The organism is Streptomyces sp. NEAU-sy36 (assembly GCF_013423905.1).
In the GTDB taxonomy this organism is placed as follows: Bacteria; Actinomycetota; Actinomycetes; order Streptomycetales; family Streptomycetaceae; genus Streptomyces; species Streptomyces misionensis.
Window position 1 is genome coordinate 1,848,616 of sequence record NZ_CP058977.1, and the last position, 55,162, is coordinate 1,903,777.

General features: G+C 71.7%; 58 protein-coding genes (2 of these 58 running past the window's edge). 33 read left to right on the top strand and 25 right to left on the bottom strand.

Translation table 11 applies throughout. The annotated features are described in order from the left end of the window. Positions 1-921, bottom strand: the 5' portion of a protein-coding gene (gene tal, locus HZZ00_RS08370) for a transaldolase (RefSeq protein ID WP_180331605.1). Its footprint begins 198 nt before the window's first position; 921 of the gene's 1,119 nt are visible here — the first part of the coding sequence; it begins with the start codon at positions 919-921; the stop codon falls past the left edge of the window. A 33-nt stretch (positions 922-954) separates the two neighbouring features. Continuing rightward, the gene (tkt, locus tag HZZ00_RS08375; protein WP_180331606.1) at positions 955-3,042 is read right to left on the bottom strand and encodes a transketolase; all 2,088 of its coding nucleotides are present in this window, start codon (positions 3,040-3,042) and stop codon (positions 955-957) included. A 426-nt stretch (positions 3,043-3,468) separates the two neighbouring features. Here tkt and HZZ00_RS08380 point away from each other — a divergent pair, with 426 nt between their 5' ends. The 3 genes from HZZ00_RS08380 to HZZ00_RS08390 all read left to right on the top strand — a co-directional run bounded on the left by HZZ00_RS08380 (position 3,469) and on the right by HZZ00_RS08390 (position 5,664). Continuing rightward, complete coding sequence (locus HZZ00_RS08380) at positions 3,469-4,425, top strand: heme o synthase (protein ID WP_180333429.1); 957 nt, start codon at positions 3,469-3,471, stop codon at positions 4,423-4,425. A gap of 91 nt (positions 4,426-4,516) precedes the next feature. Further along, positions 4,517-4,837, top strand: a complete 321-nt coding sequence (locus HZZ00_RS08385) for a hypothetical protein (RefSeq protein WP_070025410.1) — start codon at positions 4,517-4,519, stop codon at positions 4,835-4,837. A gap of 89 nt (positions 4,838-4,926) precedes the next feature. Next, the gene (locus HZZ00_RS08390; RefSeq protein ID WP_180331607.1) at positions 4,927-5,664 is read left to right on the top strand and encodes a nucleotidyltransferase; all 738 of its coding nucleotides are present in this window, start codon (positions 4,927-4,929) and stop codon (positions 5,662-5,664) included. Position 5,665: 1 nt separating this feature from the next. Here HZZ00_RS08390 and HZZ00_RS08395 read toward each other — a convergent pair whose 3' ends face one another. The 4 genes from HZZ00_RS08395 to HZZ00_RS08410 form a co-directional block, all read right to left on the bottom strand. Further along, entirely contained in the window at positions 5,666-6,676 is a 1,011-nt protein-coding gene (locus HZZ00_RS08395; protein ID WP_180331608.1) for a heme A synthase, read from the bottom strand. A 79-nt stretch (positions 6,677-6,755) separates the two neighbouring features. Then, on the bottom strand, positions 6,756-7,529 hold the full coding sequence (locus tag HZZ00_RS08400) for an ABC transporter permease (protein ID WP_180331609.1): 774 nt from the start codon (positions 7,527-7,529) through the stop codon (positions 6,756-6,758). After that, entirely contained in the window at positions 7,526-8,449 is a 924-nt protein-coding gene (locus tag HZZ00_RS08405) for an ABC transporter ATP-binding protein (protein ID WP_180331610.1), read from the bottom strand. The genes HZZ00_RS08400 and HZZ00_RS08405 overlap by 4 nt, the downstream gene beginning before the upstream one ends. A 31-nt stretch (positions 8,450-8,480) precedes the next feature. Further along, complete coding sequence (locus HZZ00_RS08410; protein WP_180331611.1) at positions 8,481-9,281, bottom strand: aminoglycoside N(3)-acetyltransferase; 801 nt, start codon at positions 9,279-9,281, stop codon at positions 8,481-8,483. Between the two features lie 182 nt (positions 9,282-9,463). Here HZZ00_RS08410 and HZZ00_RS08415 point away from each other — a divergent pair, with 182 nt between their 5' ends. The 11 genes from HZZ00_RS08415 to dapD all read left to right on the top strand — a co-directional run bounded on the left by HZZ00_RS08415 (position 9,464) and on the right by dapD (position 18,048). Further along, positions 9,464-10,198, top strand: a complete 735-nt coding sequence (locus HZZ00_RS08415; protein ID WP_180331612.1) for a metalloregulator ArsR/SmtB family transcription factor — start codon at positions 9,464-9,466, stop codon at positions 10,196-10,198. Beyond that, entirely contained in the window at positions 10,195-11,616 is a 1,422-nt protein-coding gene (sufB, locus tag HZZ00_RS08420; RefSeq protein ID WP_070025403.1) for a Fe-S cluster assembly protein SufB, read from the top strand. The genes HZZ00_RS08415 and sufB overlap by 4 nt, the downstream gene beginning before the upstream one ends. 57 nt (positions 11,617-11,673) lie before the next feature. After that, the gene (gene sufD, locus HZZ00_RS08425; RefSeq protein WP_180331613.1) at positions 11,674-12,858 is read left to right on the top strand and encodes a Fe-S cluster assembly protein SufD; all 1,185 of its coding nucleotides are present in this window, start codon (positions 11,674-11,676) and stop codon (positions 12,856-12,858) included. Then, complete coding sequence (locus tag HZZ00_RS08430) at positions 12,855-13,172, top strand: bifunctional 3-phenylpropionate/cinnamic acid dioxygenase ferredoxin subunit (protein WP_070025401.1); 318 nt, start codon at positions 12,855-12,857, stop codon at positions 13,170-13,172. Before sufD ends, HZZ00_RS08430 begins: the two co-directional genes overlap by 4 nt. A gap of 7 nt (positions 13,173-13,179) precedes the next feature. Then, a complete protein-coding gene (sufC, locus tag HZZ00_RS08435; RefSeq protein ID WP_070025400.1) occupies positions 13,180-13,944 on the top strand; it encodes a Fe-S cluster assembly ATPase SufC in 765 nt (254 codons plus the stop codon). Continuing rightward, complete coding sequence (locus tag HZZ00_RS08440) at positions 13,941-15,197, top strand: cysteine desulfurase (RefSeq protein WP_180331614.1); 1,257 nt, start codon at positions 13,941-13,943, stop codon at positions 15,195-15,197. Before sufC ends, HZZ00_RS08440 begins: the two co-directional genes overlap by 4 nt. Positions 15,198-15,215: 18 nt before the next feature. Beyond that, positions 15,216-15,683 (top strand): Fe-S cluster assembly sulfur transfer protein SufU, encoded by a 468-nt coding sequence (sufU, locus tag HZZ00_RS08445; protein WP_180331615.1) that lies wholly within the window; start codon positions 15,216-15,218, stop codon positions 15,681-15,683. Then, complete coding sequence (locus HZZ00_RS08450; RefSeq protein WP_037656710.1) at positions 15,680-16,012, top strand: metal-sulfur cluster assembly factor; 333 nt, start codon at positions 15,680-15,682, stop codon at positions 16,010-16,012. Before sufU ends, HZZ00_RS08450 begins: the two co-directional genes overlap by 4 nt. Before the next feature lie 94 nt (positions 16,013-16,106). Next, positions 16,107-16,430, top strand: coding sequence for a multidrug efflux SMR transporter (locus HZZ00_RS08455; RefSeq protein WP_180331616.1), 324 nt, complete (start codon positions 16,107-16,109; stop codon positions 16,428-16,430). Continuing rightward, positions 16,430-17,017 carry a TetR/AcrR family transcriptional regulator gene (locus HZZ00_RS08460; protein WP_180331617.1) on the top strand — a complete coding sequence of 196 codons (588 nt, stop codon included), beginning with the start codon at positions 16,430-16,432 and terminating at the stop codon, positions 17,015-17,017. Before HZZ00_RS08455 ends, HZZ00_RS08460 begins: the two co-directional genes overlap by 1 nt. Before the next feature lie 44 nt (positions 17,018-17,061). Continuing rightward, the gene (gene dapD, locus HZZ00_RS08465) at positions 17,062-18,048 is read left to right on the top strand and encodes a 2,3,4,5-tetrahydropyridine-2,6-dicarboxylate N-succinyltransferase (protein ID WP_180331618.1); all 987 of its coding nucleotides are present in this window, start codon (positions 17,062-17,064) and stop codon (positions 18,046-18,048) included. Between the two features lie 51 nt (positions 18,049-18,099). Here the strand turns inward: dapD and HZZ00_RS08470 are convergent, their stop codons facing one another. Continuing rightward, positions 18,100-18,606, bottom strand: a complete 507-nt coding sequence (locus HZZ00_RS08470; protein ID WP_180331619.1) for a hypothetical protein — start codon at positions 18,604-18,606, stop codon at positions 18,100-18,102. Positions 18,607-18,639: 33 nt separating this feature from the next. Continuing rightward, the gene (gene dapA / locus HZZ00_RS08475; protein ID WP_180331620.1) at positions 18,640-19,539 is read right to left on the bottom strand and encodes a 4-hydroxy-tetrahydrodipicolinate synthase; all 900 of its coding nucleotides are present in this window, start codon (positions 19,537-19,539) and stop codon (positions 18,640-18,642) included. Between the two features lie 169 nt (positions 19,540-19,708). Here dapA and HZZ00_RS08480 point away from each other — a divergent pair, with 169 nt between their 5' ends. The 6 genes from HZZ00_RS08480 (at position 19,709) to HZZ00_RS08505 (ending at position 23,106) form a co-directional block, all read left to right on the top strand. Continuing rightward, positions 19,709-19,849, top strand: coding sequence for a hypothetical protein (locus HZZ00_RS08480; protein ID WP_180331621.1), 141 nt, complete (start codon positions 19,709-19,711; stop codon positions 19,847-19,849). Beyond that, entirely contained in the window at positions 19,846-20,541 is a 696-nt protein-coding gene (locus tag HZZ00_RS08485; RefSeq protein WP_180331622.1) for a hypothetical protein, read from the top strand. Before HZZ00_RS08480 ends, HZZ00_RS08485 begins: the two co-directional genes overlap by 4 nt. 53 nt (positions 20,542-20,594) lie before the next feature. Then, complete coding sequence (locus HZZ00_RS08490) at positions 20,595-21,038, top strand: phage holin family protein (RefSeq protein WP_257585716.1); 444 nt, start codon at positions 20,595-20,597, stop codon at positions 21,036-21,038. Continuing rightward, positions 21,035-21,658 (top strand): DUF3618 domain-containing protein, encoded by a 624-nt coding sequence (locus tag HZZ00_RS08495; protein ID WP_180331624.1) that lies wholly within the window; start codon positions 21,035-21,037, stop codon positions 21,656-21,658. The genes HZZ00_RS08490 and HZZ00_RS08495 overlap by 4 nt, the downstream gene beginning before the upstream one ends. A gap of 93 nt (positions 21,659-21,751) precedes the next feature. Then, positions 21,752-22,372: a helix-turn-helix domain-containing protein gene (locus tag HZZ00_RS08500; protein ID WP_180331625.1), complete on the top strand. Its 621-nt coding sequence runs from the start codon at positions 21,752-21,754 to the stop codon at positions 22,370-22,372. Then, the gene (locus HZZ00_RS08505; RefSeq protein ID WP_180331626.1) at positions 22,369-23,106 is read left to right on the top strand and encodes an SRPBCC domain-containing protein; all 738 of its coding nucleotides are present in this window, start codon (positions 22,369-22,371) and stop codon (positions 23,104-23,106) included. The genes HZZ00_RS08500 and HZZ00_RS08505 overlap by 4 nt, the downstream gene beginning before the upstream one ends. Positions 23,107-23,156: 50 nt before the next feature. Here HZZ00_RS08505 and HZZ00_RS08510 read toward each other — a convergent pair whose 3' ends face one another. Then, positions 23,157-24,980 (bottom strand): endonuclease/exonuclease/phosphatase family protein, encoded by a 1,824-nt coding sequence (locus tag HZZ00_RS08510; protein ID WP_180331627.1) that lies wholly within the window; start codon positions 24,978-24,980, stop codon positions 23,157-23,159. A gap of 264 nt (positions 24,981-25,244) precedes the next feature. On the opposite strand from HZZ00_RS08510, the gene HZZ00_RS08515 reads away from it, so the two are divergent. Then, complete coding sequence (locus HZZ00_RS08515) at positions 25,245-26,669, top strand: hypothetical protein (protein ID WP_180331628.1); 1,425 nt, start codon at positions 25,245-25,247, stop codon at positions 26,667-26,669. A 173-nt stretch (positions 26,670-26,842) separates the two neighbouring features. Next, a complete protein-coding gene (locus HZZ00_RS08520; protein WP_180331629.1) occupies positions 26,843-28,297 on the top strand; it encodes an alkaline phosphatase PhoX in 1,455 nt (484 codons plus the stop codon). A gap of 226 nt (positions 28,298-28,523) precedes the next feature. Here HZZ00_RS08520 and HZZ00_RS08525 read toward each other — a convergent pair whose 3' ends face one another. From HZZ00_RS08525 to HZZ00_RS08555, 7 genes are all read right to left on the bottom strand, one after another. Next, the gene (locus tag HZZ00_RS08525) at positions 28,524-29,705 is read right to left on the bottom strand and encodes a TerD family protein (RefSeq protein WP_180333430.1); all 1,182 of its coding nucleotides are present in this window, start codon (positions 29,703-29,705) and stop codon (positions 28,524-28,526) included. A gap of 84 nt (positions 29,706-29,789) precedes the next feature. Then, on the bottom strand, positions 29,790-30,785 hold the full coding sequence (locus HZZ00_RS08530) for a zinc-dependent alcohol dehydrogenase family protein (protein ID WP_180331630.1): 996 nt from the start codon (positions 30,783-30,785) through the stop codon (positions 29,790-29,792). After that, positions 30,782-31,606 (bottom strand): carbohydrate ABC transporter permease, encoded by an 825-nt coding sequence (locus tag HZZ00_RS08535; RefSeq protein WP_180331631.1) that lies wholly within the window; start codon positions 31,604-31,606, stop codon positions 30,782-30,784. The genes HZZ00_RS08530 and HZZ00_RS08535 overlap by 4 nt, the downstream gene beginning before the upstream one ends. Continuing rightward, the gene (locus HZZ00_RS08540; protein ID WP_180331632.1) at positions 31,603-32,541 is read right to left on the bottom strand and encodes a carbohydrate ABC transporter permease; all 939 of its coding nucleotides are present in this window, start codon (positions 32,539-32,541) and stop codon (positions 31,603-31,605) included. Before HZZ00_RS08540 ends, HZZ00_RS08535 begins: the two co-directional genes overlap by 4 nt. After that, on the bottom strand, positions 32,538-33,908 hold the full coding sequence (locus HZZ00_RS08545) for a sugar ABC transporter substrate-binding protein (protein ID WP_180331633.1): 1,371 nt from the start codon (positions 33,906-33,908) through the stop codon (positions 32,538-32,540). The genes HZZ00_RS08540 and HZZ00_RS08545 overlap by 4 nt, the downstream gene beginning before the upstream one ends. A 79-nt stretch (positions 33,909-33,987) precedes the next feature. Next, positions 33,988-34,755: a DeoR/GlpR family DNA-binding transcription regulator gene (locus tag HZZ00_RS08550; protein ID WP_180331634.1), complete on the bottom strand. Its 768-nt coding sequence runs from the start codon at positions 34,753-34,755 to the stop codon at positions 33,988-33,990. Between the two features lie 249 nt (positions 34,756-35,004). Further along, positions 35,005-35,814 (bottom strand): NAD(P)-dependent oxidoreductase, encoded by an 810-nt coding sequence (locus HZZ00_RS08555; protein WP_180331635.1) that lies wholly within the window; start codon positions 35,812-35,814, stop codon positions 35,005-35,007. A 164-nt stretch (positions 35,815-35,978) separates the two neighbouring features. Here HZZ00_RS08555 and HZZ00_RS08560 point away from each other — a divergent pair, with 164 nt between their 5' ends. Further along, positions 35,979-37,142, top strand: a complete 1,164-nt coding sequence (locus HZZ00_RS08560) for a hypothetical protein (RefSeq protein WP_180331636.1) — start codon at positions 35,979-35,981, stop codon at positions 37,140-37,142. Here the strand turns inward: HZZ00_RS08560 and HZZ00_RS08565 are convergent. Beyond that, complete coding sequence (locus HZZ00_RS08565) at positions 37,079-38,314, bottom strand: MFS transporter (RefSeq protein ID WP_180331637.1); 1,236 nt, start codon at positions 38,312-38,314, stop codon at positions 37,079-37,081. The two genes, HZZ00_RS08560 and HZZ00_RS08565, sit on opposite strands and share 64 nt — an antisense overlap. Positions 38,315-38,601: 287 nt before the next feature. Here HZZ00_RS08565 and HZZ00_RS08570 point away from each other — a divergent pair, with 287 nt between their 5' ends. After that, the gene (locus tag HZZ00_RS08570; RefSeq protein ID WP_180331638.1) at positions 38,602-39,399 is read left to right on the top strand and encodes an HAD family acid phosphatase; all 798 of its coding nucleotides are present in this window, start codon (positions 38,602-38,604) and stop codon (positions 39,397-39,399) included. Positions 39,400-39,503: 104 nt separating this feature from the next. Here HZZ00_RS08570 and HZZ00_RS08575 read toward each other — a convergent pair whose 3' ends face one another. The 3 genes from HZZ00_RS08575 to HZZ00_RS08585 all read right to left on the bottom strand — a co-directional run bounded on the left by HZZ00_RS08575 (position 39,504) and on the right by HZZ00_RS08585 (position 42,351). Further along, positions 39,504-40,961 (bottom strand): penicillin-binding protein 2, encoded by a 1,458-nt coding sequence (locus tag HZZ00_RS08575; protein ID WP_180331639.1) that lies wholly within the window; start codon positions 40,959-40,961, stop codon positions 39,504-39,506. A 74-nt stretch (positions 40,962-41,035) separates the two neighbouring features. Next, a complete protein-coding gene (locus HZZ00_RS08580; RefSeq protein WP_180331640.1) occupies positions 41,036-41,530 on the bottom strand; it encodes a GNAT family N-acetyltransferase in 495 nt (164 codons plus the stop codon). A 47-nt stretch (positions 41,531-41,577) separates the two neighbouring features. Then, the gene (locus HZZ00_RS08585) at positions 41,578-42,351 is read right to left on the bottom strand and encodes an IclR family transcriptional regulator (RefSeq protein ID WP_180331641.1); all 774 of its coding nucleotides are present in this window, start codon (positions 42,349-42,351) and stop codon (positions 41,578-41,580) included. A gap of 143 nt (positions 42,352-42,494) precedes the next feature. Between HZZ00_RS08585 and HZZ00_RS08590 the strand changes: the two genes are divergently transcribed. The 4 genes from HZZ00_RS08590 to HZZ00_RS08605 all read left to right on the top strand — a co-directional run bounded on the left by HZZ00_RS08590 (position 42,495) and on the right by HZZ00_RS08605 (position 46,512). After that, positions 42,495-44,024, top strand: coding sequence for an aldehyde dehydrogenase (NADP(+)) (locus tag HZZ00_RS08590; protein WP_180331642.1), 1,530 nt, complete (start codon positions 42,495-42,497; stop codon positions 44,022-44,024). Positions 44,025-44,059: 35 nt separating this feature from the next. Next, the gene (locus HZZ00_RS08595; RefSeq protein WP_180331643.1) at positions 44,060-44,569 is read left to right on the top strand and encodes a GNAT family N-acetyltransferase; all 510 of its coding nucleotides are present in this window, start codon (positions 44,060-44,062) and stop codon (positions 44,567-44,569) included. A 74-nt stretch (positions 44,570-44,643) separates the two neighbouring features. Beyond that, positions 44,644-45,363, top strand: a complete 720-nt coding sequence (locus HZZ00_RS08600) for a DsbA family oxidoreductase (protein ID WP_180331644.1) — start codon at positions 44,644-44,646, stop codon at positions 45,361-45,363. A gap of 96 nt (positions 45,364-45,459) precedes the next feature. Beyond that, entirely contained in the window at positions 45,460-46,512 is a 1,053-nt protein-coding gene (locus tag HZZ00_RS08605) for an aminotransferase class V-fold PLP-dependent enzyme (protein ID WP_180331645.1), read from the top strand. A gap of 64 nt (positions 46,513-46,576) precedes the next feature. Here the strand turns inward: HZZ00_RS08605 and thpD are convergent, their stop codons facing one another. The 5 genes from thpD to HZZ00_RS08630 all read right to left on the bottom strand — a co-directional run bounded on the left by thpD (position 46,577) and on the right by HZZ00_RS08630 (position 51,184). After that, positions 46,577-47,470 (bottom strand): ectoine hydroxylase, encoded by an 894-nt coding sequence (thpD, locus tag HZZ00_RS08610; RefSeq protein ID WP_180331646.1) that lies wholly within the window; start codon positions 47,468-47,470, stop codon positions 46,577-46,579. 6 nt (positions 47,471-47,476) lie between these two features. Continuing rightward, complete coding sequence (locus HZZ00_RS08615) at positions 47,477-47,881, bottom strand: ectoine synthase (protein ID WP_070025367.1); 405 nt, start codon at positions 47,879-47,881, stop codon at positions 47,477-47,479. A gap of 32 nt (positions 47,882-47,913) precedes the next feature. After that, the gene (ectB, locus tag HZZ00_RS08620; protein ID WP_074991978.1) at positions 47,914-49,185 is read right to left on the bottom strand and encodes a diaminobutyrate--2-oxoglutarate transaminase; all 1,272 of its coding nucleotides are present in this window, start codon (positions 49,183-49,185) and stop codon (positions 47,914-47,916) included. 13 nt (positions 49,186-49,198) lie between these two features. Next, on the bottom strand, positions 49,199-49,717 hold the full coding sequence (ectA, locus tag HZZ00_RS08625; RefSeq protein WP_180331647.1) for a diaminobutyrate acetyltransferase: 519 nt from the start codon (positions 49,715-49,717) through the stop codon (positions 49,199-49,201). A 366-nt stretch (positions 49,718-50,083) separates the two neighbouring features. After that, positions 50,084-51,184, bottom strand: a complete 1,101-nt coding sequence (locus HZZ00_RS08630) for an aminotransferase class V-fold PLP-dependent enzyme (protein ID WP_180333431.1) — start codon at positions 51,182-51,184, stop codon at positions 50,084-50,086. 197 nt (positions 51,185-51,381) lie between these two features. Between HZZ00_RS08630 and HZZ00_RS08635 the strand changes: the two genes are divergently transcribed. The 5 genes from HZZ00_RS08635 to HZZ00_RS08655 all read left to right on the top strand — a co-directional run. Further along, entirely contained in the window at positions 51,382-52,224 is an 843-nt protein-coding gene (locus tag HZZ00_RS08635) for a basic amino acid ABC transporter substrate-binding protein (protein ID WP_180331648.1), read from the top strand. 4 nt (positions 52,225-52,228) lie between these two features. Beyond that, positions 52,229-53,062 (top strand): amino acid ABC transporter permease, encoded by an 834-nt coding sequence (locus HZZ00_RS08640; protein WP_180331649.1) that lies wholly within the window; start codon positions 52,229-52,231, stop codon positions 53,060-53,062. Then, entirely contained in the window at positions 53,059-53,853 is a 795-nt protein-coding gene (locus HZZ00_RS08645) for an amino acid ABC transporter ATP-binding protein (RefSeq protein WP_180331650.1), read from the top strand. The genes HZZ00_RS08640 and HZZ00_RS08645 overlap by 4 nt, the downstream gene beginning before the upstream one ends. A 17-nt stretch (positions 53,854-53,870) precedes the next feature. Further along, on the top strand, positions 53,871-54,962 hold the full coding sequence (locus HZZ00_RS08650) for an amidohydrolase family protein (RefSeq protein ID WP_180331651.1): 1,092 nt from the start codon (positions 53,871-53,873) through the stop codon (positions 54,960-54,962). A 125-nt stretch (positions 54,963-55,087) separates the two neighbouring features. Further along, on the top strand, positions 55,088-55,162 hold the 5' end (the start) of the coding sequence (locus HZZ00_RS08655) for an SCO1860 family LAETG-anchored protein (protein WP_180331652.1). It continues 864 nt past the right edge of the window; only the first 75 of its 939 coding nucleotides appear in the window; its start codon is at positions 55,088-55,090; the stop codon falls past the right edge of the window.

Here is a 55,162-nt window from a genome sequence, read left to right on the forward strand (position 1 = left end):
CTCGCCGTGGTCGTCGGTGGCCTCCAGGGTGGCCTCCGGCATGGTGTTGACCGTGTTCGGCGCCACCAGCTCCTCGACGTACATGGTGTCCTTGTACGCCGGGTCCTTCACACCGGTGGAGGCCCACAGCGGACGCTGCTTGTGGGCGCCCGCCTTCTCCAGGGCGTTCCAGCGGTCCGAGGAGAAGACCTCCTCGTACGCCTGGTAGGCGAGGCGCGCGTTGGCGACGCCGGCCTTGCCGCGCAGCGCCTTGGCCTCGTCGGTGCCCAGCTTCTCGATGCGGCGGTCGATCTCGGTGTCCACCCGGGACACGAAGAAGGACGCCACCGAGCGGATCTTGGACAGGTCCAGGCCGCGCTCCTTGGCCTTCTCCAGGCCGGAGAGGTACGCGTCCATGACCAGGCGGTAGCGCTCCAGCGAGAAGATCAGCGTGACGTTGACGCTGATGCCCAGGCCGATGACCTCGGCGATCGCCGGCAGACCCGCCTGGGTGGCCGGGATCTTGATCAGGGTGTTGGGGCGGTCCACCAGCCAGGCCAGCTGCTTGGCCTCGGCGACGGTCGCCTTGGTGTCGTGCGCGAGGCGCGGGTCGACCTCGATGGAGACCCGGCCGTCCTGGCCGTCGGTGGCGTCGAAGACCGGGCGCAGGATGTCGGCGGCGTCCCGGACGTCCGCCGTGGTGATCATGCGGATGGCCTCTTCGACGGTGACCTTGCGGGCGGCGAGGTCCGAGACCTGGAGGTCGTAGCCGTCGCCCTGCGAGATCGCCTTCTGGAAGATCGTCGGGTTGGTGGTGACGCCCACGACGTGCTGCTGGTCGATCAGCTCGGCGAGGTTGCCGGACGTGATCCGCTTGCGCGACAGGTCGTCCAGCCAGATCGCGACGCCTTCGTCGGAGAGGCGCTTGAGTGCGTCTGTCATGGAATTACATCTCCTACGTGTCGTATATGAGCGTCAGCGCTGGGCGGCGGCGATGGATTCCCGGGCCTTGGCGGCCACGTTCTCCGCGGTGAAACCGAACTCCTTGAAGAGCACCTTGGCGTCCGCGGACGCGCCGAAGTGCTCCAGGGAGACGATGCGGCCGGCGTCCCCGACGTACTTGTGCCACGTCAGGCCCACGCCCGCCTCCACGGCGACCCGGGCCTTCACGGACGGCGGCAGCACGGAGTCCCGGTACCCCTGGTCCTGCTGCTCGAACCACTCGACCGACGGCATCGACACGACGCGGGTCGCGACCCCCTCGGCCTGGAGCTGCTCACGTGCCTCCACGGCCACGTGCACCTCGGAGCCGGTGGCGATCAGGATCACCTGCGGCTCGCCGCCCTCGGCCTCGAACAGGACGTAACCGCCCTTGGCCGCGTCCTCGTTGGGCTCGTACGTCGGCACGCCCTGGCGGGTCAGCGCGAAGCCGTGCGGCTGGCCCTTGCCGAACTCCTTGGTGTAGCGCTTCAGGACCTCGCGCCAGGCGATGGCGGTCTCGTTGGCGTCGGCCGGGCGGACGATGTTCAGGCCCGGGATCGCGCGCAGCGAGGCCAGGTGCTCGACCGGCTGGTGGGTCGGGCCGTCCTCGCCGAGGCCGATGGAGTCGTGCGTCCACACGTACGTCACGGGCAGGTGCATCAGGGCCGACAGGCGCACGGCGTTGCGCATGTAGTCGGAGAAGACGAGGAACGTGCCGCCGTAGACACGGGTGTTGCCGTGCAGCGTGATGCCGTTCAGCTCCGCGCCCATGGAGTGCTCGCGGATGCCGAAGTGGATCGTGCGGCCGTACGGGTCGGCCTCCGGCAGCGGGTTGCCCGCGGGCAGGAACGAGCTGCTCTTGTCGATCGTGGTGTTGTTGGAGCCGGCGAGGTCGGCGGAGCCGCCCCACAGCTCGGGGATCACCGGGCCGAGCGCCTGGAGGACCTTGCCGGAGGCGGCCCGGGTGGCGACGGCCTTGCCGGGCTCGAAGACCGGGATCTTCTCCTCCCAGCCGGTGGGCAGCTCGCCCCGCGCGATGCGGTCGAACTCGGCGGCGCGCTCGGGGTTCTCGTCCCGCCACACCTGGAGCGACTTCTCCCACTCGGCCTTCGCGCGGGCGCCGCGCTCCAGGGCCTTGCGGGTGTGGCCGATCACTTCATCGTCGACGGCGAAGGAACGCTCCGGGTCGAAGCCGAGGACGCGCTTGGTGGCCGCGACCTCGTCCTCGCCCAGCGCCGAGCCGTGCGCGGCCTCGGTGTTCTGCGCGTTCGGGGCCGGCCAGGCGATGATCGAGCGCATCGCGATGAAGGAGGGCCGGTCGGTGACCGCCTTGGCCTCCTGGATCGCGGCGTAGATCGCCGCCGGGTCCAGGTCGCCGTCCGCCTTGGGCTCCACGCGCTGCACGTGCCAGCCGTAGGCCTCGTACCGCTTGACGGTGTCCTCGGAGACCGCGGTCTCGGTGTCGCCCTCGATCGAGATGTGGTTGTCGTCCCACAGCAGGATCAGGTTGCCCAGCTTCTGGTGCCCGGCCAGCGAGGACGCCTCGGCGGAGATGCCCTCCTGGAGGCAGCCGTCACCGGCGATGCAGTAGATGAAGTGGTCGAACGGCGACTCGCCCTGCGGCGCCTCGGGGTCGAACAGGCCGCGCTCGTAGCGGGCGGCCATCGCCATGCCCACCGCGTTGGCCACGCCCTGGCCCAGCGGGCCGGTGGTGGTCTCCACACCCTTGGTGTGTCCGTACTCCGGGTGGCCCGGGGTCTTCGAACCCCAGGTGCGGAAGGACTCCAGGTCCTCCAGCTCCAGGCCGAAACCGGCCAGGTAGAGCTGCGTGTAGAGGGTCAGGGACGAGTGGCCGGCGGACAGCACGAAACGGTCGCGCCCCACCCACTCCGGGTCGGCCGGGTCGTGCCGCATCACCTTCTGGAAGAGGGTGTAGGCGGCCGGGGCCAGGCTCATGGCCGTACCGGGATGGCCGTTGCCGACCTTCTGTACGGCGTCGGCGGCCAGGACTCGGGCGGTGTCCACGGCCCGCTGGTCCAGGTCGGTCCACTCAAGGTCTGTGGTGGTCGGCTTGGTGCTCACCCTGGGTCAGGGCTCCTCTCCACATGTCGGTCGCCGGTCTTCGGGGCATGCGCCCACCCGGCCGCCGGCGTGCTTCTGCCCGCCGGCCGCTGACGAGCCTACCCTCGTAAGGACGTGCGTTTTCGCGGGTGATTCCAGACTGCCGGGCATCCGCGGGATCCGCCTCCCGACTGGCCGATACGGCATTCGGCACATGAATAAGGAGGCGCTCATCTGACCGCTCAAAAGAGTGGTGGGGCCCCTCTTATGGGGCCTTTGACACGGGGGTGCCGGAAGAGGACCGCAAAGCGTCGTCCGGGCCGTCCGCCAACACGACCCCACCCCCGCGAATGCCGGGGTATGGGCAACGTCTAAAGTGGCGTGGTACGCGCGAGCCCCAATCAAGACCTCATCCGGGGGAGGCTCGCTGGGATGTCTCTGTCAGGGGTGTGCGTGACGGCCGTCGAATCCCGTCCAGCGGGGGTGCTCGGTGGTACGAGCCCGAGCCCGGTTCACCGGCCGTTCGGGGCCCGTGCCAAGGCGTTCGTGGCACTGACCAAGCCGCGGATCATCGAGCTGCTGCTCATCACCACGGTGCCGGTGATGTTCCTGGCCCAGCAGGGTGTGCCCTCCCTCAAGCTGGTGCTGCTCACCTGCCTGGGCGGGTATCTGTCCGCGGGCGGCGCGAACGCGCTGAACATGTACATCGACCGGGACATCGACGCCCTGATGGACCGCACCTCGCAGCGGCCGCTGGTGACCGGCATGGTCAGCCCGCGCGAGTGCCTGGCCTTCGGCATCGGCCTCGGGGTCGTCTCCACCCTGCTGTTCGGGCTGACGGTCAACTGGCTCAGCGCCTGGCTGTCGCTCGGCGCGCTGCTCTTCTACGTCGTCGTCTACACGATGATCCTGAAGCGGCGCACCGCGCAGAACATCGTGTGGGGCGGCATCGCCGGCTGTCTGCCGGTGCTGATCGGCTGGTCCTCGGTGACGAACTCGATGTCCTGGGCGCCGGTCATCCTCTTCCTGGTGATGTTCTTCTGGACGCCGCCGCACTACTGGCCGCTGTCCATGAAGGTCAAGGACGACTACGCGCGCGCGGGCGTGCCGATGCTGCCGGTGATCGCCTCCAACAAGGTCGTCGCCCGGCAGATCGTCATCTACAGCTGGGTGATGGTCGTCGTCTCGCTGCTGCTCACCCCGCTGGGCTACACCGGCTGGTTCTACACGGTGGTCGCCCTCGCCGCCGGCGGCTTCTGGCTGTGGGAGGCGCACGGGCTGCAGAACCGGGCGAAGGCGGAGGTCACCGGCGCCAAGCTCAAGGAGATGCGCCTGTTCCACTGGTCGATCACCTATGTGTCGATCCTGTTCGTCGCCGTCGCGGTGGACCCGTTCCTGCGCTGACGCACTCTCTTCCCCGGCGGGAGGGGCGCGTGGTCAAGGCCACGCGCCCCTCCCGTCGCCGTTTCATCTACTCGTCGGTAGCATCCTGGCCATGGCAGATACGCAGCAGGTTGACGCGAAGGCCGAGCGCACGGCGGCCCGGCTCGCCCACAGGATCAGCGCCTTCTCCAAGGCCCACGGCGGCGCCGAGGGGCAGGTGGCCTACATCGGCCGGCGCGGCGCCCGGATCGTGCTCGTCGGCGCGGACGGCGGCTGGGGCGACGTGGTGGCCCCCACGTACGCCATCGCGGAGCAGGCGGTGGCGAAGGCCGGGATCACCGTGCACGAGTCCTTCGACGGGGAGTTCGCGGCGAAGGTGCGGACCGGGCCGTACGAGTGGAAGCGGATGGCGGGCATCCAGCTCGGGGGCTGACCCGCCCCCGGCGGCTCGTCCGCGCCGGGGCGGGAGCGACGGGCGTCCGCACGGTTCCCCGCGCACCGTCGGTGCGCCAGGCTGACGGCATGCAGACGGATGCCCTGCTCGAACGTTTCCTGGACGCGCTCACCCCGTTGCGCCCCCGCGCCGTCTGGGCGCACGGCTCGCTGGCCGGGGGCGACTACCAGGAGGGCCGCAGCGACCTCGACCTGATCGCGGTGCTGCCCGCGCGCCCCGGCCCCACGGCGGTACGGCGTATCGTGACGCTGCACCGGCGGCTGCGCGAGGCGCCGCTCGCCGCGAAACTGCACTGCGGCTATCTCGCCCCGGCCACCCTCGCGGACCCCGGCCGGGCACATCTCACCTGGGCGCACGGTCATGTGCTGCGGCGCCCGGTCACCCCCGTCACCCGGCGCGAGCTGCACGCCTTCGGCCGGGTGCTGCACGGGGAGCCGCCCGCCGGCCTGGTGCCGCCGGTACCGGAGCGGGAGCTGCGCGCGTTCGTCGTGCGCGACCAGCGGGACTTCTGGCGCCCGGCCGTCGGCAAGGCCCGCCTGTGGCGGCAGGACGTCTGGGTGGACCTCGGGCTGCTGACCTTCGCCAGGGCCACCGTGACGCTGCGCGAGGGGCGGCTGATCAGCAAGCGGGACGCCCTGGCGGAACTCCCTGGGCTGGGCGCGCCGGCCGAGGTGGTCGAGGACGTCACCCGCCGACGGTACGCGGGCCCCGCCCCGGCGGACGGCACCTGGCTCGCCCGCCGCGCGGAGCTGACCCGGGCCTACCTGGGCCCGGCGATCGACGCACTGGTCACCGCGTACGGGTGAGTCAGGCGTTCGTGGGCACCGTGACCTCGGCCGCGGGACCGGGCACGCCCAGTTCCGCTTCCGGGCGTTCGCGCAGCGACAGCAGGACCCGCAGCACGCCGATCCACACCAGGCAGGAGCCGAGCATGTGCAGGCCGACCAGCAGCTCGGGCAGGTGGGTGAAGTACTGGACGTAGCCGATGACGCCCTGGGCCAGCAGGATCAGGAACAGCTCGCGGGTGCGGGCCAGCGGCCCGCGCGGGGCGTCGACGGCCTTGAGGATGAACCACAGCGCGAACGTCAGGGTCACCACGATCCAGGCGAGCACCGCGTGCAGCTTGGCCACGGCCTCCCAGTCGATCGGGATGCGCTGCACGTCGCTGGAGTCGCCCGCGTGCGGCCCGGCGCCGGTGACCACCGTGCCCACCGCGAGGAGGAGTACGGACGCGAGCACCAGGAACCACACCAGCTGGACCACGGCCTTGCCGACCAGCGGCCGGGGCGCGGCGTCGCCCTCGCGGGTGCGCTGCCACATCACCACCGCCACCGCGGTCAGCGCCGTCGCCAGCAGGAAGTGCGCCGCGACGGTGTACGGGTTCAGGCCGACCAGCACCACGATGCCGCCGAGCACCGCGTTGCCCATCACCAGCCAGAACTGGGCCCAGCCGAGCCGCGTCAGGCTGCGCCGGCGGGGCTTCTCGGAACGGGCGGCGACGATCGCCCAGCCGACCGCGGCGCACAGCACGTAGGTCAGCAGACGATTGCCGAACTCGATGGCGCTGTGGTAGGTCAGCGCCTGCGTCGGCGTCAGCGAGCCGTCGGTGCACTCGGGCCAGGTCGGGCAGCCGAGGCCCGAAGCGGTCAGTCGGACGGCGCCGCCGGTGACGACGATCACCACCGACATCACGAGCGCGGCGAGCGCCGCCCGCCGCACGGTCCGGGGCTCCGGCGTCCAGCGGTCGGCGATGAAGGCGAGCGGATTGCGCAGGGCCGCAACGGCATCGGCGCGGGTCAGCTTTGGCACGCCCACCATGGTAGGCGCCCGCTTGTGCACGCTTTCACGAGGGTCCCGTCCCGGCGCCGTGTCGCCGCTCACTGCGACGGGGGACGGCTCACTCCCAGCGGAAGAACTTCCCGGCCGCGGCGAGCCCCACGACCGCCCACACCGCGAGGACGCCCAGGTCGCCCCAGGGCATGCCGGCGCCGTGCTGGAGGACGTCCCGCAGGCCGTCGGAGAGGGCGGAGATGGGCAGCAGCCCGAGGACGTGCTGCCCGGCCGAGCCGAACTTGTCCAGCGGCACGATGACGCCGCCGCCGACGAGCAGCAGCAGGAACACGAGGTTGGCGGCGGCCAGCGTCGCCTCGGCCTTCAGGGTGCCGGCCATCAGCAGGCCGAGCCCGGAGAAGGCGGCGGTGCCGAGCACCAGCAGCAGGAGCACGGCGGCCGGGTCGCCGTGCGGGGACCAGCCGAGGGCGAGGGCGATCACCGTCAGCAGGATCACCTGGAGCACCTCGGTGACCAGCACCGACGCCGTCTTCGCGGTCATCAGGGCCCAGCGGGGCAGCGGCGAGGCGGCGAGCCGCTTGAGCACGCCGTAGCGGCGCTCGAAGCCGGTGGCGATGGCCTGCCCGGTGAAGGCGGTCGACATCACGGCGAGGGCGAGGATGCCCGGCGCGAGGAAGTCGACGGCCTTGCCCTTGCCGGTGTCCACGATGTCCACGGAGCTGAACAGCACCAGCAGCAGGGTCGGGATGACCACCGTCAGCAGCAGCTGCTCGCCGTTGCGCAGCAGCATCTTCGTCTCCAGGGCCGCCTGCGCCGCGATCATGCGGGGCAGGGGCGCGGCCCCCGGCTTTGGCGCGTACGTACCCGACGCGGTGGTCATGAGCGCAGCTCCTTGCCGGTCAGCTCCAGAAAGACGTCTTCGAGGGTGTGCCGTTCGACCGAGATGCGGTCCGGCATCACGCCGTGCTGGGCGCACCAGGAGGTCACGGTGGCCAGCAGTTGCGGGTCGACCTTGCCGACGACGCGGTAGGCGCCCGGGGTCAGCTCGGCTGCCGTGCAGCCGTCCGGGAGCGCCTTGAGCAGGGAGCCGACGTCGAGGCCGGGGCGGCCGGTGAAGCGCAGGGTGTTCTCCGCGCCGCCCTTGCACAGCTCCTCGGGGGAGCCCTGGGCGATGACCTTGCCGCCGTCGATGATCGCGACGTCGTCGGCGAGCTGCTCGGCCTCGTCCATGTGGTGGGTGGTGAGGATCACCGAGACGCCGTCGGCGCGCAGGTCCTTCACCAGGTCCCAGGTGGCCCGGCGGGCCTGCGGGTCGAGGCCCGCGGTCGGCTCGTCCAGGAACACCAGCTCCGGGCGGCCGACGACGGCCATGGCGAGCGCCAGGCGCTGCTGCTGGCCGCCGGAGAGCCGGCGGTAGGAGGTGCGGCCGCACGCGCCGAGCCCGAGCCGCTCGATCAGGGCGTCCACGTCCAGGGGGTGGGCGTGCAGCTTGGCGACATGGCGCAGCATCTCGTCCGCGCGGGCGCCGGAGTAGACGCCGCCGGACTGGAGCATCACACCGATCCTGGGCCGCAGCTCGGCCGACTGGCGCACCGGGTCGAGGCCCAGGACGCGAACCGTGCCGGAATCCGGCTTCCGGTACCCCTCGCAGGTCTCGACCGTCGTCGTCTTGCCGGCGCCGTTGGGTCCGAGGACGGCGGTCACGCCCGCCTGGGCCACCAGGTCGAGGCCGTTGACCGCGGTCTTCGTGCCGTACCGCTTCACCAGGGCCGCGACCTGGACGACGGGCTCACTATGCATGGGTCCAGAGTCTAGGGAGACCGCTCGCCGATCAGGCGGCCGGGTCGGGGAAGTCCCGGTACGCGGCCAGCCGGCGCTCGGCGTGGGCCACCGCGTCCGCGACCGGGAACAGCCGGGCGTCGGCGGCGCCCACCTTGCCGCGCACGACGGGCCGCTCCCGCTCGAAGTCGCGCCCCAGCTCTTCGAACCCCTCGGAGCTGATCGCCACCTCCGGCACGGTCAGCCAGCCGCCGGGCGCGGGCCGGCCGACCGGGACGAGCGGCGCGGGCAGGCGGTACTCGGCCAGGTGGAAGCTGGTGCAGGAGCCGTATCCGGCGCCCAGCAGCAGCACCCGGGCGCCCAGCCGCTCCAGCCGGGCCAGCGGGCTGTGCTCGCCCAGCCGGCAATCCGCGGCGTGTCCCTCGGTGATCTCCGGGGCGCGGGGGCCGACGGCCGCGAAGGAGGTCTGCGGGTGCGCGCTGCGCAGGGCGCCGGGCCAGGTGCGCACGGTCTCGGGGACGACGCCGACCCCGCGCGTGGGCGTGACCAGCGGGTCGTACACGGGCATGGTGGCCCGGACGCGCTCCCACCACTCCTTCGGCACCGGCGGGTTCTCCCAGCAGGCGGGGTCGGAGAGGTCGGAGGTGTGGGCCGGGACGACCAGCGTGCCGCAGGGCCCGAGGGCGTCGAGGAGTCCCTGGACGACGGCCACCGCCCCGCCGTTGACCCAGCCGAGGGAACTCAGCGAGGTATGCGCGAGCAGGATCTCGCCGGGTGTCACACCGAGCCGGCGCAGCCCGTCGGCGATGTCGTCCCGGGTGACAAGAGGGCCGGTGGGAGGGGGTATGGCCATGGCCGGGGAGTCTCGCGTACGGGTGCGCGCGGCGCCACGGAATTTCCCGCGCGGCCCACCCGGATGATCGATCGGTGATCGTTTCCGCAGGTCAGATTAGGTATGCCTAAGTGATGCAGGGCACCGGGCGGTGATCCGGACGGCGCTTGTCAGGCCCCGAGGAATTACGCAACAATGGCGTTGTGAAAAACGTCGGCGAGGCTCGGGAGGCCCTCACGGGGACCCCCCAGGAGGAGTTCGCGACCGGGGAGCGCTCCACGCGCAACCGGGTCGCGCGGTCCATCCTGGACCACGGCCCGTCGACCGTCGCCGAACTCGCCGGCCGGCTGGGACTCACCCAGGCGGCCGTCCGTCGTCACCTTGACGCGCTTGTCGCGGACGACGTGGTGGAGGCGCGCGAACAGCGCGTGTACGGCACGCGCACGCGCGGGCGCCCCGCCAAGGTCTTCGCGCTCACCGACTGCGGACGCGACGCCTTCGACCAGTCGTACGACAAGCTGGCCGCGGACGCGCTGCGCTGGATCGCCGAGCACGAGGGCGGCCCCGGCGCGGTCTCCGCCTTCGCCCGCGCGCGGATCGCCGCCCAGGCGCGCGCGTACCGCGAGGCGATCGAGCGGGTGACCCCGGACAAACGCGCGGAAGCGCTGGCCAAGGCCCTGAGCGCGGACGGGTACGCTGCTACGGCGCGCAGCGCACCGGTCGGCGAGCAGCTGTGCCAGCACCACTGCCCGGTCGCCCATGTGGCGGAGCAGTACCCGCAGCTGTGCGAGGCGGAGACCGAGATCTTCGCCGAGCTGCTGGGTACCCACGTCCAGCGGCTGGCGACCATCGCGCACGGCGACGGCGTCTGCACGACGTTCATTCCCAAGATTTCCACTGACGCACCTGCAAGCACGGCCGGGAGGAACCCCGCATGACTCTCCCCACGGAGACTGCCCACCCTGAGCTGGAGGGCCTGGGCAAGTACGAATACGGCTGGGCCGACTCCGACGTGGCCGGTGCCTCCGCCCGGCGCGGCCTGAACGAGGACGTCGTCCGCGACATCTCCGGCAAGAAGTCGGAGCCGGAGTGGATGACCAAGCTGCGCCTGAAGGGCCTCAAGCTCTTCGAGAAGAAGCCCATGCCGAACTGGGGCTCGGATCTGTCGGGCATCGACTTCGACAACATCAAGTACTTCGTGCGCTCCACGGAGAAGCAGGCGGAGTCCTGGGAGGACCTGCCCGAGGACATCAAGAACACCTACGACAAGCTGGGCATCCCCGAGGCCGAGAAGCAGCGCCTGGTCGCCGGCGTCGCCGCCCAGTACGAGTCGGAGGTCGTCTACCACCAGATCCGCGAGGACCTGGAGCAGCAGGGCGTCATCTTCCTGGACACCGACACCGCCCTGAAGGAGCACCCGGAGCTCTTCAAGGAGTACTTCGGCACCGTCATCCCGGCCGGTGACAACAAGTTCGCCGCGCTGAACACGGCCGTGTGGTCCGGCGGCTCCTTCATCTACGTGCCGAAGGGCGTGCACGTGGAGATCCCGCTCCAGGCCTACTTCCGTATCAACACGGAGAACATGGGCCAGTTCGAGCGGACCCTGATCATCGTCGACGAGGGTGCCTACGTGCACTACGTCGAGGGCTGCACCGCGCCGATCTACAAGTCGGACTCGCTGCACAGCGCCGTGGTCGAGATCATCGTCAAGAAGAACGCCCGCTGCCGCTACACGACCATCCAGAACTGGTCGAACAACGTCTACAACCTGGTCACCAAGCGCGCCGTGGCGTACGAGGGCGCGACCATGGAGTGGATCGACGGCAACATCGGCTCCAAGGTGACGATGAAGTACCCGGCCGTCTACCTGATGGGCGAGCACGCCAAGGGCGAGACCCTGTCCATCGCCTTCGCGGGCGAGGGCCAGCACCAGGACGCCGGCGCCAAGATGGTCCACATGGCGCCGAACACCTCGTCGAACATCGTCTCCAAGTCGGTGGCCCGCGGTGGCGGCCGGACGTCCTACCGCGGTCTGATCGAGATCGGCGAGGGCGCCGCCGGCTCCAAGTCGAACGTGCTGTGCGACGCGCTGCTGGTGGACACCATCTCCCGTTCGGACACCTACCCGTACGTGGACGTCCGCGAGGACGACGTGTCCATGGGCCACGAGGCCACCGTCTCCAAGGTCTCCGAGGACCAGCTCTTCTACCTGATGAGCCGTGGTCTGTCCGAGGACGAGGCGATGGCGATGATCGTGCGCGGCTTCGTCGAGCCGATCGCCAAGGAGCTGCCCATGGAGTACGCGCTGGAACTCAACCGGCTGATCGAGCTGCAGATGGAGGGCGCGGTCGGCTGATCACCGCCGCCTTCCCCATCAAGCCACTGACCTGAGAAAGCGAGCAATACGACAGCCATGGCTGAGGCCCAGAACATCCCCGTGGGGTCGACCACCGCGGGCTCGATCGCGGTCGCCGCGGAGTCGACCGTCGTCTCGCGCATGAGCGCGCCCCCCTCCTACGACGTGGCGGACTTCCCCGTCCCGCACGGCCGCGAGGAGGAATGGCGGTTCACCCCGCTGGAGCGCCTGCGCGGGCTGCACGACGGCACCGCCGTCGCCTCCGGCGACGGCGTGAAGGTCGACGTCCGGGCGCCCGAGGGCGTCGTCGTCGAGCACGTCGGGCGGGACGACGCGCGGCTGCGCAAGGCGGGCGTCCCCGTGGACCGGGTCGCCGCGCAGGCGTACTCCGCCTTCGAGCAGGCCTCGGTCGTGTCCGTCCCCAAGGAGACGGTCCTCACCGAGCCGATCCGCATCGCCGTGCACGGTCAGGGCGGCACCGCCTTCGGCCACCAGGTGATCGAGCTGGGCGCCTTCGCCGAGGCCGTGGTCGTCATCGACCACACCGGTGACGCGGTGCTCGCCGCCAACGTCGACTACCTGCTCGGCGACGGCGCCAAGCTCACCGTCGTCTCCGTCCAGGACTGGGACGACAAGGCCGTCCACATCGCCCAGCACAATGCGCTGGTCGGCCGGGACGCCTCCTTCAAGTCGGTCGTCGTCACCTTCGGCGGCGACGTCGTACGCCTGCACCCGCGCGTCACCTACGCGGGCCCCGGCGGCGAGGCCGAGCTGTACGGCCTGTACTTCACCGACGCGGGCCAGCACCAGGAGCACCGCCTCCTGGTCACCCACAACGCCCCGCACTGCAAGTCGAACGTCGTCTACAAGGGCGCGCTCCAGGGCGACGACGCGCACGCGGTCTGGATCGGTGACGTGCTCATCGAGGCCAAGGCCGAGGGCACCGACACCTACGAGATGAACCGCAACCTGGTCCTCACCGACGGCGCCCGCGTCGACTCGGTGCCGAACCTGGAGATCGAGACCGGTGAGATCGTCGGCGCCGGCCACGCCTCCGCCACCGGCCGGTTCGACGACGAGCAGCTGTTCTACCTGATGGCCCGCGGCATCCCCGAGCACGAGGCCCGCCGCCTGGTGGTCCGCGGCTTCTTCGCCGAACTGGTCCAGCAGATCGGTGTCACCGACATCGAGGAGCGACTGCTCGCCAAGATCGAGCAGGAGCTGGAGGCCTCGGTCGCATGAGCTTCCAACGCGCCTGTGGGCTGAGCGAGCTGTCGGAGGGCACCCCCAAGCGGGTGGAACTCGACGGCACGCCGGTCTCGGTCGTCCGGACCGAGGGCGAGGTGTACGCGATCTACGACATCTGCTCGCACGCGAACGTCTCGCTCTCCGAGGGCGAGGTGGAGGACTGCCAGATCGAGTGCTGGCTGCACGGCTCCGCCTTCGACCTCCGCACCGGCAAGCCGTCCGGGCTGCCCGCGACGCGCCCCGTCCCCGTATACCCCGTAAAGATCGAAGGGGACGACGTTCTCGTCTCCCTCACCCAGGAGTCCTGAGGCATCCATGGCAACGCTTGAAATCCGAGACCTGCACGTCACCGTCGAGGCCGACAACGCCACGAAGGAGATCCTCAAGGGCGTCGACCTCACCGTGAAGCAGGGCGAGACGCACGCCATCATGGGCCCCAACGGCTCCGGCAAGTCCACCCTCGCCTACTCGCTCGCGGGTCACCCGAAGTACACGATCACCGAGGGCACCGTGCTGCTCGACGGCGAGGACGTCCTGGCGATGTCCGTCGACGAGCGCGCCCGCGCCGGCCTGTTCCTGGCGATGCAGTACCCGGTCGAGGTCCCCGGCGTCTCGGTCTCCAACTTCCTGCGCACCTCCGCCACCGCCGTCCGCGGCGAGGCCCCCAAGCTGCGCACCTGGGTGAAGGAGGTCAAGGAGGCCATGGAGCGTCTCCACATGGACCCCGCCTTCGCCGAGCGCAACGTCAACGAGGGCTTCTCCGGCGGTGAGAAGAAGCGCCACGAGATCCTCCAGCTCGAACTGCTCAAGCCCAAGATGGCGATCCTGGACGAGACCGACTCCGGCCTCGACGTCGACGCCCTGCGCATCGTCTCCGAGGGCGTCAACCGCGTCCGCGAGACCGGTGAGGTCGGCACCCTGCTGATCACGCACTACACGCGCATCCTGCGCTACATCAAGCCCGACTACGTCCACGTCTTCGCGGCCGGCCGCATCGTCGAGTCCGGTGGCCCCGAGCTCGCGGACAAGCTGGAGAACGAGGGCTACGAGGCATACGTGAAGGGTGGCGCATCCGCGTGACACAGCTGTCGGGCCTCCTCGACACCGAGGCGATCCGCAAGGACTTCCCCGTTCTGGACCGCGTCGTCCACGACGGCCGGAAGCTCGTGTACCTGGACAACGCGGCGACGAGCCAGAAGCCGCGCCAGGTGCTGGACGCCCTCAACGAGTACTACGAGCGTTACAACGCCAACGTCCACCGCGGCGTGCACGTCCTCGCCGAGGAGGCCACGGCACTCTACGAGGGCGCGCGCGACAAGGTGGCCGAGTTCATCAACGCGCCGAGCCGCGACGAGGTGATCTTCACCAAGAACGCCTCCGAGTCGCTCAACCTCGTGGCCAACATGCTGGGCTGGGCCGACGAGCCCTACCGGGTCGACCACGAGACCGAGATCGTCATCACGGAGATGGAGCACCACTCCAACATCGTGCCGTGGCAGCTGCTGGCGCAGCGCACGGGCGCGAAGCTGAAGTGGTTCGGCCTCACCGAGGACGGCCGGCTCGACTTGTCCAACATCGACGAGATCATCACCGAGAAGACGAAGATCGTCTCCTTCGTGCTGGTCTCCAACATCCTGGGCACGGTCAACCCGGTCGAGGCGATAGTGCGCCGCGCCCAGGAGGTCGGCGCGCTGGTGTGCGTCGACGCCTCCCAGGCCGCGCCGCACATGCCGCTGGACGTGCAGGCCCTCCAGGCCGACTTCGTGGCCTTCACCGGCCACAAGATGTGCGGCCCGACCGGCATCGGCGTGCTGTGGGGCCGCCAGGAACTGCTGGAGGACCTGCCCCCGTTCCTGGGCGGCGGCGAGATGATCGAGACCGTCTCGATGCACTCCTCGACGTACGCCCCGGCACCGCACAAGTTCGAGGCGGGCACGCCCCCGATCGCGCAGGCGGTCGGCCTGGGCGCGGCGATCGACTACCTCCAGGCCATCGGCATGGAGAAGATCCTCGCCCATGAGCACGCGCTGACCCAGTACGCGGTGGAGCGCCTGGCCCAGGTCCCGGACCTCAAGATCATCGGCCCGACCACGGCCGAGGACCGGGGCGCCGCGATCTCCTTCACGCTGGGCGACATCCACCCGCACGACGTGGGCCAGGTCCTGGACGAGCAGGGCATCGCGGTCCGCGTCGGCCACCACTGCGCCCGTCCCGTCTGCCTGCGTTACGGAATTCCCGCGACCACGCGAGCGTCGTTCTATCTGTACTCCACGCCGGCCGAGATCGATGCTCTGGTCGACGGCCTGGAGCACGTACGGAACTTCTTCGGCTGAGAGGCGTGTGCTGAGACCGTGAAGCTGGATTCGATGTACCAGGAAGTCATCCTGGACCACTACAAGAACCCCCACGGGCGTGGTCTTCGGGATGGCGACGCCGAGGTGCACCATGTGAACCCGACGTGCGGCGACGAGATCACCCTCCGCGTGAAGTACGACGGCACCAAGATCGCGGATGTCTCGTACGAGGGCCAGGGCTGCTCCATCAGCCAGGCCTCGGCGTCCGTGCTGAACGAACTCCTCGTCGGCAAGGACCTGCCCGAGGCGCAGAAGATCCAGGAGACCTTCCTGGAGCTGATGCAGTCCAAGGGCAAGATCGAGCCGGACGACGCGATGGAGGAGGTGCTGGAGGACGCCGTGGCGTTCGCCGGTGTCTCCAAGTACCCCGCGCGGGTCAAGTGCGCCCTCCTGAGCTGGATGGCGTGGAAGGACGCGACGGCCCAGGCGCTGGATGGCGCCGACGCCGAAAGGAAGACCGCATGAGCGACACCGTCGAGATGAAGCCGGCCTCCGAGGAGGAACTCCGCGAGGCCCTGATGGACGTGGTCGACCCCGAGCTGGGCATCGATGTCGTCAACCTCGGCCTGATCTACGGCATCCACGTGGACGACTCCAACGTGGCGACCGTGGACATGACCCTGACCTCGGCGGCCTGCCCGCTGACCGACGTCATCGAGGACCAGGCCAAGTCCGCCACGGACGGCATCGTCAACGAGCTCCGGATCAACTGGGTCTGGATGCCGCCGTGGGGCCCGGACAAGATCACCGACGAGGGCCGCGAGCAGCTGCGCGCCCTGGGCTTCAACGTCTGACAGCGCTTCGGTGAGAGGGGCCACGGCTTGCCGTGGCCCCTTTTCCGTACGCTCGATGTGTACGCCCGTACATATGATGTGTACGCTCGTACACATGGGATACCTGACGCTCGCCGGTGCCATAGCCGCCGAGGTGTGCGCGACGACGGCGATGAAGTACAGCCACGGTTTCAGCAGGCCGTGGCCCTCGCTGGTGACGGCGCTGGGGTATCTGGTCTCCTTCGTGCTGCTCGCGCAGACCCTGAAGTCCGTGCAGATCGGCACGGCGTACGCGATCTGGTCCGGGGTGGGCACCGCGGCCATCGCCGTGCTCGGGCTGCTGCTGTTCGGAGAGGGGCTGGGCATGGCCAAGATCGCCGGGATCGTGCTGATCATCGGGGGAGTGGTGGTGCTGAACCTCGGCGGGGCGAGCCACTGATGGCCCGGCGCCACGACCCCGGCCGGCGGCAGCGGATCATCGACGCGGCGATCCGCGTAGCCGCCCGGGACGGGCTCGCCGGGCTGAGCCACCGCACGGTCGCCGCGGAGGCCGACGTTCCGCTCGGCTCCACCACGTATCACTTCGCCACCCTGGACGAGCTGCTGGTGGCGGCCCTGTGCCAGGCCAACGAGGGCTTCGCCGGGGTGCTGGACGACAGCGGCGTCGCGGCCGCCCCCGGCACCGACCTCGCGGCCGGGCTCGCCCGCGTCCTCGGGCGGTGGCTGGGCGGCGACCGCCCGGGCGCCGAGCTGGAGTACGAGCTGTACCTCGCCGCCCTGCGCCGCCCGGCCCTGCGCCCCGTCGCCGCCCAGTGGACCGAGGAGACGGTCGCCCGCCTGTCCGCCCGTGTCGACCCCGTGACGGCCCGCACCCTGGTCGCCCTGATGGACGGCATCTGCCTCCAGGTGCTGCTGACCGGGGGTTCCTACGACGAGGAGTACGCGCGCGAGGCCCTGGGCCGGGTGATCGGCCGGGGCCGTGACCGCCGCACGGACGGCGCGCGGGCAGACGCGCCCGGCACATGAGACACGGTTCGCTCCCGCACCCCGCCCCACGTTAGGTTTTCCCCATGACCGACACTGCTTCCCGTACCACCGGCGCCGTCGCCGCCGGTCTTGCCACCATCGCCTCCGACGGCACCGTTCTCGACACCTGGTACCCCGCGCCCGAACTGGTCGCGGAGCCGGGCCCGGCCGGCACCGAGCGGCTGTCCGCCGAGCGCGCGGCGGAGCTGCTGGGCGGCGGCGCGACCGCGGCGACCGGCCCGGACGCCCGCCGGGGCGTCGAGGTGGTCGCGGTCCGCACGGTCATCGCCTCGCTGGACGAGAAGCCGCTGGACGCGCACGACGTCTACCTGCGGCTGCACCTGCTCTCGCACCGCCTGGTCAAGCCGCACGGCCAGAGCCTGGATGGCATCTTCGGCCACCTCGCCAACGTCGCCTGGACCTCGCTCGGTCCGGTCGCCGTGGACGACGTCGAGAAGGTGCGGCTGAACGCGCGCGCCGAGGGCCTGCACCTCCAGGTCACCTCGATCGACAAGTTCCCGCGCATGACGGACTACGTCGCCCCCAAGGGCGTCCGGATCGCCGACGCCGACCGGGTCCGCCTGGGCGCGCACCTGGCCGAGGGCACCACCGTGATGCACGAGGGCTTCGTCAACTTCAACGCCGGCACGCTCGGCACGTCGATGGTCGAGGGCCGGATCTCCGCCGGTGTCGTCATCGGCGACGGTTCGGACATCGGCGGCGGCGCCTCCACCATGGGCACCCTCTCCGGCGGCGGCAACGTCATCATCTCGATCGGCGAGCGCTGCCTGATCGGCGCCGAGGCGGGCGTGGGCATCGCCCTGGGCGACGAGTGCGTGGTGGAGGCCGGTCTCTACGTCACCGCGGGCACCCGGATCACCATGCCCGACGGCCAGATCGTCAAGGCCCGCGAGCTCAACGGCGCCTCCAACATCCTCTTCCGCCGCAACTCGGTCACCGGCACGGTCGAGGCCCGCCCGAACAACGCTGTCTGGGGCGGCCTGAACGACATCCTGCACAGCCACAACTGACGCTTCCCGCACGCCCCGAGCGCCCCTCGCCGATGTGGTGAGGGGCGCTCGTCATGCCGGGGACAGTCCGGCCGCGAACTTTGCCAGGGCCCCGAAGTCGCCCTCGCGCAGGCCGATGCGCGGGTCCACGTGGTGCAGCAGGGCGGGGCCGGGGTGGTGACCGGTCACGAACGCGGTGTCCGCGGGGCTCTGTTCGTCGTCCACCCAGGCGAACGGCCGGCCGCCCGCGTACGCCACGATCGCCTCCGTCTTCCAGTGCACCCCGTCGGGGCGGTGCGCGAACAGGCCCGTGCCGAAGTCGACGTAGGGCAGCTCGGGCAGGCCGAGGACCGGGGCGATCCAGCGGTTGGCCTCGGCCATCCAGGTCGTCGCCCAGCACAGCTCGTAACCGAGGGCCAGCAGCGCGGGGCCGTGGGCCGGATTCAGCCAGACCCGCAGCGGGCTACGGGAGTCCAGGGGGACACGGATCGTCGTGTAACCCTCCGGCCGGCGCTCCGGCCGGGCCGCGTACGGGTTCAGGGGGCCGTCGACGTCCAGGAACAGCAGGGGTCGGCTCACCCGGACACCGTACGGCAGAGCGGGGGTGCGAGGTCAGTCTCGCGTCAACTCCTCGTGGAGAGCGACGAGTTCGGCGGTCGCGGCGGGGGAGGCCGGCAGCAGCGGGGCGCGGACCGGGCCCGCGGGGAGGCCGAGACGGGCGAGGAGGGCCTTGGCGGTGACCGTGCCGGGCAGGCCCGCGGCCGTCATGGCCTCGATCAACGGGGTGGCGCGCAGCTGGAGCCGCGCGGCCAGGGCGGTGTCGCCCGCGTCGAAGGCGTCGAGGACCGCGGCGATGTGCCGGGGGGCCGCGTTGGCGGCGGTGCTGACGCAGCCCGCCGCGCCGAGGGCGTAGAGGGCGAGGTTCTGTTCGTCGCAGCCCGCGTAGTAGGCCAGGTCCGTGCGGGCCAGCACCTTCTGGGTGCCGAGGAGGTCGTAGGAGCAGTCCTTGACGCCGACGATCCGGGGGTGTTCGCAGAGGCGGAGCATCGTCTCCGGCTCGATCCGGGTGCCGGTGCGGCCGGGGATGTCGTAGAGCAGCACCGGGAGTTCGCTCGCGTCGGCGACGGCGCGGAAGTGGGCGGCCACCGCCTCCTGGGGCGGCCTGCTGTAGTACGGCGCCACCACCAGGGCGGCGTCGGCGCCCGCCTTCTCGGCGGCGCGGGCGAGTTCCACGGTGTGCCGGGTGTCGGCGGTGCCGATGCCCGCGATCAGCGGGACCCGTGCGCCGACCGCCTCCCGTACGGCCGCGATCAGCTCCGCCTTCTCGGTGTCCGTCGTGGTCGGGGACTCGCCCGTGGTGCCGTTGAGGACCAGGCCGTCGCAGCCCCGGGCCACCAGGTGGGCGGCCAGTTCCCCGGCTCCGGCCCGGTCCAGCGCGCCCTCCTCGGTGAAGGGGGTGATCATCGCGCAGAGGGTGCGGCCGAAGGGGGACCGCCGGTGTGTGCTCGTCATGGGAGTAGTGTCGGCGGCACATCGGTGAAGCTCTACTTAATTCTTCTTCACGATATCTGTAAGTTCGCTTACCGGTTCCGGGTGTGGCGCAAGGTCGTGTGTCCAAGTCGGCCCGTCATGGGTCACTATGGCCAAAGGGTCGTCACCGACGTCAGCCATGGGAGGCACCATGAAGCTCGGCAAGGCACTGGCCACCGGAGTCGCCGAGGAGCGGCCGCTGGTGCAGGAGGAAGAGACCCGGCAGCCCGTCGAGGCGGAGCGCGCCGCACCGGCCGAGCCGGCCCGCGAAGAGGTCCCGGCCGTCCGATGAGGCTGCGGCTCCCGGCGGAACGCCCCACGGAGCCGCCGACCGGCTACAAGATCGCCCACCCGGTGCTGTCCCAGGACGGCACCCGGGTGGGGTTCACCGGCGTGTCGCTCGGCGGCGCGCTTCCGTACGGGGTTCTCGACGAGGCGTCCTGCGTCTACGGGCGCAGGCACCGCCCACCCGCGCGCCTGTGCGACTGCGGCTTCCACTGCGTCCACGACCGCGCCGCCGCCGAGGCCCTGCGCTGCACCGCCGAGCACCGCACGGCGCTGCTGCTCGACGTCACCGTGCTCGGCGCCTACATCCGTTTCGAGCGCGGTTTCCGTTACGCCCGCCAGCGGGTGCGCACCGCCACCGCGGGGCCTTGCGCCTGCGGTGCCACCGCGGCCGTGCTCGCCGACGCCGGCTGGGGCAGACCCGGCTGGCGCGTGCTGGCCCCCTGTTGCGCGGGCTGTGCGCGCGGCCGTACGTCCGTCACCCTCGCGCGGTTCGCCCGGCTGGCCGGGCAGGGGCTGCGGGTGCGGGCGGACGGCGGCGTCCGTGCCGAGGCCGCCGTCGGGCCGGACCCGGGCACCGAGCCGAGCGTGCCCGAACTGGTCGCGGAGGCGGCGCTGTTGCAGGCGCGGCTCGACTGGTTCCAGTCCCAGCTCGCGCGCCTCGGCGAGCGCGGGGCCGGGGGCGAGGGCGAGGGCTGACGTTCCCCGGCCCGGGTACCCGGATGTCCCGTACAGAGAGGAGGCGGGACACCGTGACCGTGACCTCGCACACGCGACCCGCAATCGACACCCGACCCCGACGACTCGACGGACACCACCCGTCCACGGGTGAACTCGTCAACCGGGCCACCGAACAGATGTCCCGACTGCTCCGGCAGGAGGTCGCCCTCGCCAAGGCGGAGCTGACCGAGAAGGGCAAGCGCGCCGGACGCGGCGGCGGACTGCTGGGCGCCGCGGGCGCCCTCGCCTACGTGGGACTGATCGTGCTGGCCGGCGCGGCCACCGCCGCCCTGCGGCTGGTGCTGCCCCTGTGGGCGGCGGCGCTGGTCGTCGCGGTGGCGCTGTTCCTAGTGGCCGCCGCGCTGGCCGTCACCGGGCGGGCCCAGCTGCGCCGCGCGGGCTCGCCGGTGCCCGAGAGGACGATCGGCAGCGTCAAGGCCGATGTCGACGTGATCAAGGAAAGGGCGCATCGATGACCGACAGGACCCCCCACCGCCCGGGCGCCAAGGGCCCCGACGAGCTGCGGCGGCAGATCGAGCAGACCAGAAGCCAACTGGGCGACACCGTCTCCCAGTTGGTGGACCGGGTCGATGTGAAGGGCCGGGCGCGGGCGCGGGCCGCCGACCTGCGGGACAAGGCGGGCGCCATGACCGTGCAGCTGCGCTCCACCGCCGCCCACGCCGGGCACGGCGCCCAGGACCGGGCCGCGAGCGCGGCGCAGGCGGTGCGGGGCCGTGCCGCGCAGGCCGGGCACGCCGTGCAGGGGACCGGGCACGCCCTCCAGTCCCGGGTCACCGGACACGGCGGTCCGGGGGCGGACGGACAGCCCCTGAGCGACCGTGCCGTCGAGGCCGGACGCCATGTGCAGGACAGGGCGCTGGACGCCGGGCACCGGGTCCAGGACAAGGCCGCCCAGGCGGGCACCCGCGCCCAGGACAAGGCCGCCCGGGCCGGTGCCCGGGTCGCCGCACCCGCGCGCAAGGTCTCCGAGGGCCTGCGGGAGCTGCCGATGCCGGTGCTGATCGTGGGCGCCGCCGGCGCGTTCGCCCTGATCGCCGGGGTACTGCGCCGGGGGCGCGCCCGCCGCTCCTGCTGAGACCCCGGGGTCCCTGCCCGGACATCGCGACACCCTCTCACCGAAAACTCCGTCCGTCTGGACAAGAAAAGTTTTCGGTGAGAGGGTGAGCGCATGCTGGATGTGACCGTGATCGAGGACCCCGAGGCCGCGGCCGTGTCGCTGGACCCCGTACGGGCCCGGCTGCTCGCCGAACTGACCGCCGGACCGGCGTCCGCGGCCATGCTGGCCGCCAAGGTCGGACTGCCCCGGCAGAAGGTGAACTACCACCTCAGGGCGCTGGAGCGGCATGGACTGGTCGAGCTGGCCGGGGAGCGCCGCAAGGGCAATGTCACCGAGCGGCTGATGCGCGCGAGCGCCGCGTCGTACGTCATCTCGCCGGCCGCCCTGTCCGCCGTGCAGCCGGACCCGGACCGCTTCCGGGACCAGCTGTCCGCGCGCTGGCTGCTGGCGCTCGGCGCCCGCCTGGTGCGCGACGTCGGCGCGCTGCTCACCGGCGCCGCCAAGGCCCGCAGGCAGCTCGCGACCTACGCGCTGGACGGCGAGGTCCGCTTCGCCTCCGCCGCCGACCGTGCCGCCTTCGTGCAGGAGCTGACGGCGGGCGTGAGCGCCCTGGTGCGCAAGTACGACGCCCCGGACGCCGAGGGTGGCCGGGACCACCGGATCGTCGTCGCCCTCCACCCCACGGTCAAGGACCACCCCGCCCCGGAAGGCCGAGCAGGAGCCCTGTCATGAGCAAGGAATTCGAGATCGCCCGCGAGTTCGAGGTCGACGTCCCGCCCGAGCGGGTGTGGGAAGCGGTCACCACCGGCACCGCGGGCTATCTGTGGCCGATGGACGCGCCCGAGCCGCGCGAGGGCGGCCGGGGGCCGTTCGGCTCGACCGTCGTCGCCTGGGACCCGCCGCACCGCTACGCGAGCCGCAGCGAGGACGTGGGCATGCCCACGCAGTCGCTCAACCAGCTCGACCACACCATCGAACCCCGCGACGGGGGCCGCCGCGCCTGGGTGCGCTACGTCCACAGCGGCATCTTCACCGACGACTGGGACAACCAGTACGACGGCGCGAACCGGCACACCGACTTCTATCTGCACACCCTGCGCGAGTACCTGACGCACTTCGCGCCGCGCCCCGTCGCCTTCGCCCAGGTGACCGGGCCCGCGGCCACCGCCACGCCGGGCGCGCTCGCCGCCGCGGGCCGCGCGCTCGGGGTGCCCGACGACGCGGTGGCGGGTGCCGAGGTGAGCGTCCGGGGACCCGGCGGGCGGGCCCTGGACGCCGTACTGGACTACCGCGACGCCTGCTTCGTCGGGCTGCGCACCGGCAGCGCCCTCGTCCGCCTCTTCGGCCGCGGCCGCTGGGGCGCGCCGCTCGGCATCAGCGTGCACGACTTCGCGCCGGACGCCGACGCCAAGGCGAACGAGGCCGCCTGGCAGGACTGGCTGAACGGAGCGTTCGCCCGGTCCTGAACGCACCGGACCGGTCCTGCCCCCTCAGGACCGGTCCCCGCCGCCTTTGATCAGGGGCGGAAGCGCAGCACCTGCGGGTCGTGGTCGCTGATCTGGTCGTGGAACTCCGAGTTGATGTGCACGCTGTCGTACGCGAAGTCGTCGCGACGGACCGCCGGGCTGATCAGGATCTGGTCCAGCACCTGTGCGTTGCCCTGGTAGTCGTAGGTGTAACGCTCGCTCGCGGGCAGCGACTTGATCGCCGACCACAGCTCGCCGTCGCCCTCCAGGATCTGCGCGGTGCCGGAGAACTCGAAGTCGTTCATGTCGCCGACCGCGAGGACGTTCGCGTTCTTCTGGACCTTCAGGATGTCCTTCACGAACGCGTTGACCTCGACCGCCTGGGCGTGGCGCTGGTTCTCCGAGCTGCGCGTGACCGGCTGGTACTGGCTGGTCAGCGGCTGGTCGCCGCCCTTGGAGACCAGGTGGTTGGCGATCACGAAGACGGTCTTGCCGCGGAAGACGAACTGGCCGACCAGCGGCTTGCGGCTGTTCTGCCAGGCCGCACTGGCCGGGTCGATCCGGCCCGGGGAGGCGGTCAGTTCGGCCTTGCCGTGCACCTTGGTGACGCCGACCGCGGTGGTGGAGTCGCCGCCCGCGCGGTCCACGAAGGACACCCGCTCGGGGTTGAACAGGAACACCTGGCGGATGTTGCCGCCCGGCTCGCCGCCGTCCTGGTCGTTGACCGGGTCGATGGCGCGCCAGTCGTAGCGGGGGCCGCCCGCCGCGACGATCGCGTCGATCAGCTTGTTCACGGTGACGCTCGCGTCGACCGTGCCGTCGTCCGTCGCGCCGTTGTCGTCCTGGATCTCCTCCAGGGACACGATGTCGGGCGACTGGAGGTTGTGCACGATCGCCGCGGCGTGCTCGTCGAAGGTGTTGTCCGACGGGTCGAGGTTCTCGACGTTGTACGTCGCCACCGCGAGCTGCTTGTCGGACTGCTTCTCGGTGGTCTCGCGCTGCAGCCCGCCGCTCTCCAGCGTGCCGAGCCGCCCGGCGACCAGGGTGTAGCCGCCGTACTGGTTGAAGTCCAGCGGGCCGGTGGTGGTGCCGGTGAGGGTGTCGCCGACGTCGGCCGTCGGGAAGTCGGCGGTGGCGCCCAGCGACTGGATCTGGAGCCGGCCCGTGTTCTGGGAGTCGTAGGAGCCGTAGACCGTGCCGCCGCGGGCGGCGCGGTGCTCGTCCGGCTTCACCGTGACCCACAGCTCGGCGTAGGGGTCGGTGGCGGTGACCACTCGGACGTCCTTGACCTGGACGTTCATGCCCTCCAGGGACTCGTAGTAGTCCAGGGCGTACGTGTCGGGCCGCAGCGGCAGGTTGTTGATCGAACCGCCGTCGGCGCTGTCCCCCTGCGGGGCGTACCGGTCCGGCACCGAGTCCGCGTCGATGACGACCGGCGCCGGAACGGCGTTGCCCTTGGAGACGGTGGTGACCGTCGGCTTGCTGATCTCCGTCAGGGACTGGTTGCCGGTGGCGGCACCGCCCGGGACGTACTCGGAGACCGTGCCGGTCACCGTCACCGCGTCGCCGACGGCGACCTTGGGCGTGGAGCTGGTGAAGACGAATATGCCCTCGCTGGTCGCCGGGTTGTCGTCCGGCGTCGGGTCCTGGAGCCAGAAGCCCTTGGAGGAGCCGTAGGTGCGCGTGGCCGTGACGATGCCGGGCACGTCCGTCACCTTCTGCCCGGCGTACGGCGACAGCCGGGTGGTGCCCTGGATGTCGTGGATGCGCACCGAGTCGGCGTGCGCGGGGGAGGTGAGGACGATGGCCGACGCGGCGGAACAGACGGCGGCGACGGTGAGCGCGGCGAGGCGCGCGGTGGACCTGCTCGGCAAGGGATCCCTCCGGGGCGTGACTGGGTGCCGGGACGAGGCGGCATGGGAGCGTGTGGGGGTCGTTGCCCTCCGTGACGCGCGTAGAGCCGGGTGAACGGCCGTTCCCCCCGATTTCTACGCGCGTCAATCTCCAGCCTGGGCCGGGGAGTTGTCAAGGTTTCGGCCATGTACGGGAGGCGGCCGGGAGATGAACCGGGCGGCATGGGTGGAAATCCGTCTAGGCTGAGGGGCTGAGCCCGTTCACGCTCCGAGGAGATCCAGCCGATGTCAGACAGCTCCCCCCTGCCGCCCGTACGGCTGCACTCCGAAGCGGAGCTGGCGCGCGCCGCGCTGTCCACGCCCTTGCTCTCCCGGGCCGCCCGCCTCGCCCGCTGGGCCGGCCCCGGCACCCGGGTGGACGCGGGCGGCAGCCTGATCGAGGAACAGCTTCCGGCCGCCGCCGAAGAGCTGGGCCTCACCGGCGACGACGCGGCCGCCTACGCCGCCGAGGCCTGGCGGGTCGCGCTGGACTCCGGCCTGGTCGAGATCGCCGACGAGGAGGCCGGGACGGTCCGCGCGGGCGAGGCGCTGGGGCTGCTCACCGGCTCCCCGCACGAGGTGCTCACCGTGTGGCTGGCCGCCCTGGAGACCGTGCTCGCCGACGCGAGCGTGCCCGACCTGGACGATCTGGTGGACGCGTTGGACGAGGGCGGCGAGATCGATTTCTCGTCACTCGACTGGGACCCCGAGGCGGAGGCGGAGATCCTCGACGCCGTCCTCGGCAACCTCTATCTGCTGACCGTGAGTGAGGACGGCGCCGGGAACGGGCCCGTGCCGCTGCCCGCCCTCGCCGCGTCCGTGATCGTGCCCGACGACATGGGCGAACCCACCGACGACGTGCTGGAGCAGGTCTCCGACGCGATGATGCGCCTGGACGACCAGTTCCGGACGCTGGAGCCGGTCGGCCTGGTCGAGTACGAGCCGGTGGACGAGGCGCTGATGGCCGACGCCGACGAGGAGCCCGGGGCCCCGCTGGACGAGACCGACGTCTCCCGGTACGGCATGGTCCGCCTCACCCCGCTCGGCGCGTACGGGCTGCGCGCCCGGCTGCTGGAGGCGGGCTTCGACGCGCCGGCCGTCGGCGACCTCGCCGACAAGGGCGCGGACGCGCTGCTGGACGGCACCGCCGGCTTCGGGCCGGCCGCCGCCCGCGCCGAGACCGAGCAGTGGCTGGCCCGCCACGAACCGCTCGCCGCCGCACGGGAGTTGCTGGCCGCGGCGCGCGGCGCGGACGCCGGGGCGCCGCTGCGGCGGCTGCGCTGCCAGCAGGCGCTGTCCCTGGTCGGCGCGGAGGCCGAGCCCGCGCTGCGGGAGGTGCTGGACGATCCCGAACTGGGCGGCCTGGCCCGGGTCTGGCTCAGCGAGCGGGGCGCCGGTGAGGTGCCGGCGCCGTCCCAGGAACTGGTCTTCTGGCTGACCATCGACACCGTCGCCGCGCAGCTCGCCGCCGAGGGCAACTCCGAGGAACTCCAGGCCCTGGTGGAGGGACTGGCCGAGCAGCACAGCGGGTTCTTCGCGGCGGCGTGGCGGGTGGAGCATCCGGCGACCGCCGACGTACTGGAGGCGATGGGCCGGCTGCACCCGGACAAGAAGGTGGCGAAGGAGGCCCGCAAGGCCGCGTTCAAGGCGAGGTCGCAGCAAGCGGGCTGAGCACCCGGGGCGGTCCGGGCTTGGGACGGCCATGGGGTCGGGTATACGGATTCTTGAACAAGGGACCTCGATGCGGCCTCCTGTTCAACTCCCGTTCAGGCACCGGCGGGAGCGTGTGCGCCGAACGAGGTCCGCCGCCCTCCACGGCCCACCCATCCGTCACAGGAGACACCATGTCGCTCACCCGCAGGGACTTCGCCAGGACATCCGCGCTCACCGGGGCCGGGATCGCCCTGGCGGGCAGCGTCGGCGCCCTGGCGACCGCGCCGAACGCCCTCGCGTCCACGGAGACCGACACCGCGCGCGCGGGCCGCGGCGACGCCGCGGAACACGGGCACCCCGGCCCTGGCTACGGCCCGCTGCTGTCCGACCCCGAGGGCATCCTCGCCCTGCCCGCGGGCTTCTCGTACGAGATCGTCACCTACAGCGGCAGGACCCGTCTGGAGTCCGGGGAGTTCACCCCGTCCAACCACGACGGCACCTCCACCTTCGAGGGCCCCCGGGGCACCACCCTGCTGGTCAACAACCACGAACTGGCGGGCCCGCGCGCCAAGTGGACCTACCCGGTGCCGCTCACCGAGGGCCTGGTGTACGACCCGGCCGCGGCCGGTGGCTGCACCGTGGTCGAGGTCCGCCGGGGCCATGTCGCCGAGTGGGTCGGCATCGCCGGCACCTCGACCAACTGCGCGGGCGGCAACACCCCGTGGGGCACCTGGCTGACCTGCGAGGAGACCGAGGACAAGGCCGGCCACAACGGCATGACCAAGGACCACGGCTACGTCTTCGAGGTGGACCCGGCCGACCGCCGGGCCAACCGCGACCCCAAGCCGGTCAAGGCGCTGGGCCGGTACGCCCACGAGGCGGTCGTGGTCGACCCCAAGCGCGGCCACCTCTACCTCACCGAGGACGCCTCCGGCCCCAACGGACTGCTCTACCGCTGGACCCCGCCGGCCGGTTTCCGGCACGGCCACGGCCGGCTGCGCACCCTCGCCGACGACGCGGGCGCCCTCCAGGCGTTCAAGTGCTTCGACTCCGGCGGCCGGTTCGTGGACGACCTCTCCCGCGCCACGAGGACCGGCACGGTGTACGGCGTCGACTGGGTCGACGTGCCCGACCGCGACGCCCGCACGGTGTCCACGCGCAAGCAGTTCGGCGACGGCCAGGTCACCCGCGCCCGCAAGCTGGAGGGCATGTGGTGGGGCGACGGCGGCGTCTACGTCGTCTCCTCCTACGCCCGTGCGGAGAGCCCGGTCCAGCACGACGGCCAGGTCTGGTTCTACGACCCCCGGCGCCGGACCCTCACCCTCAAGGTGCTGATCGGCGTGAACCCGGACCCGGGCCGGGACGGCGCGTTCGACGGCCCGGACAACATCACGGTCTCGCCGTACGGCGGTCTCGTGATCGCCGAGGACGGCGAGGGCGTCCAGCACCTGTTCGGCGCCACCGACAGCGGCCGCACGTACCCGATCGCCCGCAACGAGCTGAACATCGGCACCGAACAGGAGCCGGAGTACAGCGAGTTCACCGGCGTCACCTTCTCGCCCGACGGGCGGACCCTGTACGCCAACATCCAGACCCCGGGCATCATGGTCGCCATCACCGGGCCCTGGAAGCGCCAGCCCAAGTAGTCGATTCGCCCGCCCGCCCGGAGTGACGCGCGTTCGGCCCACCTGATCTCGGGAGGCGCGCCACACGGTGGGTGCCCGGCCCGTCCCGGCCCCCTCCTCCATCCCCGCGCACGGTCGCGCTGCCGGAGGAGGGGCGGGACGCGCGCCGGCCCCGGCAGTCGTGAGACCCCCGGGGGCGTGGGAGCCGCCCCGGCCGGCTCCCCACGCCGCCCCGGCGAACCCCTCGTCAAAGGGCCTTCGCCGCGGGTTCCACCATGTTCCGGACCGTCCGCGCCTTCACAAAGTCGCCCAGCGCCGTCATCTCCCATTCGCCGGAGAACTGGCGGATCAGCTTGGCCATCATGACGCCCGTCTCGGGTTCGGCGTGGGTGAGGTCGAAGCGGACGAGTTCCTCCTCCGTGGCGGCGTCGACCAGGCGGCAGTACGCCTTGGCGACGTCCGTGAACTTCTGGCCGGAGAACGAGTTGACCGTGAAGACGAGACCGGTGACCTCCTGCGGGATGCGGCCGAGGTCGACGACGATCACCTCGTCGTCGCCCGCCCCCTCGCCCGTGAGGTTGTCGCCGGAGTGCTTGACCGCGCCCTTGAGGATCGTCAGCTTGCCGAAGTAGCAGCTGTCGACGTGGTTGCGCTCGGGGCCGTACGCGATGACCGAGGCGTCCAGGTCGATGTCGCCGCCCCCGAACGCCGGCTCCCAGCCGAGCCCCATCCGCACCTGGGACAGCAGCGGGCGACCGCCCTTGACCAGGGACACCGTCTGGTTCTTCTGGAGGCTCACCCGCCCCTTGTCCAGGTTGATCTTCCCGGTGCCGGGCGCGGGGGCGGGCGGGGCGGCCGGCACCGGGGGAGCGGCCGGAACCGGCGGCGCCACCGGCTGCGGGGGTGCCACCGGCCGCGGCGGGGCCGCCGTCGCCGGTTCCTCCACCGTCACACCGAAGTCGGTGGCGATGCCCGCCAGGCCGTCGGCGTACCCCTGGCCGACCGCGCGGGCCTTCCACTGGCCGCCCCGGCGGTAGATCTCCACGACGACCAGCGCGGTCTCGGCGCCCAGCTGCGGCGGCGTGAAGGTGGCCAGCGGCGCGCCGCCGTCCGCGTCACGGATGGTGGCCGTCGGCTCGATGCCCTGGAAGGTCTGGCCGGCCGCGTCGGGGCTGGCGGTGACCACGATCTTCTCGATCTCCGGCGGCACGGCGGTGGTGTCCACCGTGATCGCGTCGGGAGCGGCACCGCCACCGGACCGGTAGGTCACGCCCGGTCCGGACGGCTGGTTGTAGAAGATGAAGTCGTCGTCCGAGCGCACCTTGCCGTCGCCCGCGAGCAGCAGGCCGGAGACGTCCAGCCGCACGGGGGCGGCCACGTCCACCGTGACGCGCGCGGCGGCCAGCGGGATGTTCGAGCCGGGGGTCATAGCTGTCATGTGGGGGGTAACGAACGAATCCGGTTTACCGTTCCCTTACCACGCGCATCGACCGCGCCGGCGGCCTCGGGCGCGTCACCGCTGGGGCATGACCACGATCTTGCGCCCCACGCCCGCCGCGAACTGCTCCAGGGCCTGCGGGTAGCGGTCCAGCGGGAGGCGGTCGCTGATGAAGACCTCGGGGTCGAGGACGCCGTTCGCGAACAGCTCCGCCGCCCGTTCGTAGCTGTGCAGCACCGCCATGGAGCCGGTGATGGTGATCTCCTGGTTGTAGATGCGGTACGGGTCGATCGTCACCCGGGTCGCGTAGTCCGCCACCCCGAACTGGAGGAAGGTGCCCGCCTTCGCCACGCGTCCCAGGCCGTCCTGGATGGCCGCCGCGTTGCCCGTCGCGTCCACCACCACGTCCCAGCCCTGCGGCCGGTCCAGTTCGTCCGCGCCGCCCGCCGCGGCCGAGACGCCGAGCAGCCGGGCGGTCTCCAGCCGGGCCGGGTTGACGTCCACCATGTCCACGCTCGCCGCGCCCGTGCGCTTGGCCAGCTCCAGCATCATCAGGCCCATGGTGCCGGAGCCGTAGATCAGGACGTGCGCGCCGAGCCGGGACTGGAGGACGTCGTAGCCGCGCACCGCGCAGGACAGCGGCTCCACCAGGGCCGCGTCCTCGGTGCGGACGTGTTCCGGGAGCTTGACGCAGTTGGCGACGGGCGCGACGGCGTACTGCGCGGCGCCGCCCGCCGTCGTCACCCCGATCGCGGCCCAGCGCTCGCACATGTTGTTGTGGCCGGTGCGGCAGTAGCGGCACTCGTGGCAGTACAGGGACGGGTCCACCGCCACCCGGTCGCCGGCCGCGACCTCGGTGACCTGGGTGCCGGTCGCGACCACCGTGCCGGCGAACTCGTGGCCCGGCACGATCGGCAGCTTGGGCGCGAACTCGCCCTGGAGGATGTGCAGATCGGTGCCGCACAGCCCGCACGCGGCGACCTCCACGACGACCTCGCGGGGGCCCGGCGTCGGGTCGGGGACCTCGGTGACGACGGCACGGCCCACGGACTCGATGACGGCGGCCTTCATTTGACGGCTCCCAACGACAGGCCCTGGACCAGCTTGTCCTGGGCGGCGAACCCCGCGGCGAGCACCGGCAGGGAGATGACGAGCGACGCGGCGCACACCTTGGCCAGGAACAGCCCCTGGCTGGTGATGAAGCCGGTCAGGAAGACGGGCGCGGTCTCGGCGACCACACCGGTGAGCACCCGGGCGAACAGCAGCTCGTTCCAGCTGAAGATGAAGCAGATCAGTGCCGTCGCCGCCATGCCGGGCAGGGCGATGGGGGCGACCACGCGGGCCAGGATCGTGGGCAGCCGGGCCCCGTCCACCCGGGCCGCCTCGATGACCGCGACCGGCACCTCGGCGAGGAAGGACTGCATCATCCACACCGCGATCGGCAGGTTCATCGCGGTGTAGAGGATGACCAGCAGCCAGATGTTGTCGAGCATCCCGGCGTTCTTCGCGAAGAGATAGATCGGCAGCAGGCCCGCCACGGCGGGCAGCATCTTGGTGGACAGGAAGAAGAACAGCACGTCCGTCCACTTGCGCACCGGGCGGATCGACAGCGCGTAGGCCGCCGGGAGGGCCAGCAGCAGCACGCACAGCGTCGAGGCGACCGACGCCACCGCGGAGTTGGCCAGCGCCGGCCAGGGGCTCGCGCCGCCGCCGGTGCCGAAGAACTCGCGGTAGCCGTCCAGGGTGAGGGAGGCGGCGAAGGACGGCGGGTTGGTCGCCGCGTCCTGTTCCGAGTGGAAGGACGTCAGCGCCATCCAGGCGATGGGCAGGAAGAAGACGATGCCGGCCAGCCAGGCGACGAGCCCGAGACCGTGACGGCGTACCGCGGTCATGAGCGGCCCACCTCCTCGCGGAACAGGGACGACACCACGCGCAGGGCGAAGGTCGCGATGACGATCGAGCCGATGACGACCAGGACGCCCGCGGCGGAGGCGAGACCGTTCTCGTGGGCCTGGTAGAAGCTCTGGTAGACGGTGTACGGCAGGTTCGCCGTGCCGAGGCCGCCGGACGTGAGGGTGAACACCGCGTCGAAGTTCTGCACGATGTAGATCGAGCCGAGCAGGGCGCCGAGTTCGAGGTAGCGGCGCAGATGGGGCAGCGTGAGGTGGCGGAAGATCTGCCAGTCGCTCGCGCCGTCGACCCGGGCCGCCTCGATCTGCTGCTGGTCCCGGCTCTGCAGCCCGGCCAGCAGGATCAGCATCATGAACGGCGTCCACTGCCACACCAGGGAGGCCTCCACCGCGAGCAGCGGGGTGCGGGAGATCCAGTCCGGCTGGGGGCCGCCGACGTAGTGCAACAGGCCGTTGAGCAGGCCGTACTCGGGGTTGTAGAGCACGTGCTTCCAGAGCAGCGCCGCGGCCACCGGTACCACCAGGAAGGGCGCGATCAGCAGGGTGCGCACGACGCCCCGGCCGCGGAAACGCCGGTCGAGCAGCAGGGCGAGGAGCAGCCCCAGCACCAGGCTGGCCAGCACCACCGCCACCGTCAGCAGCACCGTCGTCCACACCGAGTGGCGCAGGTCCGTGTCGGTGAGCACCTGGCGGTAGTTGTCGAGGCCGGTGAAGCGGCGGGCCTTGGGATAGAGGGCGTTCCAGTCGAAGAAGGAGATCACCAGCGTGGCCACGAACGGCAGCTGGGTGACCACGATCATGAAGACGAGGGCGGGCAGCAGCGGGGCCCGGGTGGCCCAGGCGCGCAGCCGGGCGGGGGGCCGTTTCAGCGTTCTCGGGGGAGCGGCCGCGAGCGGGGCCGTGGTGGTGGCGGTCATCGTCCCTCGTACTCCTTGGAGATCTTCTCGGCGAGCTGCTGGGACTTCCTCAGGGCCGTGCCGACGGACTGGCGTCCGGCGACGGCCGCGCTGATCTCCTGGGAGACCTTGGTGCCGAGATCGGTGAACTCGGGGATGTCGACGAACTGGATGCCGGGCGCGGGCCGCGGCTGCACCCCGGGGTCGTTCGGCCGGCTGCTCTCGATGGCCTGCCGGGTCATCTCCTGGAAGGCCGCCGCCGACCTGCGGTAGTCGGCGTTCTCGTACGTGGACGCCCGTTTGCCCGCGGGCACGTTCGACCAGCCGCTGGTCTCGCCGACCAGTCGCTCGTACTCCTTGCCGGACGCCCAGGAGACGAACTTCCAGGCCTTGTCGGGGTTGCGGGAGGACTGCTGGATGCCCCAGGCCCAGGTGTAGAGCCAGCCGGAGGACTCGGTCTTCTCGACCGGGGCGGGCGCGTAGCCGAGCCTGCCCTTGACCGGGGAGCCCTTGGCCTCCAGGGAGCCGGCCGCGGAGGTGGCGTCGTACCACATGGCGACCTTGCCCTGCGTCAAGTCGTTCAGGCACTCGGCGAACCCGGACTGCGCGGCACCCGACTCGCCGTGGCTGCGCACCAGGTCGACATAGAACTTCGTCGCCTTCTCGAACTCGGGGGAGTCCAGGTGCGCCTTCCACTTCGTGTCGAACCAGGTGCCGCCGAAGGTGTTCACCACCGTGGTCAGCGGCGCCATCAGCTCGCCCCAGCCGGGCAGTCCGCGCAGGCAGATGCCGCGCATGCCGGGCCGGGCGCCGTCCACCTCGGCGGCGAGGTCGGCCACCTGCTGCCAGGTGGGGTGGGCGGGCATGGTCAGGCCCTTCGCCGCGAACACGTCCTTGCGGTACATCAGGAAGGACGACTCGCCGTAGAAGGGCTGGCCGTAGAGCTTGCCGTCGTCGCCGGTGAGGGACTGGCGCATCGGGGCGAGCACGTCCTGCTCGTCGTACGACGGGTCCTTGGCGACGTACGCGTTCATCGGGCGCAGCCAGCCGTTGCGGGCGTAGATCGGTATCTCGTAGTTGGACAGGGTGGCGACGTCGTACTGGCCGGCCTGGTTGGCGAAGTCCTGGCTGATCTTGTCGCGGACGTCGTTCTCCGGCAGCACGGTGAAGTTCACCTTGATGCCGGTCTCCTTGGTGAAGTGCGTCGCGGTCAGCTTCTGCAACTCCACCATCTGCGGATTGTTGACCATCAGCACGTTGATCGAGTCGCCGCCGGATCCGGCCCCGCCCGCCCCGACCCAGCAGCCGGACAGCAGGGGGGTGAGCAGCGTCCCTGCGGCGGCCAGGACGAGCGTGGCTCGCGGCCTCCGTCGGCTCGGGGTGCGCATGGATCACTCCTGGGATGTATGGGGACGTAAGGGGCATCCCGCGGACAGGGACGCACCTGTGGGGGTGGGGGTTGGACCGTCAGACCCGGATGACCTGCGGGCCCAGCAGGGCGTAACGGTGGGCCTCGGCCGCCGGGAGCAGGGTGCTCGTCACGATCGCCTCCAACGAGCCGACCTCCGCGAACCGGCAGAAGCTCACCGCGCCGAACTTGGTGTGCACACCCGCGAACACGGTGCGCCGCGCCGCCCGCATCGCCTGCGCCTTGACCTCGCCGACCGCCGGATCGGGCGTGGTCAGGCCGTGTTCGCGGGAGATGCCGTTGGCACCGATGTAGGCGAGGTCGAGGACGAATCCGGAGAGCATCCTCGTCGTCCAGTGGTCGACGGTGGCCAGCGTGCCGGACCGCACCCGGCCGCCGAGCAGCAGCACCTGGACGTGGTCTGCCCCGGCGAGCGCGCCCGCGACCGGCAGGGACGCGGTGACCACGGTCAGCGGCCGGTCCGCGGGCAGCGCCTCGGCGATGAGCTGGGGGGTGAAGCCCTCGTCGACGAAGACCGTCTCGGCGTCGCCGAGCAACTCGGCCGCCGCCGCGGCGATCCGGCGCTTCTCGGGCACCTGGCTGGTGGACCGGAAGGCCAGCGTGGTCTCGAAGCCGGCGCTCTCCACCGGGTAGGCCCCGCCATGGGTGCGGCGGACCAGCCCGTGGTCCTCCAGGGAGCGCAGATCGCGCCGGATGGTCTCCTTGGCCACGCCCAGCTCGGCGGCGAGCGCGGTGACGTCGACCGAGCCGGTGGCGCGCGCCGCCCGCACGATCTCGTGCCGGCGTTCCTCCGCCGTCCTGGTCATCCGGTCACCCACCTCCCCGAAAGCTGCCCGTTCGGGCCCATGGGGGAAGTTGTACTCCCGGTCCGCCGCCCTGACCAGGCCTGTTGCCCGCCCGATGCTGCCCGGTTGGGCCCGTTTGCCGAGCGGTGTGCCCGCCGCGGACCTGCGCGGGCGCGAGGGCCCGTGTGGAAACGGGCGTCCCCGGTGCCCGAATCCGCCCGCCGACCGGCCCGTTCGCTGCCCGCCCGGGCACCACGACCCCTCCGGGGCTCAGTACGGCCAGACCGGCGGGTCGGTGACGAAGGGGCCGCCCAGGCGGTTCCGGGCCGGGTCCGTGAGGTCCGGTTCGCCCTGCTCGGCGAGGAGCCGCGCGGCGTACGGCTCGGAGTCGTCCCGCGGTGTGTAGCCGAGGGCCCGGGCGCTGCTCAGGTCCCACCACAGACGGGTGTTGGCGGAGGAGCCGTAGACCACCGTGTGGCCGACGTGCTCGGCGGTCAGGGCCGCGTGGAAGAGCCGGGCGCAGTCGGCCGGGCTCAGCCAGGTGGACAGGGCGCGCACGCTGTCCGGCTCGGGGAAGCAGGAGCCGATGCGTACCGAGACGGTCTCCAGCCCGTGCTTGTCCCAGTAGTACTGGGCCAGGTCCTCGCCGAAGCACTTGGACAGGCCGTAGAGGGTGTCCGGGCGGTGCGGGGTGCCGACGGGGACCGGCGCCTCGCCGGGGCGCGGCACGGGGGCGAAGCCGACGGCGTGGTTGGAGGAGGCGAACACGATCCGGCGCACGCCCGCCTCCCGCGCGGCCTCGTACAGGCGGTAGGTGCCCTCGATGTTGGTTTTCAGGATCTTCTCGAACGGCGCCTCCAGGGAGATGCCGGCGAGATGGAGCACCGCGTCCACGCCCCGCACCGCCTCGCGCAGCGCCACCGGGTCCGCGAGGTCGGCGGTGACGGCGTCCGGCACGCCCTCGACGGGCCGGACGTCGAACAGCCGCAGGGTGTGTCCGTACTCCGGCAGCAGGGGCCGCATCAGGGTGCCGATCCGGCCGGCGGCGCCGGTGAGCAGAACGGTGCGGGCAGCGGACATCCTCGGCCTCCTCGGGTCAACGGTCCTGCGCAGGGCCCTGGTTCGCCTTCCTTGACCGGCTCTCCCCGGGCCCTTTAGCGTGAGGCCGTTCACGAATATGGACATCGGTCAGAAGAATGTACCCACGCCGGTCCGGCTCCGGCACCGATCGGATGGGAGCACGCGTGAAGGCCTCGGCGTTCGTCTACCCCTGGGACGTCAACGGGGACCCCGACGCCCCGGCCCGGATCGCCTCCCTCGGCGTCGAACAGGTGACCCTCGCCGCCGCCTACCACTCCACCCGCGCCCTGACCCCGCGCCACCCCCGGCACCGCGTCGTCACCGCCGAGCACGCGGCCGTCCTCTACCCGCCGGGCGCGCGCTGGGCCGGCCGCGCCCTGCGCCCGTACCCCGCGGGCCGCTGGGCCCCCGGCGACGCGTACGGCGAGGCGGCGCGGGCGCTGGCCGCCGCCGGTCTCGCGGTGCACAGCTGGGTGGTGCTCGCGCACAACTCCCGGCTGGGCGCGGAGCACCCGGACACCTCGGTCGTCAACGCCTACGGCGACCCCTACCCCTGGGCGCCCTGCATCGCCGGACCCGCCGTCCGCGCCTACCTCACCGACCTGGCCGCCGAGGCCGCGGTACGCCCGGGCACGCAGGGCACCGAGCTGGAGTCCCTCGGCTGGTACGGGCTGCGGCATCTGCACGCCCACGACAAGATCTCCGGCGTCGCCCTGGGGGAGGCCGGGGAGTACCTGATGTCCCTGTGCTTCTGCCCGCACTGCCGCACGGGCTACGGCGAACAGGGGCTGGACCCCGGGGAGCTGGCGCGGGCCGTCCGGGCCGCCCTCGATCCGCTGTGGCGGGGCGCGGTGGCCGACCGGGGCCTGCCGACCCTCGCGGAACTGCTCGGCGCGCGGACGGCCGCCGCCACGCTGGCCTGGCGGGAGCGGACCGCCCGCACGCTCCAGGAGGAGGCCGTGGCCGCCGTGCGCGCCGCCGCGCCCGACGGCTTCCAGGTGCTGCTGCACGCCGACCCCCACACCCACCGCTGCGGTGCCAACGCGGGGGCCGATCCCGCGCACGTCCTCTCCGTGGCCGACGGCGTCGTCGTCCCCTGCACCGGTGGCACGGATCTGCTGGCGCCCTTCGCCGCGCACGCCCGCGAAGGGACGGTGCTGGCCGCCAACTTCACCGTGGTCACCGGGATGGGCGGCAGTCCGGCCGCCCTCGCGGTGGACGCGGCCCGGGCCCGCGCGGCCGGCGCGGCCGAACTGCGGCTGTATCACGCCGGGTTGGCGTCGGACGGGGACCTCGCCGCGGTGCGCGAGGCGCTGGCGGCGCGCTGAACGAGCGGGACGGCGGTGAGGAGCAGCGCGATGCCGTAACAGGGCAACAGCAGTACGGGATCGGCCAGTTCGACCAGTGCGGCGCCGAGCGCGAGGCCCAGGACGTTCGGCGTGAACATCAGGGTGTTCGCGGTGGCCGTGACCCGGCCGAGCAGCGGGCCGGGAGTCTCCCGCTGGACGGCGGTGAGCGCGGCGATCAGCACACACGGCAGGCCCAGACCGGCCGCCAGGGAGGCCGCGAGGGCCGCCGCGTCCCACGGCAGGGCCCGCGCCGACACGGCGAGCCCGGTCAGCGCGATGCCCGCCGCCGCGAACCCCCGGCCGCCGAGCCTGCGCAGCGCGGGGCCGGTGAGCAGCCCGACCGCGACCGAGCCCGCGCCCTGGACGGCGTAGAGCACGCCGGTGTAGGCGGGGGCGTGGCCGAGGCGGTCGACCACGGCGTACAGCGTCGGGGCGCACAGGGAGCTGATCAGCATCGTCGTACCGCCCGCCAGGACCAGGGGGCGCAGTCCGGCATGGCCCCACAGATAGCGCACGCCCTCGGCGGTGCGGCCGCGCCGGGCGCCGCCGTCCGCGGGCGCCGGGCCGCTCTCCCGCACGCGCAGCAGGGCGCACAGCACCGCGGTGACGACGAAGGTGCCCGCGTCCAGACAGGCGACGGCCGGACCGCCGAAGGCCGCGTACAGGCCCGCCCCGGTGAGCGGGGCGACGAGCTTCATGCCCTCCGTGACGGTCATCCGCAGTCCGTTGAAGTCGCCGAGCAGGTCGGCGGGGACGACGTCGGTGATCAGGGCCGCCTCCGCCGCGTCGGTGATCACCCCGGCGGTGCCGTACAGAACCAGCACCGCGAAGAGCAGCCACAGCCGGGCGGGGGAGTCGACGGTGAAGAGGGTGAGGAGCAGGGCGGCCACGATCAGGTTCACGGTGATGATCAGGGGCTTGCGGCGCACGCGGTCGGCGAGGGTGCCCAGGACCGGGCCGGCCAGCGTGGGGGCCCACAGCGCGAGCATGCACAGACCGGCCAGCCCGTTGGACCCGGTGAGCTCCTTCACCCAGACGCCGGAGGCCAGCCACAGCGCGGAGGTGCCGAACGCGTTCACCACCAGGCCCGTCAGGTACCGGCCCGCGTTCCCGTCGCGCAGCACCCGGAGCACGGTCGAAGAGGTCGTCATGCCAAGCCATCGTGGATCTGAGGAGGGGCCGGACGGATCGGGGAGATGCCCTATTCGCCGACGGGTTCCGGGGCGGCTGGCCGGTCGCCGCCTAGGTACGACCACTCCTCGCGTCCCGGAATGTCCCGAACGCCCCACCGCGGCCGGGGGTTTTGTGGTGGCGGGCCGGCATGGCTGGAAAAAGACGTCCGTATCGATCGGGTAACAGGCCTCGCCCAACCGCTTGTTATGCGCGTAGACAATCCGTGACCTGGTACATCACTCCATCCACCAGATCCGGAGAACCCATGCGGAAGTCCCTCAGAGCGGCTGCCGTCGGTGCCGCCTGCGTCGTCGCCGGTGCCGCGCTGTACGGCGCGGGCGCGGCCACCGCCGGCCAGTCCACCGCCAACTCCACGCACGAGCCCTACAACATCGGGCTCCTGACGAAGGACATCGACACCTACTACGGCACCACCGCCGACGGGAACGGCGTCTACCAGGCGTCCCCGGACAGCCCGTACGCCAAGGACCTCGCGCGCATCGACGCGGACGCCAGGAAGCACATCGACCAGGCCGCCCACACCGCGCGCAAGCACCACCAGAAGCCGGCCGTCATGTTCGACATCGACGACACCGTGCTGCTGAGCCTCGACTACGAGAAGCGCAACAACTACGGCTACAACTCGGCCACCTGGAACGACTACGTCAACCGGGCCGACCGCCCCGCCGTCTTCGGCAGCCCCGAGCTGATCCGCTACGCCCAGTCCAAGGGCGTCGAGGTCTTCTACAACTCCGGCCTCACCGAGGCCCAGCGCGCTGCCGCGGTCGCCAACCTGAAGAAGGTCGGCGCCGACGTGAACCTGGACGCCGGGCACATGTTCCTCAAGAACTCGGCCAACCCGCCAGCCTACCTGAAGGACTGCGCCACGCCGGGCACCTGGACCTGCACGACCGTCCAGTACAAGGCGGGCACCCGCAAGCACATCGAGGACGACCTCGGCTACACCTTCATCGCCGACTTCGGCGACCAGTACTCGGACCTGGACGGCGGCCACACGGGCCGCACGTACAAGCTGCCGAACCCGACGTACTTCGTCGGCTGAGGCCGCCCGGACGTCTTCGGAGCCGGCCGCGAGGCCCCCGGGACCTCCTGACGGCCACCGCCCCCGCCCGCGCGCACGGCGCCGCGGCGGGGGCGCGGTCGTCGTCAGCCCTTGAGCGCCGCCGCCATCATCGCCCTGGCCACCGGCGCCGCCAGCCCGTTGCCGCTGACCTCCGAGCGCGCCGCGTCCGACTGCTCGACCATCACCGCGACGGCCACCTCCTTGCCGGTGCTGTCGGACTTGCCGAACGCGGTGAACCAGGCGTACGGCGTCTTGCTGTTGTTCTCGCCGTGCTGCGCGGTGCCCGTCTTGCCGCCGACGGTCACCCCGTCGATCAGCGCGTTGGTGCCGGTGCCTTCCTTCACCACGGTCTCCATGGCCGACTGGAGCTGGGCGGCGGTCCGGGCGCTGACGATCCGCTTGGTCGCGGTGTGGCCGTCGTAGTCCTGCACCACGTCGCCGCCGCTGTCGACGGTGCGGGACACCATGTGCGGGGAGACGAGTTCGCCGCCGTTGGCGAGCGCCGCGGAGACCATGGCCATCTGCAGCGGGGTCGCGGTGACGTCGTACTGGCCGATGCCCGTCAGACCGGTCGAGGACTTGTCCATGCCGGTGGGGTAGACGCTGGTGTACGCGCGCACCGGCACGTCCTGGTGGTCGTCGTTGAAGCCGAACTTCTCGGCCATGGCCCGCACCTTGTCCTGCCCCAGGTCGACGGCCATCTTGGCGAACACGTTGTTGCAGGAGTACTGGAGGGCGACCCGGATGGAGGCGTTCGCGCAGGGCGCCGAGGGGTTCTCGTTGTCCATGTCGCGCACGGTGCCCGGCAGCCGGTACGGGTTGGGGCTGTCGGTGCGCTGGTCCACGTCCTTGTACAGCCCGCTCTCCAGCGCGGCCGAGGCCACCACCAGCTTGAACGTGGAGCCCGGCGGCAGCGGCTGGCGCAGCGCGCGGTTGGTCAGCGGCTTGTCCGGGTCCGCGTTGAGCCGCTGCCAGGACGGCCCGGCCGTGTTGGCGTCGGTGAGCGCCGAGGGGTCGTACGACGGCGTGGAGACCGCCGCGAGGATGCGGCCGGTTCTGGGGTCGATCGCGACGGCGCCGCCCTTCTTGCCGCCGAGGGCGCGGTAGCCCGCCTTCTGCACGGCCGGGTCGATGGTGGTGACCACGTCCCCGGGGGAGGCCCGCTCGCCGGTCAGGGTGTCCATCACCGTCTTGAGCCGGGGGTCGGTGCCGTTGAGCAGGTCCGTGTAGATGCCCTCCAGCTGCGTGGGCGCGTAGGCCTGCGACGCGTAGCCGGTCACCGCCGCGTACAGCGCGCCGTCCGTGTAGGTCCGCTTGTACGCGAGGTCGCCTCCCTTCGTCCTGGCGGAGCCGGTGATCGCGTTCCCGGCCACGATGATGTTCCCCAGCGGCCGCGAGTACGTCTCGATCGCGCCTCGCCGGTTGAGAGTGTCGTCCGCGAGGGCCTTGCCGTCGTAGAACTGCACCCAGGTCGCCCGCACCAGCAGGGCGAGCACGAGCAGCAGCGCGAAGACGGACGCCCGTCTGATCGTCTTGTTCATCCCGACCGAGAGACGAGCCGAACGGGCGGAACGTTCCCGTCCGGCCGATTTCTCATCGCCCGCTCATCTTGCGCTCAGGTGTCCGTCTCGTCCCGCGCGCCGGCCGCCAGGACGAGCACCACCTCGTCGATCTCCCGGCCCCGGCCGTTGGCGAAGCCCCGGGCACGGGCGGTCTCGCGAAAGCCGCACTTGGCCAGGACCCGCAGCGAGGCGGCGTTGTCCGCCGCCGCCCGCGCGTACAGCGGCCGCTCCGGGACCTCGGCGAGCAGCGCCCGCAGCGCGGCCGTCGCCACACCCCGGCCCCAGTACCCGCGGTCGATCCAGTACGTCACCTCGCGCTCGCCGGGTTCGCCGTAGACCGCCGCGCTGCCGGCCACCCGTCCGTCGGCCAGCACGGTGCGCAGCACGTCGCCGGAGGCCCGCACACGTTTGAGGCGTGCCTCGAAGGCGTCCCGGTCGGTCGGGTCCTTCGGGCCGAACGCGGCCATCCGGAGCGACTCCGGGTCCGTCATCTGCCGGAAGAAGACCGGCAGATCCTCGTCCTCCACCGTCCGCAGTGCGATCTCCATGGGGCCCGAGACTACGACGGCCGGACCGCGTGCGGCGCTCGCCGCGCTCACAGCCTCCGTGTCGCCAGCGCCAGCCGTTCGCGCGCGTCGGACAGCGCGTCCCTGATCGTCCGCTCATGGGCGGGAGTCAGCCGGGCCACCGGCACCGAGCAGCTGACGGCGTCGCGCGCCGGGGTGCGGTACGGGATGGCCACGCCGAAGCAGCGCAGCCCCACCGTGTTCTCCTCGCGGTCGACCGCGAAGCCCCGCTCCCGCACCTGGCGCAGCTCCTCGATCAGCTCCTCCCGATCGGTGAGGGTGTGCTCGGTGAGCGACGGCAGGGTCGCGGGCAGCATCTTGCGCACCTCCTCGTCGTCGTACGTGGCGAGGATCGCCTTGCCCAGGGAGGTGCTGTGGGCCGGGAGCCGGCGTCCGACCCGGGTGAAGGGGCGCAGGTAGTGCTGGGACTGGCGGGTGGCCAGGTAGACGACGCTGGTGCCGTCGAGGCGGGCCAGGTGGATGGTCTCCGTGGTGTCCTCGGAGAGCCGGTCCAGGGCCGGGCGGGCGGCGGCCACCACCTCGTCGCCGTCGATGTAGGAGGTGCCGACGAGCAGCGCCCGCACCCCGATGCCGTACCGCGTGCCCGTCGCGTCCGTCTCCACCCAGCCCAGCTCGACCAGGGTGCGCAGCAGCATGTACAGGCTGGACTTGGGGTAGCCCACGGCCTCCTGGACGGCCGCGAGGGAGTGCATCCCGGGGTGGCCGGCGAAGTACTCCAGCAGTTCGACCGTCCGTACCGCGGACTTGACCTGCGCCCCGCCCCCCGCGTCGCCTGCCGTCATCGCCCTTGACCCCTTCGATTCGACGAGGACCTGAGATATACAGTCTCCGAGCAGCATGTTCAGCATCAGAAACGCCGTTCAGCATAGCGAACGGCGTGCTCGGGCTGACCCGGTCAAGTGCGGCCTTTTGGGAGGGACCCGCGGTGGCAGCAGCACCAGTCTGGAGTGTCGACCCGCGTACCGGGAAGCGGCGGGAACAGGTCGCGGTCGAGGCCACCGCCCAGGAGGTGGACGCGGTCGTCCGGGCGGCGCACGCCGCGCGCGGCGCCCTCGCCCGGCGCGCCGTCCGCTCCGCCTTCCTGCGCTCGGCCGCCGCGGGCCTGGAGGCGGCCCGGGAGGGCCTGGTGGAGACCGCCGACGCCGAGACCGCGCTGGGCCCGGTCCGGCTGACCGGCGAACTCGCCCGCACCGCCTATCAGTTGCGGGCCTTCGCGGACATCGTCGAGGAGGGCGCCTTCCTGGACGTCGTCATCGACCACCCGGACCCCGCCGCCACCCCGCCCGTCCCGGACCTGCGCCGCTGGAAGGTCCCGCTCGGCGTCGTGGCCGTCTACGGCGCGTCCAACTTCCCCTTCGCCTTCTCCGTCGCGGGCGGCGACACCGCGAGCGCGCTGGCCGCGGGCTGCCCGGTCGTCGTCAAGGCCCACCCGGACCACCCGGCCCTGTCCGAACTGGTCGCCAAGGTGCTGCGCCGGGCCGCCGCCGAACACGGCATCCCCGAGGGCGTCCTCGGCCTGGTGCACGGCTTCGACGCGGGCGTCGAACTGATCGGGCACCCGCTGGTCGCCGCCGCGGGCTTCACCGGTTCGCCGCGCGGCGGACGCGCCCTGTACGACGCCGCCGCCGCGCGCCCGGTGCCGATCCCCTTCCACGGCGAACTCGGCTCGCTCAACCCGGTCCTGATCACCGAGGCCGCGGCGGCCGAGCGTGCCGAGGAGCTGGGCACCGGCCTGGCGGCCTCGGCCACCCTCGGCGTCGGCCAGTTCTGTGTGAAGCCCGGCCTGGTCCTGGTGCCCTCCGGGGCGGCCGGCGACGGCGTGCTGAAGCATCTGACCGACGCGGTGAGCGCCACCGAGGCCGGGGTGCCGCTCGACCACCGCATCCGCGACGCCTTCGTCGCCGGGGTCCGCGAGCGCGCCGCCCTGCCCGACGTGGCGTCCCCGGTGACCCCGGGCGCCTGCGGCGAGCACCTGGTCAGCGCGGGCTTCCTCACCGTGCCGGCGAGCAGGCTGACCGCGCCGGGAACCCACGACCTGCTCCTGGAGGAGTGCTTCGGCCCGGTCACGGTGGTGGCCCGCTACACGGACGAGGCGCAGGCCACGGCCGTCCTGTCCCGGCTGCCCGGCACCCTCTCGGCCACGGTCCACCTCTCCGCCGGGGAGGCCGGCGGCGCGGGCACGGCCGGCGAACTCCTCGCCCTGCTCACCACTCTGGCCGGCCGCGTGGTCGTCGACGCCTGGCCGACCGGCGTCGCCGTGGCCCCCGCCCAGCACCACGGCGGCCCCTACCCGGCCAGCACCTCGACGTCGACGTCGGTGGGCGGTACCGCGATCGAGCGCTGGCTGCGCCCGGTCGCCTACCAGAACACCCCGCCGGCCCTGCTGCCGCCCGAGCTGCGGGACGACAACCCGCTCGGCGTCCCCCGGCGGTTCAAGGGCGTCCTGGAGCGGTAGGAACCGCGGGGGCCCCGGCGGACGTCCCCTGCCGCATGACCGCGATACGAGACGACCGGGGCAGCCTGCGGATCCGCGCCGCGCTGCCCGCCGAGGCCGAGGCCATCGCCGGGCTGCACCTGCGGGCCCGCTCGACCTACTACCCGGACGGGGTGCCGCGGGCGGACTTCGACTGGGTGGAGGCGTGGCGGCGGTCCATCGAGCGCCCGGACGGACGGGTGCTGTGCGCCGTGGAGGCGGGGCGGCTGGTCGGGATCGCCTCCTTCCGCACCCCGGACGGGGCCGGCGCGGACACCGTCAAGCTGTTCCAGTTCCATGTCGACCCCGACCGCTGGCGGGCCGGCATCGGCACCGCCCTGCACGCGGCCTGCGTCGGGGAATGGCGGGCCGGAGGGCGGCGCACCGCCGTGCTCGACGTCCACGTGGACAACCTGCGGGCCCAGGGCTTCTACGCCCGGCGGGGCTGGGTCCCCGACCCGGAGACCCCGCCGGCCGAGGGCGACCACCACCTCTTCCTGCGGTACGCCGTGCCGCCGGCGGAATGACCAGCGGCACTTGAACGTTCACGTACCGGGCGGAGAGCGGCTCCGCACCCGTACGACCTGGAGAGAACGAAGACATGCGCGTCGAGATCTGGAGCGACATCGCCTGCCCCTGGTGCTACGTGGGCAAGGCCCGCTTCGAGAAGGCGCTCGCCGCCTTCCCGCACCGCGACGAGGTCGAGGTGGTGCACCGCTCCTTCGAGCTGGACCCGGGCCGTGCCAAGGGTGACGTGGAGTCCGTGCTCACCATGCTGACCAGGAAGTACGGCATGAGCGAGGCGCAGGCCGAGGCCGGCGAGGACAACCTGGGCGCCCAGGCCGCCGCCGAGGGCCTGGACTACCGCACCCGGGGCCGCGACCACGGCAACACCTTCGACATGCACCGCCTGCTGCACCTCGCCAAGGAGCAGGGCAGGCAGGACGAGCTGATCCAGATCCTGTACCGGGCCAACTTCGCCGAGGAGCGGTCGGTCTTCGCCGAGGGCGACGAACGGCTGGTGGAGCTGGCCGTGGAGGCCGGGCTCGACGCCGACCGGGCGCGCGCGGTGCTCGCCGACCCGGAGGCCTACGCCGACGCGGTCCGCGCCGACGAGCGCGAGGCCGCCCGGCTCGGGGCGAACGGTGTGCCCTTCTTCGTCCTCGACCGCACCTACGGCGTCTCCGGCGCCCAGCCCGCCGAGGTGTTCACCCAGGCGCTCACCCAGGCCTGGGGCGAGCGGACCCCGCTGAAGCCGGTCGACCGGCAGGACGCCGAGGCGTGCGGCCCGGACGGGTGCGCGGTGCCGCGGCAGGACTGAAAACCGCAGGCCGCGGCGGTGGTATAAGCACAGCTTGGCCGTTCGCCAGGGAAAGGCGCGATGGACGGGGCCCGTCCCGGCCCGCACAGTGGGCTCATGGAGACCTTCGAGAGCCTCGTCCGCGCCGAGTTCCGCCCGAAGAACACCTATCTGAACACCGCGACCAGCGGCCTGCTCCCGGCCCGTACCGTCACCGCCCTGCGGGAGGCGGCGGAGCTGCGGGCCGAGGGGCGGCCGCTGGACCCGTTGTTCGAGAACGTCGAGCACGCCCGGGCCGCCTTCGCCCGCCTCGCAGGGGTCCCGGTCACCCGGGTGGCGGCCGGTCCGTCCGTCGCCGCGCAGACCGGTCTGATCGCGGCCGCGCTGCCCGCGGGCGCCGAAGTCCTCACCGCCGAGGACGACTTCACCTCGGTGGTGAACCCCTTCCATGTGCGCGGCGACCTCAAGGTGCGCGCCGTGCCGCTGGACCGGCTCGCGGAGTCCGTGCGGCCCGGCACCGCGCTGGTCGCGGTGAGCGCCGCCCAGTCCGCCGACGGCCGGATCGCCGATCTCGCCGCGCTGCGCGAGGCGGCCCGCACCCATGGCGCGCGCACCTACGTCGACTTCTCCCAGGCCGCCGGCTGGCTGCCCGTCGACGCGGACGGCTACGACTACACGGTGGCGACCACCTTCAAGTGGCTGCTCGGCCCGCACGGGGCGGCCTTCCTCGTGGTCCCCGAGGACTTCGGCGAGCTGACCCCGCTGCTCGCGGGCTGGGTCGCGGCCGAGCAGCCGTGGGACAGCTGCTACGGACCGGTCGCCGAACTCGCCCACTCCGCCCGCCGGTTCGACGTCAGCCCCGGCCTGTTCACCTACACCGGGGTGTACAGCTCGCTCACGCTGTTCGAGGAGCTGGGCGTGGCCGCCGTGCACGAGCACGACCTGGCACTCGCCGACCGCTTCCGGCGCGGGCTCGCCGGGCTCGGGCACGAACCGCTGCCCGCGCCCGGCTCGGCGATCGTCTCCGTGCCCGGACTCGGCGGCAGGCAGGCGGAGCTGAGCCGGGCCGGCGTCGAGGTCTCCAACCGGGCGGGCAACCTGCGTGCGTCCTTCCACCTGTACAACACGGCGGCGGACGTGGACCGGCTGCTCGACGTGCTGGCCGGCTGAGACATGACCGGGCTGGGGCCGCCCGTCCCACACGCGGCGGCCCCGGCCCGGTGATCGAAGGCGCCTACCGCACCGGGGTGAAGTCGCGCGCGCCGATGAACTCCGGCCGGCGCACCGGCGCCGCGAACGGCTCCACCGCCGTGTTCTCCACGCTGTTGAACACGATGAAGACGTTGCTGCGCGGGTACGGCGTGATGTTGTCGCCGGAGCCGTGCATGCAGTTGCAGTCGAACCAGGTCGCCGAGCCCGGCCTGCCGGTGAACAGCCGGATGCCGTACTCGCCCGCCAGCTTGGTCAGCGCCTCGTCGGACGGGGTGCCCGCGTCCTGCATCTGGAGCGACTTCTTGTAGTTGTCCTTGGGCGTCTCACCGGCACAGCCCAGGAACGTCCGGTGCGAGCCCGGCATGATCATCAGGCCGCCGTTGGTGTCGAAGTTCTCGGTCAGCGCGATCGAGACGGACACCGTGCGCATGTTCGGCAGCCCGTCCTCGGCGTGCCAGGTCTCGAAGTCCGAGTGCCAGTAGAAGCCGCTCGCCCCGAAGCCCGGCTTCACGTTGATCCGGGACTGGTGGACGTACACGTCGGAGCCGAGGATCTGCCGGGCCCGGCCGACCACCCGCTCGTCGCGCACCAGGTTCGCGAACACCTCGCTGATCCGGTGCACCTCGAAGACCGAGCGGATCTCCTGGGACTTCGGCTCCACGATGGAGCGCTCGTCGAAGCGGATCGCCGGGTCGGCGACCAGCCGCTCCAGCTCGCGGCGGTAGACCTCGACCTCGTCCGGGCCGATCAGCTGGTCGACGGCGAGGAAGCCGTCACGCTCGTACGACTGGAGCTCGGCCGTCGCGATCGGTCCCGGAGTGTCGGGGGAGCCCCAGACGACCGGGTCCTGGCGCGGGACGGTCACCTCGGCGCTGCCACGGGTCGGGTAGAGGTCCTTCACAGTGGCGGTGGTCATGGGTCCTCACACCTCCTCGGGCTCGGTGAGCAGCGGGTACACCCCGTTCTCGTCGTGGTCCTCCCGTCCGGTCACGGGCGGGTTGAACACGCAGATGCAGTGGAAGTCCTCCTTGACGCGCAGCGTGTGCCGCTCGTGCCCGTCCAGGAGGTACATGGTGCCGGGCGTGATGGTGTAGGTCTTCCCGGTCTCGCGGTCGGTCAGCTCGGCCTCGCCCTTGGTGCAGACGACGGCCTCGATGTGGTTGGCGTACCACATCTGCGTCTCGGTGCCCGCGTACAGGATGGTCTCGTGCACGGAGAAGCCGACCCGCTCCTTGGCCAGGACGATGCGCTTGCTCTCCCAGGTGCCCGACTTGGACTTGATGTGCCGGTCGGTGCCTTCGATGTCCTTGAACGATCGGACGATCACGGTGGTGCTTCCTCCTGGTAGGCGTTTGCGGTTCAGGCGGTTTCCCGGACGGCGCGGGCGAGGACGCTGAGCCCCTCGTCCAGCTCGTCCGGGGTGATGGTCAGGGCAGGCAGCAGCTTGACGACCTCGCTCTCCGGCCCTGAGGTCTCGATGAGCAGGCCCAGTTCGAAGGCCCGCCGGGCGACGCGCGCGGCACGGTCCTTGGCGTGGAACTCCAGGCCCCACACCAGTCCGCGCCCGCGGTACTCCTTCACATCGGCGAGGTTCTCCTCGGTGATGGAGATCAGCGCCTGCTCGACCTGCTCGCCGCGGGTGCGGGTCTGCTTCTCCATGGCCGAGCCGTCGGTCCAGTAGGTCTCCAGGGCCGCGGTGGCGGTGACGAACGCGGGGTTGTTGCCGCGGAAGGTGCCGTTGTGCTCGCCGGGCTCCCAGACGTCCAGCTCGGGCCGGAACAGGCACAGCGACATCGGCAGTCCGTAGCCGCTGATCGACTTGGAGACGGTGACGATGTCCGGGGTGATGCCGGACTCCTCGAAGGAGAAGAAGGCGCCGGTGCGGCCGCAGCCCATCTGGATGTCGTCGACGATCAGCAGCATGTCCTGCCGTTCGCACAGCTCCTTGAGGGCGCGCAGCCACTCCGGGCGGGCCACGTTGATGCCGCCCTCGCCCTGCACGGTCTCCACGATCACCGCGGCGGGCTTGTTCAGGCCGGAGCCCTGGTCCTCCAGGAGCCGCTCGAACCACAGGAAGTCGGGGACGGTGCCGTCGAAGTAGTTGTCGAACGGCATGGGGGTGCCGTGCACCAGCGGGATGCCGGCGCCGGCCCGCTTGAAGGCGTTGCCGGTCACGGCGAGCGAGCCCAGGGACATGCCGTGGAAGGCGTTGGTGAAGGACACGATGGCCTCGCGGCCCTTGACCTTGCGGGCCAGCTTCAGCGCCGACTCGACGGCGTTGGTGCCGGTCGGGCCCGGGAACATGACCTTGTACGGCAGATCGCGCGGGCGCAGCACCAGGTCCTGGAAGGTCTGGAGGAACGAGCGCTTGGCCGTGGTCGACATGTCCAGGCCGTGGGTGATCCCGTCCCGGGACAAGTAGTCGATCAACGCCCGTTTCAGTACGGGGTTGTTGTGGCCGTAGTTGAGTGATCCGGCACCGGCGAAGAAGTCGAGGTACGCATGGCCGTCCTCGTCGTACAACCGGCTGCCCTGCGCGCGGTCGAACACGGTGGGCCAGCCACGGCAGTAGCTGCGCACCTCGGACTCGAGGGTCTCGAAGACGCTGAGGTCGGGCTGGGTGATGGTCACGGTGATTCGCTCCTCAGTGGGCGGGGGTCTCGGTCAACGGGCCGATCCGGTAGAGGACTTCGGGGTCGTGCGGGCCGTCCGGGAACAGCTCGGCCGGGAACAGCACCTCGCGGACGAGGGGCGCCCCGTGCCGCTCGGCGAACGAGGTGAAGAGCCGTTCGGAGGCGGTGTTGCCGGGGGTGATGGTGGTCTCGACGTCGGTGACGCCTCGCTCGGCGGCGAGGCGCGCGGTCAGTCCGTCCAGCAGCGCGGCGGCGATGCCGTGGCCGCGGTAGGCGGAGTCCACGGCGACCTGCCAGACGAGCAGGGTGCGGGGGCGGTCGGGGCGTATGTAGCCGGTGAGGAAACCGACGGGTGTGCCGTCCGCACCGCGCGCCACCGCCGAGGTGCCGGCGAAGTCCCGGCACCACAGCAGATAGCTGTAGGACGAGTTGAGATCGAGGGTTTTCGAGTCCTTGGCGAGGCGCCAGAGCGCGGCTCCGTCCGCCGTCGCCGGTCGGTCGATGAGCAGGTCTGCGGGTGCGGCAGTCATGCGGCACGAATTTAGCGAGGCGAATTAAGAAATGCACGACCGCGTCTCCGGTGTCGCCGGGACGCCTGTGCAAAATGCCCGAGTTATCCCACGTCAAAGTGGGACAAAGTTACTTCGTTGTGGAGTGTGTCACACACCGGAAACCCCCGGAAACGTTCCGGAAAACTGCCCCGTTTAGCTTCACGGAAAGCGGGCAGAAGAAGATGGGAAGCTGCCGTCCGGTAAATTGGCGAGAATTGTGAAATTAAATTGAATTCAGGCTTCGGTGGTTTCGTCTATTTGTTCACGAGGGATATTCGCGTGCCCACGGGACACGACGACGGCCCGCGCCGTGCGGCGCGGGCCGTCGTCTGCCGGAACCGCTGGCTACCGCCAGGCCTGCTCCGCGGCCCGGCGCGCGTCGTCCGTGCGCACGGCGGCGCCCCGCTCGGCGAGGGCCGCGCCCAGGGCGGCCAGGCAGGCGTCCACCGCCTCCGGGGTGGCGTCGGGGCCGTAGTGGTTGACCCTGATCATCTCCTTGGCCAGGGCGCCGCCGCCAGCGGCCAGCGGCAGCGCGGGATCGGCGGCCAGGGCGTGGGCCACCAGCTCGGAGGCGGCCATGGAGGGCGGCACGCGCAGGGTCGTCGCCACCGGGGCCGCGTCCGCCGCCTCGTGGACGTACGGCTCCAGGCCGCCGCCGAGGGCCAGCGCACCCGCCCGGGTGGCGCGCGCCGCGCCGCGGTGGCGGCCCATCACCGTCTCCAGGCCGTCCGCCTCGATCCGCTCCAGGCACGCGTCCAGCGCCAGCATCTCCAGCTGCGCCGGGGCGTGCGGCAGCGCCGTGCGGCCGGCGTCCAGCCAGCGCTCCTTCCAGTCCAGCAGGGAGAGGTAGGAGCGGCGCGGCGCGTTCGGGTTCGCCGCCATCCGGGCCCAGGCCCGCTCGCTCACCGAGATCGCCGAGACGCCCGCCGGTCCGCCCATCGCCTTCTGCGCGCCGATCACGCACAGGTCCACGCCCCAGGCGTCCGGCAGCACCGGCTCGGCGCCCACGGAGGCGACCGCGTCCAGGTAGAAGAGGGCGCCCTGACGGCGCACCGCCTCGCCGATCTCCGCGACCGGGTTGGTGTTGCCGGTCGCCGCCTCCGCGTGCACCAGGGAGACGAAGTCGATCTCCGGGTGCTCGGCGAACGCGGCGCTGATCTGCTCCGCCCGCACCGCCGTGTGGAAGGGGACCGAGATGTCGTACACCGTGGCGCCGGCGTCGCGCAGCCAGTTGCCGAAGGTCTGGCCGTAGGGGCCGGTGATCACGTTCAGCGCCACCGTGCCCGGACCGGCCGCCGCGCGGATCGCGCCCTCCAGCGGCAGCAGCGCCTCGCCCTGCGTGATCAGTACGTCCTGCCGGGTGTCCAGCATCCGGGCCACCCGGTCCTCGATGGCGGCGAAGCGCTGCGCGGTCAGCGGGGGCAGATCGAGGAAGGGGTGGGTCACGTCGGTGCTCTCTTCGCTCACAGGAGTCCACGGGGGCCGACCGGGAGGTGGCCGAGACGAGCGTAACTCCAGGCCCGAACCGCCCACCGACCAGTTGGTTCTCAGGTCCGGCGGCCTTCTGGCCATGGGTTTGTTTTGAGCACCCCAAACATCTCCTTATAATCGGAACCTCTCATTCCCCCCACAGGAGACTCCCCATGAAAACCCTCCTCGGACGCCGGACCCGCCTGCTGGCCGCGGTCACCGCGACCACCGGCCTCGTCCTCGTCGCGGCGGGCTGTTCCTCCGGTGACTCGGGGAGCGGCAAGACCACGGCCGGCGGCGTCCACCTCGCCAACGCCGGGAAGCTGACCACCTGCACCCACCTGCCCTACCCGCCGTTCCAGTCGGTGGTCGACGGCAAGGTGCAGGGCTTCGACGTCTCGCTGATCGACCTGGTCGCCAAGGACCTCGGCGTCAAGCAGCAGATCGTGGACACGCCGTTCGAGAACTTCAAGACGGGCGCCTTCCTGAACTCCGGCCAGTGCGACCTGGCCGCCGCCGGCATGACGATCACCGCCGAGCGCGCGAAGAACGTCGACTTCTCCGACCCGTACTTCGAGGCCACCCAGGCCGTCCTGGTCGCCAAGGACAGCGGGATCACCTCGCTGGCGGGCGCCAAGGGCAGGAAGCTCGGCGCGCAGGCGCAGACCACCGGCGAGGACTTCGCCAGGAAGAAGGGCCTCGACCCGGTCTCCTTCGCCTCTTCCGACGCGGTCCTCAACGGCCTGCGCACCGGCCAGGTCCAGGCCGTCGTCATCGACTACCCGGTGGTGCAGGGCTGGCTGAAGGACAAGGCCAACGCGGACAAGTTCAAGATCGTCGACAATCTGAAGACCGGCGAGCAGTACGGCTTCACGGTCAAGAAGGGCAACAAGCCCCTGCTGAACGCCATCAACAAGGCGCTCAAGGACGCCAAGGCCGACGGCACCTACAAGAAGATCTACGAGAAGTGGATCGGTCCGTACGACTCCTCCGTCGCCTCCCCGGCCGGTTCCTGACCCCATGGCCGACACGGACACCGGTATCCAGCCCAAGCGCACCGGGCTGACCCGCACCCAGAAGCGCCGGATCTCCCGCGGCGCCCAGTACGCCGTCCTCGTCGCCGCGGTGATCGCCTTCGTGGTCTGCGCGGACTGGGGGCGGCTGCAGAACCAGTTCGCGCAGCCCGCCATCGCGAAGCAGCTGTTCCCCGAGCTGATCACGGTGGCCCTGAAGAACACCGTGCTGTACACGCTCTCCGGGTTCGTCGTCGGCCTGGCCCTCGGCATGGTCATCGCCCTGATGCGGCTGTCCTCCGTGGGGCCCTACCGCTGGCTCGCCGGCATCTACGTCGAGATCTTCCGCGGCCTGCCCGCGCTGCTGATCTTCATCTTCGTCGGCGTCGGCGTGCCCCTGGCCTTCCCGGACGTGCAGTACCCGGGCGGGACGTACGGCAAGGTCGCCGTGGCGCTCGGCCTGGTCTCCGCCGCCTACATGGCGGAGACGATCCGCGCGGGCATCCAGGCGGTGCCCAAGGGGCAGCTGGAAGCGGCCCGCTCGCTCGGCTTCTCGCCCGCGCGCGCCATGGTCTCCATCGTGCTGCCGCAGGCCTTCCGGATCATCCTGCCGCCGCTGACCAACGAACTCGTGCTGCTCTTCAAGGACTCCTCGCTGGTGCTGTTCCTCGGCGTCACCCTGGAACAGCGCGAACTGTCCAAGTTCGGCAACGACCTGGCCAGCCAGACCGCCAACTCCACGCCCATCCTGGTGGCGGGCCTGTGCTATCTGCTGATCACGATCCCGCTGAGCCTCGTCGTGCGCCGTATGGAAGCCAAGTCCCTCAGGGAGATCAGGTGAGCCGCCCCGAGATCAGCGTCCGGGACCTGCACAAGTCCTTCGGCGACAACCACGTGCTGCGCGGCATCGACCTGGAGATCGGCCAGGGCGAGGTCGTCTGCGTCATCGGCCCCTCCGGCTCCGGCAAGTCCACGCTGCTGCGCTGTGTGAACCTGCTGGAGGAGCCCACCAAGGGCCAGGTCTTCGTGGGCGGCACCGAGGTGACCGACCCGGACGTCGACATCGACGCCGTGCGCCGCCGCATCGGCATGGTCTTCCAGCAGTTCAACCTGTTCCCGCACCTCAGCGTCACCGAGAACCTCACGCTGCCCCAGCGCCGGGTGCTGAAGCGGGACAAGGCGCAGGCCGCGCGGGTCGCCGCGGAGAACCTGGCCCGTGTCGGCCTCGCGGAGAAGGCGGACGCCTACCCCGCGTCCCTCTCCGGCGGCCAGCAGCAGCGCGTGGCCATCGCCCGCGCCCTCGCCATGGGTCCCGAGGTGATGCTCTTCGACGAGCCGACCTCCGCGCTCGACCCGGAGCTGGTCGGCGACGTCCTCGCCGTGATGCGCGGGCTCGCCCGCGAGGGCATGACGATGATGGTCGTCACCCACGAGATGACCTTCGCCCGGGAGGTCGCCGACCGGGTCGTCTTCATGGACGGCGGGGTGATCGTCGAGGACGGCCGCCCTGACCAGGTCATCGGCGCGCCCCGGCACGAGCGCACCCGCCACTTCCTCTCCCGCCTCCTCGACCCGGCGATGGCCGAGGTCGAGGAGGATGTCCCGGACCAGGGGGGAACCGGCGGGGTGTAGCGCTCTAAGGTGCCGGTATGAGCGATCAGCCGGTGCTGCAGGTGAAGGGCAGGGTCCTCGTCGGACCGGAGGACGTGCGCGACGAGTTGTGGGTGGTCGGCGGCCGGGTGTCGTTCGACCGCCCGGCCGGGGCCCGGGACGTCCGGACCGTCGAGGGCTGGGCGCTGCCCGGCCTGGTCGACGCGCACTGCCACGTGGGTCTCGGCGCGGAGGGCCCGGTCGACGCGGAGACCGCGGAGAAGCAGGCGCTGACCGACCGGGAGGCGGGCACCCTGCTGCTGCGGGACGCCGGCTCGCCCTCCGACACCCGCTGGATCGACGACCGCGAGGACCTGCCGAAGATCATCCGGGCCGGCCGGCACATCGCCCGCACCCGCCGCTACATCCGCAACTACGCCTGGGAGATCGAGCCGGAGGACCTCGTCGCCTACGTCGCCCGGGAGGCCCGGCGCGGCGACGGCTGGGTCAAGCTGGTCGGCGACTGGATCGACCGCGACCTCGGCGACCTCGCCCCCTGCTGGCCCCGCGAGGCGGCCCGGGCCGCGATCGAGGAGGCCCACCGGCTCGGCGCCCGGGTCACCGCGCACTGCTTCGCCGAGAACTCCCTGCGCGATCTGGTCGAGGCGGGCATCGACTGCATCGAGCACGCCACCGGACTGACCGAGGACCTGATCCCGCTGTTCGCCGAGCGGGGCGTGGCCATCGTCCCCACGCTCGTCAACATCGCCACGTTCCCGCGGCTCGCTGCGGGCGGCGACACCAAGTACCCGCGCTGGTCCGCCCATATGCGACGGCTGCACGAGCGGCGCTACGACACGGTGCGCGGCGCCTACGACGCCGGCATCCCGGTGTTCGTCGGCACGGACGCCGGCGGTTCGCTGCCCCACGGCCTGGTCGCGGCGGAGGTCGCCGAGCTGGTCCGGGCGGGCATCCCCCGCGTCGACGCGCTGGCGGCGACCAGCTGGACCGCCCGGGAGTGGCTGGGCCGGCCCGGTCTGGAGGAGGGGGCGCCGGCCGACCTCGTGGTGTACGACGAGGACCCCCGGGCGGACGTCGGTGTGCTGGCATCGCCGCGCCGGGTGGTCGTCGACGGGAACGTGTATTCCTGAGGTCTCGAAGGTGTGTGCGGAATTTCCACTTTGGAGTGAAGTGGCCCGGGAACGCTGACCGTTCACCCACACGGCGTACAAGGTTGACGGGTCCCAAGCTTGTTCCCTCTGGGGGGTCCCACACCGTGAACAGCAATACCTTCCGCATGCCCGGACGCCGTCTCGCCGCGGCGGCGACCGTCACCGCCCTGGCCGCCGCG

Coding starts and splice junctions, on each gene's coding strand:
- HZZ00_RS08640 (WP_180331649.1), top strand. CDS start 52,229: ATGGCCGACACGGACACCGGTATCCAGCCCAAGCGCACCGGGCTGACC.
- HZZ00_RS08635 (WP_180331648.1), top strand. CDS start 51,382: ATGAAAACCCTCCTCGGACGCCGGACCCGCCTGCTGGCCGCGGTCACC.
- HZZ00_RS08495 (WP_180331624.1), top strand. CDS start 21,035: ATGACCGACAGGACCCCCCACCGCCCGGGCGCCAAGGGCCCCGACGAG.
- dapA (WP_180331620.1), bottom strand. CDS start 19,539: ATGACGAGCACACACCGGCGGTCCCCCTTCGGCCGCACCCTCTGCGCG.
- HZZ00_RS08575 (WP_180331639.1), bottom strand. CDS start 40,961: ATGAACAAGACGATCAGACGGGCGTCCGTCTTCGCGCTGCTGCTCGTG.
- HZZ00_RS08525 (WP_180333430.1), bottom strand. CDS start 29,705: ATGACCCCCGGCTCGAACATCCCGCTGGCCGCCGCGCGCGTCACGGTG.
- HZZ00_RS08460 (WP_180331617.1), top strand. CDS start 16,430: ATGGCCCGGCGCCACGACCCCGGCCGGCGGCAGCGGATCATCGACGCG.
- sufB (WP_070025403.1), top strand. CDS start 10,195: ATGACTCTCCCCACGGAGACTGCCCACCCTGAGCTGGAGGGCCTGGGC.
- HZZ00_RS08570 (WP_180331638.1), top strand. CDS start 38,602: ATGCGGAAGTCCCTCAGAGCGGCTGCCGTCGGTGCCGCCTGCGTCGTC.
- HZZ00_RS08580 (WP_180331640.1), bottom strand. CDS start 41,530: ATGGAGATCGCACTGCGGACGGTGGAGGACGAGGATCTGCCGGTCTTC.
- HZZ00_RS08535 (WP_180331631.1), bottom strand. CDS start 31,606: ATGACCGCGGTACGCCGTCACGGTCTCGGGCTCGTCGCCTGGCTGGCC.
- HZZ00_RS08515 (WP_180331628.1), top strand. CDS start 25,245: ATGTCAGACAGCTCCCCCCTGCCGCCCGTACGGCTGCACTCCGAAGCG.
- HZZ00_RS08565 (WP_180331637.1), bottom strand. CDS start 38,314: ATGACGACCTCTTCGACCGTGCTCCGGGTGCTGCGCGACGGGAACGCG.
- HZZ00_RS08550 (WP_180331634.1), bottom strand. CDS start 34,755: ATGACCAGGACGGCGGAGGAACGCCGGCACGAGATCGTGCGGGCGGCG.
- HZZ00_RS08540 (WP_180331632.1), bottom strand. CDS start 32,541: ATGACCGCCACCACCACGGCCCCGCTCGCGGCCGCTCCCCCGAGAACG.
- HZZ00_RS08450 (WP_037656710.1), top strand. CDS start 15,680: ATGAGCGACACCGTCGAGATGAAGCCGGCCTCCGAGGAGGAACTCCGC.
- HZZ00_RS08595 (WP_180331643.1), top strand. CDS start 44,060: ATGACCGCGATACGAGACGACCGGGGCAGCCTGCGGATCCGCGCCGCG.
- sufC (WP_070025400.1), top strand. CDS start 13,180: ATGGCAACGCTTGAAATCCGAGACCTGCACGTCACCGTCGAGGCCGAC.
- thpD (WP_180331646.1), bottom strand. CDS start 47,470: ATGACCACCGCCACTGTGAAGGACCTCTACCCGACCCGTGGCAGCGCC.
- ectA (WP_180331647.1), bottom strand. CDS start 49,717: ATGACTGCCGCACCCGCAGACCTGCTCATCGACCGACCGGCGACGGCG.
- sufD (WP_180331613.1), top strand. CDS start 11,674: ATGGCTGAGGCCCAGAACATCCCCGTGGGGTCGACCACCGCGGGCTCG.
- HZZ00_RS08585 (WP_180331641.1), bottom strand. CDS start 42,351: ATGACGGCAGGCGACGCGGGGGGCGGGGCGCAGGTCAAGTCCGCGGTA.
- HZZ00_RS08520 (WP_180331629.1), top strand. CDS start 26,843: ATGTCGCTCACCCGCAGGGACTTCGCCAGGACATCCGCGCTCACCGGG.
- HZZ00_RS08650 (WP_180331651.1), top strand. CDS start 53,871: ATGAGCGATCAGCCGGTGCTGCAGGTGAAGGGCAGGGTCCTCGTCGGA.
- HZZ00_RS08485 (WP_180331622.1), top strand. CDS start 19,846: ATGAGGCTGCGGCTCCCGGCGGAACGCCCCACGGAGCCGCCGACCGGC.
- HZZ00_RS08500 (WP_180331625.1), top strand. CDS start 21,752: ATGCTGGATGTGACCGTGATCGAGGACCCCGAGGCCGCGGCCGTGTCG.
- HZZ00_RS08395 (WP_180331608.1), bottom strand. CDS start 6,676: ATGGTGGGCGTGCCAAAGCTGACCCGCGCCGATGCCGTTGCGGCCCTG.
- HZZ00_RS08410 (WP_180331611.1), bottom strand. CDS start 9,281: ATGGCCATACCCCCTCCCACCGGCCCTCTTGTCACCCGGGACGACATC.
- HZZ00_RS08390 (WP_180331607.1), top strand. CDS start 4,927: ATGCAGACGGATGCCCTGCTCGAACGTTTCCTGGACGCGCTCACCCCG.
- HZZ00_RS08400 (WP_180331609.1), bottom strand. CDS start 7,529: ATGACCACCGCGTCGGGTACGTACGCGCCAAAGCCGGGGGCCGCGCCC.
- HZZ00_RS08530 (WP_180331630.1), bottom strand. CDS start 30,785: ATGAAGGCCGCCGTCATCGAGTCCGTGGGCCGTGCCGTCGTCACCGAG.
- HZZ00_RS08385 (WP_070025410.1), top strand. CDS start 4,517: ATGGCAGATACGCAGCAGGTTGACGCGAAGGCCGAGCGCACGGCGGCC.
- HZZ00_RS08555 (WP_180331635.1), bottom strand. CDS start 35,814: ATGTCCGCTGCCCGCACCGTTCTGCTCACCGGCGCCGCCGGCCGGATC.
- HZZ00_RS08405 (WP_180331610.1), bottom strand. CDS start 8,449: ATGCATAGTGAGCCCGTCGTCCAGGTCGCGGCCCTGGTGAAGCGGTAC.
- HZZ00_RS08480 (WP_180331621.1), top strand. CDS start 19,709: ATGAAGCTCGGCAAGGCACTGGCCACCGGAGTCGCCGAGGAGCGGCCG.
- HZZ00_RS08505 (WP_180331626.1), top strand. CDS start 22,369: ATGAGCAAGGAATTCGAGATCGCCCGCGAGTTCGAGGTCGACGTCCCG.
- HZZ00_RS08600 (WP_180331644.1), top strand. CDS start 44,644: ATGCGCGTCGAGATCTGGAGCGACATCGCCTGCCCCTGGTGCTACGTG.
- HZZ00_RS08545 (WP_180331633.1), bottom strand. CDS start 33,908: ATGCGCACCCCGAGCCGACGGAGGCCGCGAGCCACGCTCGTCCTGGCC.
- HZZ00_RS08455 (WP_180331616.1), top strand. CDS start 16,107: ATGGGATACCTGACGCTCGCCGGTGCCATAGCCGCCGAGGTGTGCGCG.
- HZZ00_RS08430 (WP_070025401.1), top strand. CDS start 12,855: ATGAGCTTCCAACGCGCCTGTGGGCTGAGCGAGCTGTCGGAGGGCACC.
- HZZ00_RS08605 (WP_180331645.1), top strand. CDS start 45,460: ATGGAGACCTTCGAGAGCCTCGTCCGCGCCGAGTTCCGCCCGAAGAAC.
- dapD (WP_180331618.1), top strand. CDS start 17,062: ATGACCGACACTGCTTCCCGTACCACCGGCGCCGTCGCCGCCGGTCTT.